Genomic DNA, 57,671 nt, shown 5'->3' with positions numbered 1-57,671 from the left:
TCCTGCTCTATAGAAATGAAACAAGCCTGCATTACAATCTTCACACTGTGAATTTAAGGTGAAACCGCACCAGCACTTGTTTCACATCAAATTCACAGATTGCTCAATACGCTATTTCCATGTTTGAAGGACTGATATGAAATCGCTCAGATACTGGTTTGATAGTAAATATGACAAGGTCAATTCCTCGGTCGATAACACGATTGATTGGTTTAGAATCATACCGTTTATCGCACTGCATTTAGCCTGTCTCGCTGTTTTTTGGGTGGGCGTATCACCTGTTGCTCTGATAACCGCTGCCTTGTTGTATTTCATCAGAATGTTTGCCATCACCGCTTTTTATCACCGTTATTTTGCTCACAAGTCATTTAAAACAAGTAGGCCGGTGCAGTTTATCTTTGCGGCGATTGGTGCTTGTTCAACACAACGTGGTCCCATCTGGTGGGCTGCCCATCATCGTCAACATCATCGCCATGCTGATACCGCATCGGATCCGCATTCACCGAATGATGGTTTTTTATGGAGTCATCTCGGCTGGTTTCTGACAAAGCGTTACTTTCAGGCGGACTATCGCCTTGTGAAAGATTTGACGCGTTATCCTGAGTTACGCTGGCTCGACAGGTTTGATATTGCGATGCCAGTCATACTGGCGATAGCCTTATTTGGCTTTGGTGAATGGTTAAACTGGATCAAACCTGAGTGGCAGACCAATGGCTGGCAGATGCTGGTGTGGGGCTATTTCATTTCAACCGTTGTGCTGCTTCATGCAACTTTACTCATCAATTCTTTGGCCCATAAATGGGGTAAACGCCGCTATAACACCGAGGATGGTAGCCGAAACAATTTTTGGCTGGCGTTATTAACACTGGGGGAAGGCTGGCATAACAATCATCATTATCATGCGTCATCGGCCAGACAAGGCTTTTATTGGTGGGAAATTGATATCAGCTTCTATTTACTTGTTTTAATGAAAAAACTGGGGCTGATATGGGATATGCGAACCATTTCAGCTGAAAAGCGTGATCACCGAGCTGGGATACAGGTGATTAAATGAAAATTGCGATTGTTGGTGGCGGGATTTCTGGGGTAACAGCCGCATGGTATTTATCTAAACAGCATGATGTTAGCTTGTTTGAAGCTAATGATTACATTGGCGGACATACAGATACCCATCAAATTGATATCGCAGGTAAGACGTGGTCCGTAGACACTGGCTTTATTGTTTTTAATGAATACAACTACCCCAATTTCAGCCAGTTATTACGTGAGTTGGAAGTGGATGCCTTTGACACTGAAATGAGCTTCAGTGTGCATAATGCTGATACCGGCTTGCACTACAATGCCACCAATCTCAATAAATTATTCTGTCAGCGTAAAAACCTCGTCAACCCCAACTTTTATCGCATGATTAGGGATATTGTGAGATTTTATAAACAATCTCCCGATATTCTTAAACAGCCGAATAATACTCAAACGGTTGGCGAGTATTTGAAAAAACATCATTACAGTGATGTTTTTATTCATGACCATCTGATTCCCATGGCCTGTGCATTGTGGTCCGGTCCTTCTGTCAGTCTGCTGGAAATGCCAGTACGGTACCTGATTGCCTTTATGGCTAACCACAAGATGTTATCGCTGACCAGACGTCCACAGTGGCGTGTTGTTGATGGTGGATCAAATCAGTATATAAACCAATTTATTAAAAGGTTTTCTGGGCAGATTCATCACAGTTCAGCCGTTGAAAAAATTCAGCGTATCGATAACGGTGTGGTAGTGACAGTCAACGGTCAAGAACAGTCATTTGATGCTATCGTATTAGCTTGCCACTCCGATCAGGCTTTATCGATTCTGGCCGACTCCAGTTATGACGAGGCCACCGTCTTAGGCAATATTGACTATCAGAAAAACCATATGCAGTTGCATACAGATGAGTCAGTGCTGCCGCCTAATAAAGCGGCCTGGGCAAGCTGGAATGTATATGTGAGCCCGGCGCTACAAGAGAAGTGCACCGTTTCTTATCACATGAATACCCTGCAAAAATTAGAGGCGCCAGTCGAGTTTGTCGTTTCTCTTAACTCTGCAGAGCGTGTTGATCCTGAAAAAGTATTGGTGGAGCGCCATTACGCTCATCCGGTGTATAACGAAAAAACCATGGCTGCACAGCAACGCTGGGCTGATATTTCTGGCCAGCGCCAAACCTACTTTTGTGGCGCTTATTGGGGATGGGGATTCCATGAAGATGGGGTTCGCAGTGCTCTAAACGTTGTGCAGCAAATTAACGGGAAGGCTGAATAAGATGTTTTCCACAGCATTAATGAAAGGAGAAGTCAGCCACACCCGTGTCAGCCCGAAATTTCATCAATTTCGCTATCCCATCGCTATGTTAATGCTCGATGTTGATGAGATTGCTTCCACCTTTGAGGAAAATCGCTGGTGGTCGGTTGAGCGGTTTAATCTAATCAGCTTTAAGCGTAAAGATTATCTTGGCAGGCATTCCGGTGATTTAAAAACTACCGTTGAGTCATTCATTTTTAAACGTACCGGCGAACAATTCTCGGGCAAGGTTTATCTGCTGACACACCCACGTTATCTCGGTTTTGTCTTTAATCCGGTGAGTTTTTACTTTTGTGTTAATCATCAGGGACAGCTGGAATATGTACTCGCTGATATCAATAACACACCATGGGATGAACGTTATTGTTATGTTTTAAAAGCGGAGAAAAATACGCATTCGCAGTCGGTCATTTCTGTGTTTGATAAACAATTCCATATCTCGCCTTTTATGCCGATGGATATTCAATATGAATGGCGTTTTTACTGGCGTGACGATGCGTTGAGTATCGATATGCATTTGTTTCGACATAATGAAAAACAGTTCACAGCAGACATGACCCTAAAAGCCGAGGCTCTCAGCCAAAAGGCCATGTCACGCTTACCTTTAGATTTTCCTATGCAGACCGTCAAAATAGTCTGGCGAATCTACTGGCATGCACTAAAACTCTGGCTACGCAGAGTGCCTTTCTATAGTCATCCACACACATCATCAGATAACCATCGCGATCGAGATAAAGCCTCTTTGAAGGATAAATCATGACACCACCAATTCATGCAAACCGACAAAATTCTTTGAGAATCAGCCCGTTTCATCGTCTCTGTATGCATCTTCTTTGTAAGCAGCTAGCGCGTTTTGAAGAAGGATTTTTAGTGATTGAAATGGCTGAGCTAAGGCTTGAGTTTGGTGACCCAACGGCTGAATTAAAAAGTCATATTTTTGTTAAACATCCACATTTTTTTGAAGCAGCGGTATTAGGCGGTTCAGTCGGTGTGGCTGAATCGTATATGGATGCCGAATGGCAAACGGATGATTTAACCCGACTAATACGTTTATTTGTCAGAAACCGTCATCTGGTGGATGGCATGGAGCAGGGAATAGCCAGACTGGCGGGGTTATTAATGCAAGGTGTGCATTGGCTGAGAAAAAATACTCGTGCTGGCAGCCGCAAAAATATTGCCGCCCATTACGATCTGGGTAACGACCTGTTTGAGTTATTCCTGGATCGTGAGCATATGATGTATTCGTCTGCACTTTATTATGATTCAGCTGAGAGTTTAGAGCAGGCACAAAGTAATAAACTCGCGCGCTTGTGCGATAAGCTGGATTTACAACCTGACGATCATTTACTGGAAATTGGCACAGGCTGGGGTGGATGTGCTGTTTATGCCGCCCTTCATTATGGTTGTCGGGTAACCACTACAACTATTTCTCAGCAACAATACGACTACGCGATTCGTCGTGTGCGTGAATATAACCTCCAAGACAAAGTCACCGTATTACTGGAAGACTATCGGGACTTAGAGGGGCAGTACGACAAGCTTATCTCGATAGAAATGGTTGAGGCTGTAGGCCATCATTTTATTGATGAATTTTTTCAGCGTTGTAGTAATTTGTTAAAAGCCGACGGTATCGCCGTTATTCAGGCAATTACACTGGAAGACCACCGTTATCAGCAGGCTGTTAAGTCGGTCGATTTTATTAAGCGATTTATCTTCCCCGGTAGTTTTATTCCTTGTGTCAGTGTCTTGGTGAATTCAGCAGCAAAAGCGGAAATGAAACTCAGCAATCTGGAAGATATCGGTACAAGTTATGCCAAAACTCTTCAGATATGGCGTGAACGTTTCTTCGATAAACTCGATGACGTCAAGGTGATGGGTTACGACGATCGCTTTATAAGAATGTGGGAGTTTTATCTTTGTTACTGCGAAGGTGGTTTTATTGAACGCAGCATCAGTGATGTTCATTTAGTTTTCAGTAAACCAGGAAACCGACAGCCATCGTGGATTCCCGGACGTGGCTAATATCTTTAACTTTATTGCTTTTCAGTTGGTCTGGTTTATCAGTATCTTCTCTGCCGCTGCTGAGAGCAGCCGTTATGCGCTGATAGCAACCGCCCTATTTATTATTATCCAGCTCTGGCTGAGTCCATGGAAAAAAACGGATATCAAGCTGATTTTATTGGGGCTGATAGCAGGGATGCTGTTAGACAGTATCTGGCTGAATACGATGCTAATGAACTATGCCGATAAAACCTTTGTTTATCTTGCTCCCTGGTGGATTGGCTGTTTATGGATCAACTTTATGTTGACCTTGAATCATTCGCTGAGCTGGCTGCAACACAAGCCTGCTTTATTAGCATTATTGTGCATTGTCGCAGCTCCTTTATCTTACTATGCTGGCAGTGAAGCTGGTGCCGTCACGCTCAATACGCCATTTCTGGCATTAGCTGTGGTATCGATAAGCTGGGCTATCTGGATTCCTGTTCTAATGCGTTTTGCAAACCATTGGCGAGAAAGAGAGGAGGCAGAACATGCTTGAGCTGAGTCTTTTAATCGCCAGCATCACCATGCTGATAGGCTGGATTTATGAAGGGAAAACTAATAATGCCGGTGTAGTGGATGTGCTCTGGTCGGCACTGATGGTATGTTTGCCCATTATGTATGCCTGGCAGATGGACGGTGACATTGTATTAAGAATTGCCAGTGCAGCATTAATGAGCCTTTGGTATTTGCGCTTATTTGTTCATCTTTCAGCACGTGTTTTTTCAGAACCTGAAGATGGTCGTTATCGCTATCTTCGCGACTATTGGGGGGATAAAACCCACCGCAATCATTTTTTCTTTTTCCAGTTCCAGGCCGTATTAGCATGGGGATTTACCTTACCGATTTGGTGGCTGGCACAGGTTGAGACGTTTCAAATCATTTGGCTTGTGCTTGCCTTTATTTTGGCCATTGGTGCCTGGGTAGGCGTATATATCGCTGATAAACAACTGGCCGAGTTCAGACAAAACCCGGCTAATAAAGGCAAGGTTTGCCAACAAGGTTTGTGGTTTTATTCTCGTCATCCCAATTATTTTTTTGAATGGTGTCACTGGTTCAGTTACCCGGTTATAGCCATCGGCATGGCTGGTGGTGAGTGGTTATGGCTGATGCCTGTCGTGATGTTTGCCTTTTTGTATTTCATTACCGGCATTCCCTATACCGAACAACAAGCTATCAGAAGTCGCGGTGAGGCTTACCGTCAGTATCAACAAACAACCAGTGCATTTATCCCTTGGAGAAAGAAAAATGGGCATGATTGATTTGGCAGAAAAAAAGTGGTTTCCGGATAGCCTGATTCGCATAGGGATACGGCAATTATTGAAACAGCGCTTAAAAGATGAATCTGCCTTTGAACCGGATAAACTCAGTCAGCGTAAACAACACTGTATTGAACAATTAAAACGAAGCCCAATAGCGATTGAAACACAGGCGGCCAATGAACAACACTACGAAGTGCCGGCCGAGTTTTATGAAGAAGTGCTGGGTAAACGCTTTAAGTACAGCGGTTGTTATTGGACCAACAGTTGTCTGACGCTCGATGATGCCGAAGAAGCGATGCTGGATATTTACCTGCAGCGAGCCGAGCTCAAGAATGGACAGCAGATCCTTGAACTGGGCTGTGGCTGGGGATCGTTAACAATTTATATGGCAGAAAAGCTGCCGTTTGCCAAAATTACTGCTGTGTCTAATTCTCACTCACAAAGAAAATATATCGAAAAACAATTACACGAGCGGGGACTAAGTAATGTTCAGGTAATCACCTGTGATGTCAATGAGCTGGAACTGGACCAGCAATACGATCGAGTAGTGTCGGTGGAGATGTTCGAACACATGCGTAATTATCAGCGCTTATTCGATAAGATTGCTCATTGGCTAAAACCGCAAGGTAAGTTATTTGTTCATATTTTCTGTCATCGAGAAGTGGTTTATCCCTTTGAAACGGAAGGGGACGATAATTGGATGGGACGCTATTTTTTTACCGGTGGTTTATTGCCATCTGCTGATACCTTATTGTATTTCCAGTCTGAACTGTCCATAGAGCAGCAGTGGTTGATCAATGGCAGCCACTATCAGAAAACAGCCGAGGCCTGGCTGGAAAATACCGATAAAAATGAGGCCAATGTGTTACGTTTATTCCAGCAAGTCTATGGGGATGAGGCTGATACCTGGTTACAGCGCTGGCGTTTGTTTTTTATGGCATGTGCCGAATTATTTGGCTTTGATAATGGTAATCAGTGGTTAGTGGGGCATTATCTTTTTGTGAAAAAATGAGTAACTGATGGCGAAAAATAAAACCACCCTTCATGCCAAGTTAATCAAAGTCTTCCTGATACAGGTTGCATTAATCAGTCTGGTGACCGTCGGCGGCATCTATGCTGCCAAAGTGATGGTGGAAGGGATGTTGGTTCGCAAAGCCTTAGAGGGCGAAGCTCAGCATTTTTGGGAAATGCGAGAGCAAAACCCCAATTTCTCTCCACCCGATACCATGAATTTAAAGGCTTACCTGAGCACGAATGGCGATTATTCCTCTTTACCTAAAGATTTGATTCACCTGTCACCAGGTTATCAGCGCACAAAAGTGAATCAGGAAACACCAATTGTTTATATAGAAGATAAAGGTAATCAGCGACTTTATCTTATTTTTGATGAAGTGAAAGTCTCTCGTCTGGCCTTATTGTTTGGCATATTGCCACTGGCGGGGGTCTTAGTCGTGTTATATATCCTGGCATGGATAGCTTATCGTCAATCCCATAAAGCCGTATCCCCAATAGTGAAGTTAGCTAAGTCAGTGAGACAAGCCGAAATCAGATATGGCAGTCTCCCTGATTTTGATTTGCAGGAATTGCGTGATATTCCTGATGATGAAGTGTCGAGTTTAGTGGGAGCGCTGGATCAATTTACTCAGCGCCTTGAACTGTTTATTGATAGGGAACGTCATTTTACCCGTGATGCCAGTCATGAATTGAGGACTCCGATTGCTGTTATCCGAAGTGCGATGGAATTACTCGAACGTCGCTATGATGTCGCTAATGATAAAACGATGCGACGGGTATATCGTACTTTGTATGATATGGAATCGTTGATTGAAACCTTACTAATCCTGGCCAGAGAAGAAAAGGCGGTACTGCCGGTTCAGGATGTTGATATTAACTCGATGGCATTGAAACAGCTGGATACGCTTGAGTCTTTATTCAAAGATAAAGCGGTGAGTGTCAGCGTTGATGAACAAGCGAAATTAGTCGTGAAGGCACCTGAATCGGTTGTTTCTATTTTGATGAGTAACTTACTGCGTAATGCCTTTAATTACACTCCCCAAGGAAATATAGTGATAAAAATCTGGGAGCAAGGTTTTTCGATCACCGATAGTGGTGTCGGCATGAGTGAACAACAAGTCAAAAATGTGTTTGAGCCTTTTTATCGGGGAGAGGGGAATAATAACGAGAAGGGCTATGGTTTGGGCATGACCATCGTAAAACGCTTGTGTAATCGCTATGACTGGCATCTTCGCGTTACCAGTGAATTAGGCAAAGGCACGGAAGTGAGTGTGCATTTCCCTAAATCACAGATAGAAATCTAGTCTTTACAAGTCTTTTTCTTCACATAGCTTATAACCCACACCAGGAATGGTGTGCAGCAAATGCTGCTGATACGGTTTATCAATCAGTTTTCTGAGATTATAGAGGTGGCTACGTAATGTATCGCTATCGGGTGTGTCTTCACCCCAGATTTCGGTTTCCAGCTTTTCGCGGGTGACCAGCTTGGGTGACTCACGCATCAGAATTTTTAGAATCTGCAGCATGATCGGCGAGAGCCGAATTGTTTCACCTTCACGAGTGACGCGCATGGTTTTCGGATCAAACACCATATCAGCAATCTGTAATGATTTTGTATCCATCTCACCCCGATGGCGGCGGATATGCGAGATCAATCTTGCTTCCAGCTCTTTCATCTCAAATGGTTTGATTAAATAGTCATCAGCGCCGTATTCAAAGCCACTCAATTTATCATCTAGTGTATCTCTGGCTGTCAGCATGACTATGGGCATGTCCAACTGTAGCTCACCGCGTATACGTTCACAGACTTCAAATCCATCGATGCCCGGCATCATCACATCCAACACAACAGCATCATAGTGGTTCTGGCTGCATAGCTTTAATGCGGTCAAACCATCAGCGGCAAAATCGACCGTCATGCCGCCTTCCTCTAAAAAGTCCCCGACATTCGCCGCAAGATCCTGATGATCTTCGACAATGAGTACGGTGGCTGGGTTAATCTTCATCTCTTCGTCCTTACTATTTATCGGGTGCAGCGTAAGCATAACGTATTGATGTATGCGGTTTGTGAAAAAGTCATTATTTTGTTTAGGAATAATCTAAAAATACAATTGACTCATTAAATAACAATCATTATCATTAACATCCAAGACTTAAAGAATAGGCACTACAATGATTGTATGTATCTGTAACAATGTGAACTCAGACACCATTACCGAGGCGATGGAGTCCGGTGCAAACACGCTGCATCATATTCGTGAACAGACGGGTGCATCTGCATGTTGTGGTAAATGCCAATTTAAAGTCAACCGTATGTTGAATGACTTCGAACAGACTGATGTTATGGCTTCAGCTTGTTCAGGCGAAGGCTAATCTTCCCGCAATCTGTTTTTAACTCATTTTAATCCTTAGCGATTCTCATTATTACCATCAGTCCAATCTGTAACAGTTAGCTGTTTCCAGCAAGGCCAAGTTCTTTCTACTCATCTAAGCTAAGTTGATAAACACTAAGGTGTTTTTGATTTTTATCCCGAAAAATCTCACTTAACGGATTTCGTCTACTGCGACGGATATATTTCAATCTAGATGATAATAATTCCGATTTTATTTTTAAAACAGTCGTTTAGCTTTGACATTTGAAAAAGACAAACGATAATCATGGCAACTTTATACAAAAATGAGGGGTTGTTATGAAAGGCGATAAAAAAGTTATCGAATATTTAAATAAAGTATTAGGAAATGAACTGGTAGCCATTAACCAATATTTTCTTCATGCCAAAATGTATAAAGATTGGGGCTTACATAATCTATACGAACATGAATATCATGAGTCGATAGATGAAATGAAACACGCTGACAAATTAACCGAGCGTGTTTTATTTTTGGAAGGTCTACCTAACCTGCAAGATCTTGGTGCACTGCGTATCGGTGAAAACACAAAAGAAATGCTGGAAAGTGATTTAGCTTTGGAATTAGACGCTATTCCGGATCTACAGGAAGCGATTAAATATTGTGAGTCAGTGGGTGACTACGTTACCCGTGATTTATTCCAGGATATTTTAAATTCAGAAGAAGAGCATGTTGACTGGTTAGAAACACAGCTTGGTCTGATTGAGAAAATGGGTCTACAAAACTATCATCAAGCACAAATTGTTAAAGAAGCAGAATAATAACTAACGCATTATCCAATTACATAAACCCGAACATGACAAAGTCTGTTCGGGTTTTTTATATTGGCATACGTAATTACACGGATTGTAATTTATCCTGTAACTAGGTAACTTACCGATTATTGTAGATTCTTCAATTTATTCACGCTCATTCTCTGGAGGTCGGGAAAAGCATGACTAGGTTTAAGCAGTATGATAAAAGTGATGATGCCATCGTCTCTTCCCCTTCAAGCCGGGCTTCTTTAACTCCACCTGCCGTTCTACGTGATTTAGCCAAACAGTGTGATGTACGTTTTAATGACAATGAGCCCTGGGACATTCAGGTTCATCATCGTGATGTTTATTCCCAGATATTAACCAAAGGCTCATTGGGCTTTGGTGAAAGTTACATGGATGGCCTTTGGGACTGTGAACGCCTGGATGAGCTTTTTTATCGAATCATGCGAGCCAATATTGAAGAACACCTGGTCGGTGTGGGCAAATTTGCATTAATTTTTCAAAGTCTCCGTCATCGTTTTTTTAATTTGCAAACCGTCAAGCGCGCTTATCAGGTCGGTGAGCAGCATTATGATATTGGCAATGATGTGTTTGAAGCCATGCTGGATCCGACGATGAGTTATTCATGTGGTTTCTGGCAAAAGGCCCATACACTGGAACAAGCCCAGGTTGATAAGCTCGACATGATCTGTAAAAAACTGCAGCTCAAACCCGGCGAGAAACTACTTGAAATAGGCTGTGGTTGGGGTGGCTTAGCCAGACATGCAGCAAAAAATTATGGTGTTGAAGTGTTAGGAATCACCATATCTCAAGAGCAGCAAAAATTAGCTCAACAACGTTGCCAAGGCTTACCTGTAGAAATTCGTCTGACTGACTATCGCGACTTAGATGGCCAGTTTGACAAGATTGTTTCAGTGGGGATGTTTGAGCATGTGGGTGAAAAAAATTACCCCATTTATTTCGACACCGTAAATCGTTTACTCAAAGACGATGGTTTGTTTCTTCTGCATACAATCGGGATATACAAAACCATCCACCGTGTGGACCCCTGGATTGATAAATATATTTTCAGAAATGGAAAACTGCCTTCAGCCGAGCAGATAGCAGGGGTTTTAAACAAACGTATGGTGATAGAAGATTGGCATAACTTTGGGCAAGACTATGCGCTGACACTTCTTGCCTGGTGGGACAGGTTTGAGGAAGCTTGGCCTGAGTTGTCACAAAAATACAGCCAGCGTTTCTACCGTATGTGGAAATATTACCTGATGAGCTGCGCCGGATTCTTCAAGTCACGCCAGGGTCAGCTATGGCAAATTGTTCTGACCAAGCGTGACCGTTTAGAAACGTATCGATCTATTCGCTAGTTATTCATGAAGCAGCACATTGAGTTGATCGACCACCTCTGCCCAGTCTGAGTCTTCTGATAAACACTCCTGAATGAATGCCTTTTGTGAGGCTGTCCAGAACTCAGCTTGTTCGATAGGCTGTTCTGGCTCTAGCTTATGCTGTTTTATGAACTCATCCATAGCTGCAGAACTATTATCCAAACCCAACTGAAGAAATAAATTTTCCAGTGAATGCAAACTTGTATCCATGGTAATACCTCTTGTTTTCAAAAGTCTTAATTGTCTTTCATATTAGTACAATAGCTAGTGCCTGGCTTTCAAATTTATAACTAATTTTACTTATTGCCCCAATCTAAGCGTAAAATCAAAAAAAAGCTTAAATTAGTGTAAACTATTGCACACAACTTAATATGGTGTGATTGTTATGGAAAAAAGATTGTTTACCACTACTCAACTTGCCAGCTTACTTGGTGTTACCGCCAGAACCATACAGCTATGGGCAAATAACGGCTTAATTAATGTTGTAAAAACACTGGGCGGCCATAGACGAATCTCTGAAGATGAAGTGATTCGACTCGCTGAGAAATTAGGGAAACCGATTCCTGAAGAGCTAAAAATATCTAAAAACTCGACGATCAATCTGAACGCTGAGCTGACAGTTTTACTTGTTGATAAAGACCGTGACTTATCTAAATTATATGAATCCCAGTTGCTGCAGTGGCAGGAAGGCTTACCGACCAATATCCACATAACAGATTGTGGCTTAGATGCGTTGATTATGTCTGGTCTTCATAAACCAAACCTCATTATGGTTGATTGGGATATGGATGATATCGATGTGATAAATATGGCTCGTGCTATCAGAAAGAACAACGAAACCCAGCATGCCAAAATTATTATCATGACCCAACACGATAAAGCGGCTTTAATGAAAAAGCTGACCCTGCCAGACAATGTGATTTTAGAAGAAAAGCCGGTATCTTTCGCCTTGATAAAACGTTTACTTGAAAAACAGACTGGATAAACGGCTAGCTGTGAATTTAAAGTGGTAGGGGAGAGGCTGTTTTATCTATGCCTTTGGTGAAGCTGAGCAAGTTATCTGCTATTCAGGGTAAGCCGTTAGATCTTATCTTTTGTTATTTGCAGAGCTCAAACAAAGATAATTGGTCGATTCATAAAACAGTCATAATTGAATGCTATATTTTCTGAATCGCGGGTATCAGTTACACCTCTCTCTTACTCTCCTCGGCTTCAATTGTTGCTTTTTAGATGCCCGCTTTTTTTCTATGGCAAGCCCCACTTAACAAAACATTACACCCCTGATGTCATCCAAAGTGGGCGTTTGCCGCCCCAAGTTTTATCCAGCGATTAAGCTATACAGAGCAAGGCTTTTACCATGATTGCAAAACGGATAAATGTATTAGCAATTAACAAACAGTAAAATTTGTTAAAACAATCCAGAAAAAGTTTCTTGGATGTTAGTGCAGGCATGAATTTCTAAAATAATCGAAAGCCGACAGACATGACTATATAATCATGTTCTTGTTAAGCTATTGAGAAATATATAGATTTATGAGAGCTAGATATTAGGTTGGTACCGAGGGTGGGAATCGAACCCACACTGAGTTTCCCCAACCGGATTTTGAATCCGGCGCGTCTACCAGTTCCGCCACCCCGGCAACCTAAGCGCGAAATTATAACGTCTACCCCGGTGGATGGGAAGACCGATTTTCATTTGTTACCGACGCTAAAATCTAACTGGTTGATAGTAATAGCTAAAGGTACATTTATTCCACACAAATCATGGTGATTTGTATTAATTAAATGCTGTTTTCATAGACATTTTGCTATGATCGCGCCATGAAAACGAGTGACTTCCAATTTGATTTGCCCGAAGAGCTGATCGCCCAATATCCTTCTGAAAACCGAACGTCCAGTCGATTATTGTTTTTGGATGGGAATAATGGACAGCGTCAGGATTTACAATTTACCGATCTTTTATCTCTGCTGAACCCGACTGATTTATTGGTATTTAATAACACCAAAGTCATCCCTGCACGACTGTTTGGCGTGAAGGATAGTGGTGGCAAAGTGGAAGTATTAATTGAACGTGTACTTGATGAAAGTCGGGTGTTAGCCCATATAAGAAGTAGTAAATCGCCTACTGCAGGCCGTCATTTACAACTGGAGGGCGCCCTTGATGTAGAAGTGTTGGTCCGTCACGATGCCTTATTTGAACTTAAGTTTCACGGTATTGAGTCTGTTATTGATGCATTAGAAGCGTATGGACGACTGCCGTTACCGCCTTATATTGAAAGGGAAGTTGATAAGGAAGATTTAGACCGTTATCAAACCGTTTACGCCCGAAATGTCGGTGCGGTAGCAGCACCAACAGCAGGTCTGCATTTTGATGAAGCGTTATTAAATAGAATCCGTGAAGCGGGTATTGAAACAGCAGAGTTAACTTTGCATGTGGGCGCTGGTACATTCCAACCTGTCAGAGTGGATGATGTCCGGTCGCATCAAATGCATAAAGAAGTGATCGATGTCAGCGAACAGGTGGCAGAACAAGTCAAAGCAACAAGGGCACGCGGTGGTCGTGTGATTGCAGTGGGCACTACCAGTGTTCGTGCCTTAGAGTCGGCCTCTGCTAATGGCGAAATTTCTGCTTACCAAGGTGAAACGGATATTTTTATTTATCCCGGTTACCAATTTAAAAGTGTTGATGCCATGGTGACGAATTTTCATCTGTCTGAGTCAACATTATTAATGCTCGTGTCTGCTTTTGCAGGTAAACAGCACATCATGGATGCATATCAGCATGCTATCCAGCAGCGTTATCGGTTTTTCAGTTACGGTGATGCCATGTTTATAACAAGGAATAATAATGAAGTCGTTGGATAATGTTCGTTTTGTGCTGGTAGGGACAACGCACCCCGGTAATATTGGTGCCGCTGCCAGAGCGATGAAAACGATGGGGATAACGAATTTACATCTTGTCTCGCCAAAAATTTACCCAAGTGCTGAAGCGACTACGCGGGCATCGGGTGCTGATGATGTGTTACACCGCGCCGTGGTTCATGATAGTCTCGACGAGGCTCTGGTTGGATGTCATTATGCTTTTGCAATGAGTGCACGCTTGCGTCACTTGCATGTACCTGTGATGAATCCACGTGAAGCCGTCACGCAACTTGAAAAATTCGATGATGACACGCATATAGCTATTGTGTTTGGTCGTGAACACTCTGGCCTCTCTAATGAAGAGATCGACCGTTGTCAGTATTTAGTTAATATTCCTGCCAACCCGGACTATAGTTCTTTGAATCTGGCGGCCGCTGTACAAGTAGTGGCCTATGAACTCAGAATGAGCTTTCAACCCAATATTGATCATGGCCGAATTGGTGAAGAGCGTGAAGCGATCACAGCAGACGATTTAGCTCACTTATATGATCATTTTGAGCGTTCATTAACGACGATTGGTTTTCTGGACCCAGAGAATCCACGGTATTTATTACGGCGGATTCGTCGATTATTCAACCGGGCCGACCTGGATCGTAATGAACTACAAATTATGCATGGTATTTTGCGTGCAGCAGAAACCAAAGCGAGGAAAGAATGACAGAAAATATAAGCCGTTGGGAACGTATCAAAGAAGATATTTCTTGTGTATTTGACCGTGATCCAGCAGCGCGTAATGTCTTTGAAATTGTCACAACTTATCCTGGTGTGCATGCACTGCAATGTCATCGGTTGAGCCATTGGCTGTGGCGTTCAAACTGGAAGTGGTTGGCGAAGTTTATTTCCTCGATTGCTCGTTGGCTGACAGGGATTGAAATTCATCCTGGCGCGAAGATTGGCCGTCGCTTTTTTATCGACCATGGCATGGGTGTCGTGATTGGTGAAACCGCTGAAATTGGTGATGATGTGACGCTTTATCATGGTGTGACATTAGGTGGTACATCATGGAAAGAAGGCAAACGTCACCCTACGCTGGGCAATAATATTGTAGTCGGTGCCGGAGCGAAAGTGCTTGGGCCTATTACACTTCATGATGGTGCTCGTATTGGCTCTAATGCCGTGGTGGTTAAAGATGTGGCATCAGGCGACACCGTTGTGGGTGTGCCGGGCAGGGTCGTTAAAACGAATCTGAGTGAAGATGAAAAACAACGCCAGAAACTGGCTCAGTCTGTGGGCTTTGATGCCTATGGCACATCGAGTAAAACCATGGACCCGGTCGCTACGGCTATTCATGGTTTAATTCAGCATGTTCATGCGATGGATAAGCGCGTTGATGCCATGTGCAAAACAATTCACAGGCTCGGAGGCGAGTTACCAGACGTGGAAATGCCGGATCTGGAAGGCTGTGATATCTATAAAGATAATGAAGAGAATAAAAGTTGACTAAAATAGTCAGGCATGTAAACTTTACTGGATAAAGTTTATTCTGGATTGGTAAGAATGCGTTTAACCACAAAAGGTCGCTACGCGGTGACTGCGATGCTCGATCTCAGCCTCAATTATGGCGTAGGCGCGATAACACTGGCAGATATTTCAGAAAGACAAGGTATCTCTTTATCTTATCTGGAACAGTTATTTGCCAGACTGCGAAAACAAGGTCTTGTTAGCAGTTCTCGTGGTCCGGGTGGTGGATATCGATTAAGTCGGGCGGCAGACACCATTACTGTTTTAGATGTTATCTCTGCTGTTGATGAAAAAGTGGATAGTACCCAGTGCGAAGGCCGACAAAATTGTCATGGCCATGAGCAGTGTTTAAGTCATGAGTTATGGCAAAGCCTAAGTGATCAGATTCGTGTGTATCTTGATGGCATTACTCTGGCTCAAGTTGTGTCTAACTTTGAGAAGAGTCGAAACGGCGAGAAAGTCATCGCATTTGATATGATTTAGCTTATTCGGCGACTGACTGCATCTGCTGTTAAGTAGTAGACTTTTCCAATCCAATTATTCAATGTCAATTGATGAGTGCTTTTGTTCTCATTCAGATTGAACATCCTTAATAAGCTAGCGTCTTAATCACTGAGTGATATAGGTGAAAATATGATTACATTGACAGAATCTGCCATTAACCGTGTCAGAGATATGATGACCAAACGTGCTTCAGGTGTCGGTTTAAGAATCGGTGTCGTCAAAAGTGGTTGTTCAGGTTACAGCTACGCACTTGACTATGCAGACGACGTGGCTGCTGACGATGTCGTTGTTGAACAGGGTGATGTCAAAGTCGTTATTAATGAAGAGGCCATGCCGATACTGGATGGTATGGAACTCGACTTTGTTCGCGAAGGGTTAAACCAGAGCTTCAAATTCCGAAATCCTAATGTGGTTTCTGAGTGTGGCTGTGGTGAAAGTTTCAGTGTCACCAAATAAGCGATAATATTTATTCTCACTAGTGCCCGCTAAATGCGGGCATTATTGTTTTTAGCACCATGAATTTAAATAAAGCTCAGTATGAGCCAGTTAATATCTAGTGAATAATATGACAGAACTAAGTAACCTTGAATTTGATGCCGCTCACATCTGGCACCCTTATACCAGCGTGACCAATCCGCCTCTATTACACGAGGTTGTGTCAGCAAAAGGCGTGAGATTAACTCTGGCTGATGGTCGTGAAGTGGTTGATGGCATGTCATCCTGGTGGTCAACCATTCATGGCTACAATCATCCGAAGCTTAATGAAGCCGCTCATCAGCAAATAGACTCGATGTCTCATGTCATGTTTGGTGGGCTGACACATGCACCGGCAGTCAATCTTGCCAGAAAGCTGGTGGAGATTACTGATGACAGTTTGCAGTATGTATTTTTAGCCGACTCAGGTTCTGTGTCTGTTGAAGTGGCGATTAAGATGGCCATTCAATACTGGTTCGCTCAGGGCAAAGCCGAAAAACATCGACTGCTGACATTTAGAAACGGCTATCACGGTGACACCTTTGGCGCGATGTCGGTCTGTGATCCGGTTAATGGCATGCATAAGATGTTTGAGAAAGTGCTGCCGAAGCATTTGTTTGCTGCTGCACCAGAGTGTCGGGATGATGCTGATTGGCAGGACAGCTATATCGAAAATTTCAAACAATTGGTGGAAAAACATCACCATGAATTAGCCGCTGTTATCGTCGAGCCTTTGGTTCAAGGGGCGGGCGGTATGCGTATGTATTGTGCCGAGTATCTTCGTCAGATCCGTGCTTTATGTGATGAATTTGATATCCTGTTGATTTTTGATGAGATTGCGACTGGTTTTGGTCGAACGGGCTCCATGTTTGCTTACGAACAGGCTGGTATCGTTCCAGATATTATTTGTATGGGTAAAGCTCTGACAGGTGGTTATATGACGCTGGCGGCGGTGATGTGTAATCAGCAGGTGGCTGATGGTATTGCGGCAGATGGTTCCGGTGTGTTGATGCATGGGCCCACCTTCATGGCGAATCCGCTGGCTTGCTGTGTGGCAGCTGCCAGTATTGATTTGCTGTTGGAGAGTGATTGGCAGACCCAGGTATCAACTATCGAAAACAGGCTTAACACTGAGCTGACAAAATATCGTGATCATGAATTAGTCAAAGATGTCAGAGTTAAGGGCGCGATAGGTGTGGTTGAATTGAATGAGCCTCTTGATGAAGCGATGAATTGGCTGCCCGGATTTATTATTGATCAGGGCGTCTGGATCAGACCATTCAGAACTATGATTTATATTATGCCGCCTTACATTATCGATGAATCTGATCTTCATTTGTTATGTGATGCTATAGGCAATATTTTGAATAAACTGAGTTCCAACTGATTATTGAGCCATATTCTGCAGAGAGCAGCGTGTCAGCCTTAGCTGCTTTATCGTTTGATAAGCATAATCCTGAGTTGAATCAAGCAATACGCTGATGTGACTTTTTAGGCGGTTTACTATTATGTACTCACGTTGTTACCCCTAGAAACAACGCACCCTAAAAAGAGGAATTGATTATGTGGACTAAACCAGAATACTCAGATATGCGTTTCGGCTTTGAAGTTACTATGTATATTTGCAATCGTTAAGATTGATAAATAATAATAAAAAAGCCCTTGGAGTTTGACTTCAAGGGCTTTTTTTATTTTTCCGATTGGTTAATCGGTTTTATCAATCATACTAATAGAATTAAGTCGTTGTACCTATTTATCTACCTCGACTACAATGCGAACTGTCACTTACGACACTAATGCAAAATTTAAGGAGCAAATAATGTCTACACTGATTAATACAGAAATCAAACCATTTAAAGCGAATGCTTATCACAATGGCGAATTCATCGAAGTTTCAAGTGAAGACCTGAAAGGTAAATGGTCAGTTTTCGTTTTTTACCCAGCTGACTTCACTTTCGTCTGTCCTACAGAATTAGGTGATGTTGCTGATCACTATGCTCAACTGCAAGAAATGGGTGTAGAAGTTTACTCAGTTTCAACTGACACACACTTCACTCACAAAGCATGGCACGATGCATCAGAAACCATCAAAAAAATTAAGTTCCCAATGATTGGTGACCCAACAGGTGTTATCAGCCGTAACTTTGAAGTGATGATTGAAGAAGAAGGTCTGGCACTTCGCGGTACATTCATTGTTAACCCTGAAGGTGTTATTAAAGCCGCTGAAATTAACGACCTGGGTATCGGCCGTAATGCCAAAGACTTAGTTCGCCGTGTACAAGCTGCACAATATGTTGCAACTCACGATGGCGAAGTTTGCCCTGCTTCTTGGCAGCCAGGTGAAGAGACTCTGTCTCCATCATTAGACTTGGTTGGCAAAATCTAATCAGGCTATATCGACCTGTCCGGGCTTTGCCCGGGCAGCGTCACTAAACTACTTATAGATTAAGGTAAATTATTATGTTGGATGCAAATATCGCCGGACAACTGAAAGGTTATCTGCAAAACATCAAACGCCCAATCGAATTGATTGCGGCATTAGATGACAGTGCTAAAGCGACTGAAATGCGCGATCTATTGCAAGAAATCGCCGATATGTCAGCGGACATCAGCTTTATTGATGATGCTGATAGCGATTCACGTAAACCGTCGTTTCAGATTAAACAACCCGATGGACAGGAAAAAATTCGTTTTGCCGGTATTCCTATGGGCCACGAATTTACATCGCTGGTGTTGGCTCTGCTACATGTCGGTGGGCATCCAACAAAACTCGATCAGGAAGTGATCGACCAGATTAAAGGGCTGGAAGGGGAATATCACTTTGAAACGTATATTTCGCTTTCATGCCAAAACTGCCCGGAAGTGGTGCAGGCATTAAATGTGATGGCGGTTCATAACCCAAATATTTCGCACACCATGATTGACGGTGCGTTATACCAGGAAGAAGTGGATCAGCGAAAAATTATGGCGGTGCCTACTGTCTATTTAAATGGTGAAAATTTTGGTTCAGGCCGTATGAGTCTGCCTGAAATTATTGCCAAATTAGACAAGGGTGCGGTTAAACGCGAGGCAGAAAAAATCAGTGCGAAACAAGACTTTGATGTACTGATTGTCGGTGGTGGCCCTGCCGGTGCATCAGCCTCTATTTATGCTGCACGTAAAGGGATCCGCACAGGTATCGTGGCTGAACGTTTTGGTGGCCAGGTAATGGATACTATGGCGATTGAGAACTTCATTTCTGTCAAAGAAACGGAAGGACCTAAGTTAGTAGCGGCTTTAGAAGAACACGTCAAAGAATATGAAGTGGACGTGATGAATCTTCAGCGGGCAAAAGGTCTGAAAAAGAATGGCAAGATGATTGATGTTGAGCTGGAAAGTGGAGCGACACTGTCTAGTAAAGCCGTTATCTTAGCGACAGGTGCTCGTTGGCGTGAACTGGGCGTACCCGGTGAGAAGGAATACCGTGGTCATGGTGTTGCCTATTGCCCACACTGCGATGGTCCTTTGTTTAAAGGTAAACCTGTTGCTGTGATTGGTGGTGGTAACTCAGGTGTGGAAGCGGCGATTGATTTGGCGGGTATTGTTGGTCATGTGACATTGCTTGAGTTTAATGGTGAGTTACGTGCTGATGCCGTGCTACAGAAAAAGTTGTTCTCGCTTGATAATGTTGAAGTTATTACCGGTGCCCAAACAACGGAAATTACTGGTGATGATGGCAAGGTGAATGGATTGGTTTATATCGATAGAGCCACTGAGCAGAAACATACGGTTCAATTAAATGCCGTGTTTGTTCAGATTGGTTTGATACCGAATACTGATTGGTTAAAAGGCACTATCGAACTCAGTAAATTTGGTGAGATTGAAATTGATAACCATGGCCAAACCTCATTACCCGGCGTGTTTGCCGCAGGTGATGTGACGACCATTCCATACAAGCAGATCATTATGGCAATGGGGGATGGTGCTCGAGCTGCACTAGGGGCATTCGATTACCTGATTCGTAATGACTTTGACGACAAAAGTGAAGCAGCCTAGGACTTAATCCTGTTTGTTTCAAGAATAAAAGCCTGCTGATAAATCTCAGCAGGCTTTTTTTTGCAAAGTACTTAACGTTTTTGCAAAAACGGTTTTTGTTTGATGTTGTTTTGTTGCACCATGTTAGCTTTTTTGAATAGGACAGGGAGGTGTAATGAAAAAAGTATTTTTTGTGTTAGCCCTTATTATTGCTGGATTAGGTGTTTGGAAATACAAACAACAGCATTCTTCGACATCAGCGATTGTGCAGTATGTGCCTGATGACACAGCATTTTATATGGGTGGGACGACGAGCAAGTCGTTAGCTGATTTTTTTGTTGACTCGCCAATTTTAGGTTTTTCTCCATCAGAAAAACGTGCTTTAAATGAAATTCAGTCAGAACTCCTCACGGCTGATACACCTGCCGCAAAATTTCTAAACGCTTTATTGACCGACTACACTGAAAAGACAGATGGCACTTATGGTGCGTTTAGTGACTATTTTGGTTTAGCTTATGAAGGTGACTATGCGGTTTACTTACACGGTTTGGTCCCTGTCATTAATATGCCCATAGCGGATAAACAAAAAATCGTTAATCTGTTTAAAACCATCTCAGAAAAAGCGGGCATGAATTATCAAGAAAAAACCTTAGCTCAGCAATCGGTTTTAAGTTGGGTGATTGATAAAAATGATCTGCAATTAATTCTAGCCACAACTGATTCTTCCGCTATTGTGACCATGATTACAGCCAAAGATACGGAAACAGACATTGATGAGCGTCTCGCCCAGAAACCCGTACCTGTTTCTTTTGAGGAAACCTTAGCGGATATTCGTGAGCAGCAGGATTACACCGACGATTTGGTGTTTATGTTTGATATTGAAAAATTACTAAAAGGCCTGTTCACCGCCGACAACTCAAGGGCTTCACAAGATTTCAAACGCTATTTTTCTGATACGCCATTAGCCAAAAAATCACTAAATGATCCAGATGCTCAACTATGCCAGGCCGACACATTAAAACTGGTTAGTCAGGCACCACGGGTACTGATGGGCTATAACGATATGGAAGTGAAGGGTAATCAACTCATTGCTAAAGTAAATGCTCTATTAGAGATAAACAATGAGATGGTTATCAATGTTCTGGAAAGTCTACAAGGACATATCCCAAATCATGTGGGCAATCCAGGCGATAAGATTACCAGTCTGGGACTGGCTCTCGATATGGATAACTTAACGCCTGGCGTTACCAAGTTATGGACGGCATTTACCAACGCTGATTTTAGTTGTCCAGATTTGCAAGAAGCCCAACTTAAGTCTAAACAAATGAGTCCGATGGTCTTAGGTGCATTTACTGGGATGGCCCAGGGTATCAAAGGCGTGGGTCTATCATTATTTGATTTAGAACTGGATGCTGAAAGTGAGCTTCCTCTGAGACTCGATTTTTTATTTAGTGTTGAAACGAGCAATCCAACCGGGATTTTATCGTTATTACAAATGGTGCCTGAATTGGCCAGTATCCGTATTCCAGATGATGGTAGTGAGGTGACTTTAGATCTGCCATTACCCGTGGACTTCCCGGTTTATGCTGCTATTAAAGGCTCACATGTGGTTGTTTATAGTGGCGAGAAAGGGAAACAAGCTGTCGCAGCAATCAGTTCTGAAGACCTAAGCCCAAATGCGCTAGGCTTCGGTTCAAGCATGAACTACACAAAATTGGTTGAGCTTATTGAAAAGACTGACTTTAGTGCATTGCCAGGAACCAGTATGGAAGGGTGTATGGAAATATACTCTACACTGGACACATTGCGTGGTACGGAAATGCAATTAAGTTATCAAACTGCAGTCGAGCAGCGTGGTTTGAGCCTTGACGGTAGCATGATCCTCAACAAACCACAGTTGAAAACAAGCGATATCGATATCACTGGCCAGTGGAAAACCGCTTATCTGGATGATACCTGTCACTGGGTATCAGATGGTGCTGAGCAATGGAATGAGGACGGCACGGGTAGTTATAAGGAAAGCAATGATGCAGCAAGCTGTGATCTTTACAAATCTAACTACCAATGGGAAAAAAATGGCAGAACACTTACGCTAACTGATATCTCAGCACCACAATACCGTGATTCTTGCCAAGATGAGTGGCAGCAGGAAGCGACTAAAGAAACACTGGTGTGTGAAATGATCAATATCAAAGAAGACAGCTTTCAATGTCTGTATTTCATGGATGGAAGTGAACCTTTTATCTACCAATACACACGTGAATAGCTTATCGATTAGATAACCATCTGATTACGTTGCCTCGTCAACCAGCTCAAGCAGGTTGACGAGGTTCATTTTTATGGCGAGGCGAGTCAGTTCAATATCGCTGTTCACCCCTAATTTCTTTTTAATGATGTAGTGTGAGTTGGCTACCGTTTTTGGGCTGATGTTCAATAAGTCAGCTATATCCTGACTCGATTTAGCCTCGAGCAGAAGTCGTAATATTTCAAACTCTCTAACGGTCAGTTCATCAATGGCTGATTGATCTTGTCCTAATTTTTCCATTGCCAGCGCCTGAGCGATATCGGCACTTAAAGTATGTTTATTATTGCTTATCTGCACGATGGCACGAATCAAAACTTCCGGATCACTGCTTTTAGTAATATAACCTAGCGCACCAGCTCGAGTGGCTTGCAGGGCAAAGCTGGGATTTTGGTGCATGCTAAATACCAGGACTTTCGCCTGATTATCAAACTGTCGAATCCGTTCAATGGCTTTCAGACCACTTTGACCGGGCAGGGAAATATCCATCACCACTACATCAGGACGATGTTCTTTATACAGAGAATAGGCCTCGGCACCATCACACGCTTCAGCAATCACTTCAAAATTGGCCTGTTTTTGTAATAGAGCACGATAGCCTTCCCTGACGATAGCGTGATCGTCAACTAACATGATTCGGATAGAGTTGCTCATAGTTTGGCTTCCGTTTTAGGATTCATAGGCAAGATAATGCTAACCACAAGGCCACCATTGGTTTGTGTATCCAGGCTGAGATCACCACCCAACGCGGCTACACGTTCATGGATACCGAGTAAGCCCAGACCATTACTAGTGGAAAAGGCACTTAAATCAGCGATACCATCATCTTTAATGATCAATGACAAAAGTGTGCCATCTTGAATATCCAAGACAACGTCAGCATGTTCAGCACTGGCATGTTTGGCAATATTCGTCAGGCATTCCTGCACGATTCTATAAACATGCACGGCCAAAGTCTCTGGTAAGTCATTAATGCTGCCACTGAGTGATAGTACGTAGTTGGTTTTCCCTGAACTACGTTGATTCCAGCTTTTTATGAGTTGTTTCAAACTGGTTTCCAGCCCAAGTTCATCCAGTTCGGCTGGCCGTAAACGCGTTAACAAATCACGTAGTGCACTCATCATATGTGCAGTAATGTGCCGAATGGACTGTATTTCATCAACCAATTCTGGACAGGATGATTTTGCTGTTTGTGAAACGGATGTGGTGACCGCATTGATACCGGCAAGACACTGGCCAAATTCATCATGTAACTCACGCGAAATATAACGATGCTCTTCTTCCTGCGTGTTCATAATCTTAATAGACAGCTGTTTGTTTTCTGCCAGAATATTTTGCTGAGTACTGACCAACGCATTGATAGCATGGCTGGTGCGTTTCCACTCAGCGATATCAAAATCTGGTAAGCGCACAGATAAATCACCGGCCCGCATTTTTTCCAAGCCGCTAACAATATCTTTTGCCGGTTTTAACATACGATTGATGGTGATAAATACCAGACAACATAATGCCAGGATGGTCACTACCAGAACACCGAGTGCGGCTTGTAAATTATGCCAGGCACGGGCTGTTTCAATATCGACATTTAGGGTCACCAGTATCGTGCCGTACTTTATTGCGTTAAAGCTGACAGAACGTTTCACTTCCACACCGGGGTTAAAAAACTGTGCATAAAAATGCCCGAACCAAATGGGATAATTTTTATTCGATGTTTGTGTGGCGTTGCATAAACTACGCTGACGGCTTTGCGTACGTGATAAAAACTGAGTACATGAACCGGGCACACTTTCAATTTTTTGCCACAAACCAATATCAGGAAAAGACTGAGAAAAGTCATAACGTTGAAACATTTGTAACAGTTGCTGTCTGATTTGATGCTCTATCCGGGTTGCAGTCGACTCGGCCTCACTCAATGCCTGCTGATTAGTTTGATATAAGACATACCAGGTACTGCCAATAATACAGATGATCGCGATAATCAAAATTCGCACAAAGAGTTGGAGCTGTAGATTCATCTGTTTTTCACTAATATAAAGATAGAACTAGTCTAGGAGTAATCCTGACATCTGCAAAGTGCTGTTTCAGGCATCGGGAAATTTGCCCGATGATACTAGGCATATTTCGGCTGAACACAGATTAGGATACAGTTCTAATAGCATTCATTGATTGAACATGGTTCGTATCTAAACGCATTCGTTTTTATATGTATAACGAAGCGGTCTGAATGAGAAATTAAATAGATTAATTTTTGATTCACAATGACTTTTTGTAAATGGACTTGCTAAAGTAACAAAACAAAAAACCAATAAGGGGAGAGAAAATGGCTGAATCTCAGCTTTTACAAACAGCGAGACAACATGCGCTGGAATTAGAAGATGTTGTTAACAAGGTAGTCGTTGGTCAAAAAGAAGCAGTTCGACTGATTTTGATTGCCTTACATGCTCGTGGCCACGTGTTACTGGAAGGTGGTGTTGGGGTCGGTAAAACCACTTTACTGCGTACCTTTTCAAAAGCATTGGGCGGTGCCTTTGGCCGTATCGAGGGTAGTGTGGACTTGATGCCTAATGACCTGCTCTATAGTGCCTGGGTTAATGCAGATGGCAAACCCGTGATTGATCCTGGTCCGCTGATTAATCACGGTGAAGATACAGCCGTCTTTTTCTTTAATGAAATTAACCGTGCCCGTCCTCAGGTGCAGTCTTTGTTACTGCGTGCGATGGCAGAACGCAGTGTTGAAGCCTTTGGTAAAGAATATCATTTCCCGCATATGGTGGTTTTTGCTGATCGTAATGCCGTTGAAAAAGAAGAAACCTTTGAACTCAGTGCCGCAGCAAGAGATCGTTTCTTATTCGAAATTAATATCAGCCGCCCAACAGACGATGCGATTCGTCGCCAGCTTATTTTTGATCCCGCCTTCCATGATGTTGATCAGCTATTGAGTACCATTGGTGAACCACTACTGGATTACCAGCAATTAAATGCACTGGATCATGATATTCAACGCGCTATTTTTGTATCACCGGAAATTGAGAATTATGTGGTGCGATTATGGGATGCCAGTTGGACACCGCATGAGTTAGGTATCGAGATGCCTGATATATACGTGGAAGATCTGGTGGTGGCTGGCGCCAGCGTACGGGGTATGTCAGCCATGGTCAGAGCGGCGAAAGTAGCGGCCTGGCTTGATGGCAGAGATCATGTTTTACCGGATGATATTCATACTGTTTTATTACCATCGATGACGCACCGCGTTTTCCTTTCACCAGTATATGAAGGTCGACGTGAACAAATTATGCCGCAATTTGTTCGAGCACTCCGCGATCATATTGCGACACCTTAAGTCGTATGGCTACCAGAAACCTGCCTCAGCAGGAGTTTGTTTATCGTTTTCCAGATAAAGTGTTCAGCCATGTGCCTGGTGCTCACAGCGGCACAGCATTAGGTAGTGGTGATCGTTTTGCTGGGTTTGCTGACTTGTTTGATTACCCTGACCCACGGCGCCTGGACATTCGTGCCAGCTTGCGTCAGCAGGCAGCGGATGTCACACAGCAGAGTCAGCAGCGCTGGTTGGTAAAACGTTATCAGCAACGTGCTTCCGTCACGCTGTGGTTAATGTCAGATATTAGTCAATCGATGACCGTATCCAGTGTTAATCATGAACGATTGGCTAAGTTGGCCCATATGATTGCCCATAGTGCGATTGGTATTGGTGATCGTTTTGCCATGACCGCCTTTGATAGTGAATGGCGTCAGGACATGACCATTATGCCCACCAGGCAACGCAGTATGCCCACGTTTGCAGCTGAACGGTTGATGGGCGCTGCTAAACCAAAAGCGGCGGGTGCGGCTGGACTGACACAGGCAACAGATCTGATTAACAGTAAACGGGCCATGATCTTTCTCGCCTCTGATTTCTGTTTTGATCTCAGTTTGTTAGAACAAAGTCTGCGCAAATTATCTCAATACACGGTGATACCGATTGTATGGCGACATGATGATGTTGATCATTTTCCGTCTCACGCAGGTTGGGCTGAAACGCGAGATGCAGAGACGGGACAACGGCACAGCGTGTGGATGCGACCCAGTATTAAGAAGCGTTGGCAACAGCAGATGGAGGATCATTTTTCTCAACTTTCAGCCTGTTTTATGCGTTATCGCATCAGACCGCTTTATGTTGAGGGTGATATCACACCACAGCAGTTGACCGAATATTTTTACGCCATGAAAAACTCATAGGAATGCAGACAATGCGATTATTTGCTCTGTTTTTATTCACTCTGGTGACAACTAACGTGTATGCGGAAGATGTCACTATTCGTTTTGATCGTAGCTGGGGATTACTGGTCGGTGACCAAATCCATGCAACGGTCAATTTACCTGTTGATAGCAGTCAACTTGAGGAACACTCTCTGCCTCAAGTTGATAAACGTTATGGACCTTGGGTTCAATTATTAAAGCGTGAGTCAGAAGGTTCTGTTATGTCATTGACGTTTCAGATCATTAACGTGCCTGCTCATACCCGCGATGTAAAAACACCTGAACTGGAATTGCGTACACAGGATGGGCAGTTTTTAATGATTCCTGCAGCGACAATCGAGTTGGGCTCGTTTCTACCCAATGCGGAAGGTAGCAAACATCAGCCGCGAGCCGATGCGGTGTTACCTGCACAGAGTCATCAGCAGCTGCTGACAAACTTGTGGATTGCCATCGCTGTCTTGCTGTTATCCATTCTGATCTGGCTGGCCTGGCACTTTGGTTTACGTCCACGCCATCGTCTGCCCTTTGCAACGGCGGTGTTTGAGCTCAATAAGATGCGTTTTCTCGGTCGCAAAAATGCCGATGAAGCCAGTCGTCACTTACACCATGCTTTTAATCGTTGTGCCGGACGTGTGCTGGTCAAAAATGATCTGCCACTCCTTTGGGCAGAATGTCCTTGGCTGGAACCCTTAGCTGCAGACATTGAAAGCTTTTATCAGCAATCGGCAAGTCACTTTTTTAGTCGCGAACCGATGGAACAAAAAAGTTTTTCAGAATCACTCGAGCTGGCTAAAAAATGTCGTGCTAAGGAGAAAATGGCATGATGCTAGCTGGCTTTGAATGGGGTCATGCATGGCTATTACTTTTACTGCCATTGGCATTATTACCCTGGTTCAATCATAACCTCGACAAAACGGTGGCATGGGTGAATCTTGTGCCAGTTGACCCATTATCACGAGTCATCAATCTCACACTAAAAACACTGTCTTCACTAGCCATTGCCTGTCTGATTATTGCTCTGGCTGCACCAAGCCTGCCAGAACAAAAAAGGGAGCGTGTCGGTGAAGGGGCTGAGATTGTTCTGTTGTTGGATCGCAGCCGAAGTATGGATGATCCTTTTGCCGTTAAAACACAGGCGGCTTCGGTGAGTGTGGGGGGCGATAACTCCAAGCGTAATGTCGCCCGTGATTATTTAACCGAGTTTGTCAAAAATCGTCCGGATGATCGTTTTGGTTTTGTGTTTTTCAGTACCAAAGCTATCAATCTTTTACCGCTGACTTATGACAAAGAGGCTGTATTGGCAACCATTAATGCCAATGCCTTGGGTAAAGGTTTATCCGATACCAATATGGCCGAGGCGCTGCTGAGTAGTGCCAAGATGTTTGAAGGCCAGCCTTATCGTGGTTCGCGGATTGTTTTATTGGTGTCTGATGGTGGTCAGATATTAACGGATGAGGCAAAAGAGAAAATTGCCAAAATTTACCGTGAAATGAATCTGACTATCTACTGGATATATCTCAAGTCCAGACAGGAGATGACACTCGAAGCAAGTGATAATGACAACTTGTTATGGGTGGATATTCCGGAACGGAAATTACATACATTCTTTAAATCTATAGGTGTGCCATATCGTGCGTTCGAAGCCGGTTCTTTGCAGAGCTTTGCTGACGCCTTAGCCGAAATCGACAGACGCCACTATCAAACTCTGATTGTGGAAGAAACACTGCCTCATGAACCCAAGGAAGATGTTTTTCTCTGGTTGGCGATGTTAGCAATGTTGTTACTGGCAAGTTCACATTTATACACATGGTGGGGAGTGAAAAAAGCCCATGAATAAAAAATTACAAACATTACGTTTTGTGCTGATTTTATTGATTATTTGTAGTGCTGCTTCGGCGAGTTATCTTGGCTTTAAATTGTGGCAGGAAATACAAATTGAACGATACATTGCTTCACCGTCCAGTAGTGAAGACGTACCTGATGATCCTCGCGCGCATTTTGCCAAAGCAGCTGACTTTGAAAAGCAGGAAAAACATGAGTTGGCACTGGATCAGTTAACCATTGCTTTGGGTGATGCACCGAAAGAACTAATGACGCTCGCTTATTACAATCGCGGCAATATCAACCTACGTACAGCACTGGAAATGACTCAGGCAGATGCTCGTCAATTACCATTAATTGAATTGGCGAAGCAGGATTTTCGTAGTGCTCTGGCTATCAATCCTGATATGTGGGATGCCCGCTATAATCTGGAAGTGGCTTTACGGGCTGTACCTGAAGATCCGGATGTGAATCCTGATTTTGAGAAAAACATCATCAGCAGTCAGCGTTCTATTGAGAGTAAAGCGTTCAAGGTAGATCTTCCATGAGATTGAGTTACCAAAAACGTATTTTGCTGACCGCGATTATCATGGTGACAGCATTAATTTTAGTGATGGCGGCTTTATGGTTCCCACTGGTCAAGCGTGATGTCAAAATCATGGATGCTATTTTTGTCCTTGATATCACTGACAGTATGAACGTGAAAGACGCTGAAATTGATGGTGAAAAAGTCAGTCGCCTGGCTTGGGCCAAAGAGTTTACTCGCAGGACATTGTTAGAAATGCCATGTGGCGCTCATGCCGGGCTCGCCATTTTCAGTGAAGCCAGAAGTTTGATTCTGATGAACCCGGTAGAAGTGTGTTCTTCTTATCATGATCTGACCCAGATGTTGGAGCAAGTCGACCCCTATATGGCATGGGCACGTTCTAGTGAAGTGTCAAAAGCGGTCTATACCGCGATTCGTCAGGCCAAACAGATTGAACCAAAACCGACGATTGTCATGCTAACGGATGGCCATGAGTCACCGCCGATTAACCCGACCTTATTCCCTAAATTTGCTGGTACGCCAGGTGAAGTTCACGGGATTCTTGTTGGTGTGGGGGGAGATGAATTACTGCCTATACCTAAAACCAATGATAAGGGCGTGATTGAAGGTGTCTGGGGTGTGAATGAAGTCATGCATGAAGATGTTTATGCTTCCATGCGGGCAGATAAAGATGTGCAGGTGAATAAACCCAGAACTGAGCATTTATCATCACAGAAAAAATCACATTTAGCCACATTGGCGAATCGTGTCGGCTTTGCTTTTGTGTCTTCCCCTAATGATCCGGTTGATTTGGTAGACACTATTCGTGATGAGTCTAATACCCGTGAGCAAACCATTGATTACGATTTATATGCCTGGTTTTCCGGGGCAGCATTATTGCTAATTTTATTGGTATTTTTACCTTACAGGTGGTTTGTACGAATAGACGACTAACAGATAACGGAAATGAAAAAGTGTCTGACATGGATTGTCTTTGCTATCTGAGGATATCCATACCTGAGTGTATTGGAGTGCATAGTGTTTGAGCTGAGTTGGGCTCATCCCATTTTTTTCTACGGAATGCCATTGGCTTTGTTGCCGTGGCTTTCTCAAAACACAACAAAAAAAATAGCCTGGCAAGGTTTTATACCGAAAGACAACTTGTCAGGCATTCTTTTCATACTCAGCAAGTTAGCCACTTCTATCGTGATGATTTGTCTGCTTTTAACGCTGGCAGATCCGTATATTCCTGAACAGACCGTTGAGCGTAGCCGTCAGGGAGCCGAGTTTGTCATTTTATTAGACCGCAGCCGCAGCATGGACGACCAATTTGCCCGTCCGCCACGCAATACCTTACAACGCTATACCGGCGTTAAAAAAAGCAAACGCGAAGTATCGCGCGATTATTTGGCTGAATTTGTGAAACGCCGTCCGGATGATCGTTTTGGCTATGTATTTTTTAGCACCAAATCAACGGAAATATTGAAGCTCACCTATAACAAAGATGCTGTGCTGGCGACTATCAATGCCGGTGGGCTTGGAAGAGGATTATCTCAAACCGATATTTTTAAAGCACTGAGTCTGGCCGTGAATATGTATAAAGACCAACCTTACCGGGGTTCACGAAATATTCTGCTCATTTCCGATGGTGGCCAGATTTTATCGACGGAACAGAAACAGTATCTGCAGAAGGTTTTTAAGAAAATGCGCCTGAACTTATATTGGATTTATCTGCGTTCGATGCGAGGAATGACTTTGGAACCAAGCAATAATGATAGCCTGCTGTGGATTGATATGCCTGAGCGGAAATTGCATAAGACATTCAAAACTCTGGGTGTGCCTTATCAGGCTTTTGAAGCTGGTTCTTTAGATGAATTTGCACAAGCCATCGATGAAATTCATAAACAGCAATCACAACCATTGATTGTGGAAGAACGTGTGCCTAAACAGCATCATCATGATGTATTTTTATGGCTTGCTTTGCTGAGCTTGTTTCCACTTATGCTGAGTCGAGTTATCACCGTATGGGGCGTCAAAAGGGCTGCACATAAACACTAGCTAATATCGCATTTCTACGCTGGCTTTGTTATCTTGTAAGGCTTATTCAGCCGTCATATGGAAGGTTGATAAATCACCCTCTAACCAGCAGGAATCACAATGCTAGAAAGTCTGTCACCCGATCAACTTATTGGTTTATTAGTGATTGTAGGCTGTGTTTCTGCTGCACTGGCGTATTTGTTATTTGCCTTGCGTCATAGTCGCAAATTAACCGCCTTGCAATCGCAATTATATGAGTTACAACTCAGTCACAGCCGACAGGAGCAACAGTTACAAACGGCGTTCTCGACCGAGTCACGCTTGACTGAGACAGTAGCTGAATATAAACAGCAGGTTCAGCAGTTAAATCAAAGTCTTGAGCAGACAAAACAACAGTTACATCAGGCCGAAAAACACTTTGAAACAGCACAGGCTAATAACCAGTCTTTACAACAACAATTCAGCGATAAAAAGACAGAGCTGCAGCAGCAGTTGGACGCGTTTCAAGAGTTACAACAAGCCTATCAGTCATTGTCAAATCAACATACCGAGTTAAAAACGACACTCGAGAGAAGGGAAGAGCATTTCAAAGAACAAATGGCGCAATTGGCTGAAACCAAACAGGCCATGACCAAAGAATTTGAGAATCTTGCCAATAAGATTTTTGAAGAAAAAGGCAAAACATTTACCGATACCAGCAAGTCCAGTATTGATGTATTACTGAAACCGTTTCGTGAGCAAATTGAAGGGTTTCAAAAACGTATCAACGAAGTCCATGACGCCTCGATTAAAGGCAATACCAATCTGAATGCCGAGATCAAAAAGGTATTGGATATCGGCCTGAAAATGAGTGAAGACGCGCACAACCTGACTTCTGCTTTAAAAGGTGACTCCCAGCAACGCGGTGCCTGGGGTGAAGCACAACTCAGACGTACACTGGAAATGAGTGGCCTGATTGAAGATGCCCATTTTGAAGTGCAGACGGCGTTTAAAGATAACGAAGGTAAACAGAAACAAACCGACTATCTGATTAAACTGCCTGACAATAAACACATCATTATTGATAGCAAAGTGTCCTTGAATGCCTATGACCGGGCTGTGTCAGCAGAAACACCAGAGGCCTACACGGTGGCGATGGCTGACCATGTCAGAGCGGTGCGTAAGCATATTGATGATTTGGCTTCAAAGGATTACACCAATGTGGTCGGCATGCGTAGTCCCAGCTTTGTATTGATGTTTATGCCGATTGAACCCGCCTATATTGAAGCACTGAAAAATAATAAAGATTTGTTTGAGTATGGCTATAAAAAAGGCATTGTCCTGGTGTCTCACACCACATTGATACCCATTCTCAGAACGGTATCGAATCTGTGGATGATGGAACGTAGCAATGCTGAAGCACGCGAAATCAGCGAAAAAGCTGGGGATATTTATAATCAGGTTGCGATTGTTGCCGAGCGTTTGCAAAAACTAGGTAATACCTTGGGCACTGTCAGTAATCAATATAATCAGGTCATCAAAGGTGTCGCGGGCAAACAAGGGCTTTATGGCAAAGTCGATCGTTTTGGTCAGTTATCCACGAAGGTCAGTAAATCGTTGCCACAATTAGAAACGATTGAACGTGATTATGAGACTGAACCGCTGACTATGATTGTTGAAGCCATAGAGGAAGAAGATGAGGCTCACTTATTGCCTCACAGTGAACAGCAAACATCTGCCAATGAATAAAATCGACGTGATTGATAATAATGAAGTCTGGCTGGATATTTCACTGACACAGCAACATTGCTGGCTGCGCCAGGGTGATGATGTTTTGTTTGATGCACCAGTGTCTACAGCGCTTAATGGGCCTGGTGAGCAGAATGGTAGCGGTTGTACACCACGAGGCTGGCATAAAATTCGTGCAAAAATTGGCAATAATCAGCCCATCAATAGCGTTTTTGTTGGACGCCGCCCCACCGCTGAGATTTTTAGTGATGCACTAAAAGTGCAATTTCCTAATCGTGACTGGATTCTGACCCGAATTCTTTGGCTTAGCGGGCTGGAAGTCGGCAAAAACCGACTGGGAAATGTTGATACAATGCGCCGATATATTTATATCCATGGTTGTCCTGATGAACTGCCTATGGGGGAAGCGCTCTCTCATGGTTGTGTGCGTATGCGTAATCAGGATGTAGTGACGTTGTTTGATCGGGTAGATGCCGGTCTTAAAGTCTGGATTCACGAATAAGGTTAAATCACTATGGCATTAGGCCCATTGATGGTCGATTTGCTCGCTACCGAGCTGAGCGAGACAGAAAAAGAGATTCTCAAACATCCCTTGGTCGGTGGGGTGATTTTATTCAGTCGTAATTTCGAGTCGGTAGAGCAAATTACCCGTTTATGTGACGAGATTCATCAATTGAGGCAGCCGCATCTGTTGATTTCTGTGGATCACGAAGGTGGCCGAGTACAACGGTTTAGAAAAGGCTTCAGTCGTTTACCTCCGGTAGCAGCGATTGGTAAGGAATATCATCAGCATCCAAAATTAACGTTGGAAAGAGCAGAACAAAGCGGTTGGTTAATGGCGGCGGAATTAAGAGCCATCGGTGTCGATTTTAGTTTCGCGCCAGTATTGGACTTGGATTATGGTGTCAGTCAGGTGATTGGTGATCGCTCATTTCATCGCGACCCGTTAGCTGTTACAGACATCGCTCGTGCTTATATTCAGGGCATGAAACGGGCATGGATGTCAGCAGTAGGAAAACATTTTCCAGGCCATGGCGCAGTAGAAGTTGACTCACATTTGGGGTTACCTGTGGATAGCCGTCATCTGGAAGATATGCTTCAAGCCGATATGTTGCCGTTCACGCGTTTGTGCCAGACAGAGCTGGCGGGCATTATGCCAGCCCATATTGTTTACGAAAATAATGACAAACTACCGGCTTGTTTTTCACCGTTTTGGTTACAGGAAATGTTGCGCGGTAAGCTGCAATTTCAAGGTGCCATTTTGAGCGATGACCTGAGCATGGAAGGGGCGGCTATTATGGGTGGCCCACTAGAGCGTGCTGAAGCCGCTTTATCTGCCGGCTGCGATATGGTGCTGGTATGTAATAATCCAGGCAGTGTCGAGCAGGTGATTGATGGTTTAAAAGTCAGTACCGATCCTTTGAGAAATGCACGTTTGATGCGTTTGCATGGTCGACACGCTACACCGCGTCATGAGTTACAACAAAGTGCTGAATGGAAACAAGCGGTTCAAACAGTCATGGATTACGCGCCTGACCCTGAGATGGAGTTAAATCTCACATGACAACGAGGTTACTGTTTTTCTTTCTGATGATATTAAGCTTGTCAGTGCAAGCGGGCGGGGGAATCAATCCTGCGGCTATTGTCGGGATGCAGAGTGCAAGCACTCAGGAAAAAGCAGTCGAGCCCCCAGTTGAAAAACTTAATCTGACACAGCCCAGAATCACGGTAAAACACTTTATCAAAGCAATGGATAAGGTGGCCAATGGTGATAATAGTGCCATTGAACAAGCTGTTTCGACATTTGATTTATCTGCTGTTAGTCCCCTGATACGAACAGAGCGCGGCCGCGAAACTGCCCGGTTGTTGTATACCATTATGCAAATCGCCAAGATGCCGAAACTCAGTGAGATTCCACAAAATCCTAAAACAAAACAATACACTTACTTACGAACCGATAGCGGTGATATTGTGCTACAGGCTGATGAGCAAGGTGACTGGTTATTTAGCTCTGAATCAGTTGAAGCCATTCCTGATATTTTCAATGAACTGAGTGATAACAAAGAACTGGTTAAAAAGTCTGCAGAAAAAGTGTCATTGCCTATCAGCGTCAGATTACGATCAGACATACCCGAATTTCTGAAATCTGGATTTTTATTAGAATACTGGCAATGGGTAGGTTTATTTCTGATTATTGTTATCGGTTCAATCGCCGATAAAACACTCGCCTTTTTATTAAAACTCCATATCAAACGTCGCAAACATAATCATGCTCTGTATACCGAACTAGATGATGATGTGCTTCGTCCATTAGGTTTAATGGCGATGGCTCTGATGTGGTGGTCAGGTCTGAATTTACTGGGGTTACCCGATACGGCATTGCTGATTTTGCTGGTTGCGGTGAAGTTATTGGTTTCTATCTCAGGCATTTGGAGTGCTTTCCGTCTGGTGGATATTTTCAATGCCTATTGGACGGCCCGAGTCAGTAAAACCCAGACCAAATACGATGACTTATTAGTGCCCATGATCACTAAAAGTATGAAGGTGTTTGTGGTGGTGATGGGAATCGTCTTTGCCGCTGATAATCTGAATATTGACGTCACCAGTTTATTAGCGGGGCTTGGTCTCGGTGGTTTAGCTTTTGCCTTAGCCGCTAAAGATTTATTGGGCAATTTCTTTGGTTCACTCACCGTGTTGATGGATCGTCCTTTTCATATTGGTGACTGGGTCGTCATTGGTGATATTGAAGGTATGGTGGAAGAGGTCGGTTTTCGTAGTACGCGCATCCGCACGTTTTATAACTCTCTAGTCACCATGCCTAATTCCATTTTAACGACAACCAAGATTGATAATATGGGCGCGCGTCGCTATCGTCGTATGCTGACAAAACTGGCTGTGACTTACGATACGCCGCCAGAAAAAATCGAAGGTTTTTGTGAAGGTATCCGCCGTATTATTCAGTTACATCCCTATATGCGAAAAGATCTGTATCAGGTTTATTTCAATGATTATGGTGCGGATTCACTAGATATTTTGTTATATGTGTTCTGGGCTACCCCGGACTGGAATACAGAGCTACGGGAGCGCCATCGCTTTCTATTAGATGTACTCAGGTTGGCGCGCCAGATGGAAATCGAGTTTGCTTTCCCGACCCAGACACTTTATCTCAAACGGGGTCAAAATGGTGTACCCAAAGCGTCACCTTATTCCCCAGCAATGACTCAGGAAGAGGCCTTTGCCAAAGGCCATGCAGAAGCTGAGTCTATTGTTAGTCAGACGCTAGGCGATAGAATCCCTGGTCCAGTTGAGTTCCCTCGCTAAATTAATTACAGAAAATAGGTTTAATACATTAATGCCAAAATCGTTTGTCCATCTTCATTTGCATACTGACTACTCGTTAGTTGATGGTTTAGTCAGAGTCAAACCCTTGGTCAAGCATGTGGCCGATGCAGGTATGCCTGCTATTGCGATCACCGATCATCATAATTTATTCGCGGCAGTGAAATTATTTAATGCCGCCATGCAAGCCGGTGTGAAACCGATATTAGGTGCTGATCTGCGTTTGCGTGATCCTAGTGATGCAAAACAAAGCACACGCTTTGTGTTGTTATGTATGAATCTGGAAGGGTTTCATAATCTGTCACGCCTGTTATCAAAAGCCTATATGGAAGGTCAGCATCTGGGGGTTCCGATGCTGGAAGCTGACTGGTTGCAGGGCCAAACTGATGGACTGATTTGTTTGTCGGGCGGTCGTGAAGGTATTTTGGGTAAAGCCTTACTGAATCATCAGAAAGACGAAATTGAGCAGCAATTAGCCTTTTGGCAGCCATTATTTCCTGATCGTTTGTATATGGAGCTTATCCGTACCGGACGTGAAGATGAAGAACGGTTTATCCGTGCGGCTATCGCGTTAGCGGCTGAAAAAGACTTGCCAGTGGTCGCGACCAACGATGTACGCTTTTTAACGCCGGATCAATTCGAAGCACATGAGGCCAAAGTGTGTATTCATGAAGGTCGGCAACTGGATGATCCGCGTCGGCCACGTAATTACTCTGAACATCAATATTTACGAAGCGCTGAAGAAATGACCGCCTTGTTTGAGGACATTCCGGAAGCGATAGAAAACACCGTTGAAATTGCCAAACGCTGTAATCTGCAACTCACGCTGGGCGAACATTATCTGCCTGACTTCCCTGTACCGGAAGGCATGACCATTGAACAGTTCTTCAGTGAAGAGTCTTTCAAAGGTCTGGCTGAACGCTTAGAAGTCTTGTTTCCTGATGAAGCAGACAGAGAAGCGAATAAACCCCGATATGAAGAACGTTTGCAGGTTGAGCTGGATGTGATCAACCAAATGGGTTTCCCTGGTTACTTCCTGATCGTTGCTGACTTCATTCAGTGGGCCAAAAATAATGATGTTCCCGTTGGCCCTGGACGGGGGTCTGGTGCGGGTTCATTAGTGGCTTATGCCTTAAAAATCACCGATCTTGATCCCTTGCAGTATGACTTGCTGTTTGAACGTTTCCTTAACCCTGAACGTGTTTCCTTACCTGACTTTGACGTCGACTTTTGCATGGATGGTCGTGACCGGGTCATTGAATATGTATCACAACATTATGGACGGGATCACGTATCACAGATCATCACTTTCGGGACCATGGCGGCTAAAGCGGTTCTGCGTGATGTTGGACGTGTATTAGGTCATCCCTATGGCTTTGTTGATCAGTTAGCGAAATTAGTCCCGTTTGAATTAAAAATGACGCTTAGCAAAGCAATGGAGCAGGAGCCATTGCTGAAAGAGCGTTATGACAATGAGGAAGAAGTTAAAACCCTGATTGATCTGGCCTTACAGCTGGAAGGTTTAACAAGAAATGTCGGTAAACATGCCGGTGGTGTGGTCATCGCCCCGAAAGTATTAACGGAATACACGCCCATTTATAGTGAGCATAACGGGGCGGGGCTGGTTTCTCAGTTTGATAAAGATGATGTGGAAAGTGTAGGGCTGGTGAAGTTTGACTTCCTGGGGCTGAAAACACTGACCGTCATTGACTGGGCGATGAAAAATGTTCGCAGCCTGTTACCTAAAGAAGAAGCCGATAAAATCGATATTGCCAACTTACCGTTGGATGATAAACCGACCTATGCCTTATTGAAACGCTGTGAAACCACAGCGGTATTCCAGCTTGAATCGCGCGGTATGAAAGAGCTGGTCAAACGTCTGCAGCCAGATACCTTTGAGGATATCGTGGCGCTGGTGGCTTTATTCCGTCCTGGTCCATTGCAATCAGGCATGGTGGATGACTTTGTTAACCGTAAACATGGTCGGGCAAAAGTCGATTATCCGCACCCTGATCTTGAACCTGTATTGAAGCCGACCTACGGGGTTATTGTTTACCAGGAACAGGTTATGCAGATCGCTCAGATTCTGGCGAACTACAGTCTGGGTGGCGCCGATATGTTGCGTCGAGCGATGGGTAAGAAAAAACCGGAAGAAATGGCCAAGCAGCGTTTGTTGTTCCTGGAAGGCGCAGCTAAACGTGGCATTGAAGAAAAAGAAGCCGGTCCTATTTTCGATCTGATGGAAAAATTCGCGGAGTATGGTTTTAATAAATCTCACTCAGCAGCCTATGCCTTAGTGGCCTATCAGACGGCGTGGCTAAAAGCGCATTATCCAGCGGCGTTTATGGCGGCCGTGTTATCAGCGGATATGGATAATACCGATAAAGTCGTTGGCCTGATTGATGAATGTCGTGATATGAAACTGAAGGTGTTACCACCGGATGTTAACCACAGCAAAATCAAGTTTACCGTTGAAGATGAAAGAACGATTCGCTATGGCTTAGGCGCGATTAAAGGGGTGGGTGAGTCAGCCTTGGCTGGTATTGTCTCTGAGCGAGAACAAGGCGATGCTTTTAGCTCGCTGTATGATTTCTGCCGCCGGGTCGATATGCGTAAGATTAATCGACGCGTGATGGAGTCACTGGTGAAAGCGGGAGCGATGGATTCATTAGGTGGTCATCGTGCCAGTATTGAAGCCAGTCTCACCAAAGCCATGCAGATTGCTGACCAACATCGTCGCAATAAAGATAGTGGTCAGAATGATTTATTTGGTCTCAGTCCGGAAGTTGGCAACGGTCAGGATGAGCCTCTGGAACCGGCAGCGGAATGGGCGGAAGAGCATTTATTACAGGCTGAAAAAGACACTTTAGGTTTATATTTAAGTGGTCATCCGATTGATCGTTATCAGCAAGAATTGGCTGAATTTATTCCTAAACGTATTAATGAACTGGATGCACCTGAGTCAAAAGGTTACCAGCGTAATGAGAAGCCTGTGTTAACCGCTGGATTGGTGGTGGCGATTCGCACCATGAAGTCAAAAAATGGTGGCCGTATGGCCTTCATCACGCTGGATGATCAGAGTGGTCGTCTGGAAGTGCGTGTGTTTGCTGATGTCTATGACCAATATCAGAGCTTTATTCAGCCAGATAAATTGGTGGTGATTCAAGGCAAAATCGGCCAGGATAATTTTACCGGTGGCTTGGCGGCGACCGCAGAAAAAGTATTTGACATCACGGGTGCACGCGAAGCATTTGGTCATTCCTTGCAGATTAATATCGATAATAAAGAGATGGCCAGCCAATGGGTAGAGCAAATAAAAAATATGCTCACGCCGTTCAAAGGCGGCGCTTTATCACTGGAATTGTTATATCAGAATGAACAGGCGAGTACCGTGATTATGTTAGGTGATGACTGGCAGGTTACCCCGAGTGATACATTGATGAGTCAGTTAGCTATGTTGCCGGAAAGTCAAAAAGTCACGATCAGATACCGTGCCACGGTGGCAAACTGAACGCGTATAAAGCGTGACAGGCATAATAGTATGGAAACTCGCATTGTTGTACGATAAACACACTATCTGAGCATTGTTGCAAGAGGAATCGCAAAGTGGATATGACACCTTATTTCAGACTGATGGCAGACAAGGATGCCTCAGATATGTTTTTCTGTACGGGCACTGAACCCCATATCAAAATTCAGGGCGTTATCAGACCGGTCGGCACCCAGAAATTAGCCCCGGGTGATGTGAAAGAAATGGCTTATTCGATGATGACGGATGAGCAAGCAAAAGAGTTTGAAAACACGCTTGAGATGAACTTTGCGGTGCCGCTTAAAGGTGTGGGGCGTTTCCGGGTGAATATTTTCCGTCAGCGTGGTGAGTGTTCGATTGTCATTCGCTATATCAGAACGACGATCCCCACCTTTGAACAAATTGGCCTGCCTGATGTGCTCGGTGATGTGGTCATGGAAAAACGCGGACTGATTCTGGTGGTGGGTGCAACTGGCTCAGGTAAATCAACGACCTTGGCATCAATGATCGGTCATCGTAACCGTAATTCCAGTTCGCATATTCTTACCATTGAAGATCCGCTGGAGTTTGTGCACAAACACGAACGTTCAATTGTGCAACAGCGTGAAGTGGGTATCGATACCTTATCTTACGAAAATGCCCTAAAGAATGCCTTACGTGAAGCACCTGACGTGATTCTTATCGGTGAAATCCGTGATATGGAAACGATGAAACACGCGATTAATTACGCTGAAACCGGTCATTTATGTTTAGCGACACTGCATGCCAATAACGCGAATCAGGCGCTGGACAGGATTATTAACTTTTTCCCTGAAATTTTGCACCGTCAGTTACTGATGGATTTATCTTTGAACTTACGTGCCATTATTTCTCAACGCTTATTACCCACGAAAGACGCGGGTCGTGTGCCGGCAGTCGAAGTAATGATCAACTCGCCTTATATCTCCGATTTGATTAATAAAGGAGAAATTGGCAGTATCAAAGATGCCATGCGTGATAGTAATGAAAAAGGCACCATCACATTTGATCAGGCGCTGCTTGGCCTGTATCGCAGTGGTAAGATCACAGAAGAAGACGCATTGATGAATGCTGATTCACGTAACGATTTGAGCCTGGCCATTCGTCTTGGTGATGACAGTGCCGGTTCAGACGCACCAGATGAATTAATTCTCAGCTAAGTGTATTACTGGCTTAATGTGTATAATTCACCCATTTTTGAATATCTAAGGTAATCCTGATGCAGTTAAATTTCCTTGACTACGAACAACCCATCGCTGAGCTGGAAGCGAAAATTGATGAGTTGCGTTATATGAGTAATGACAGTGATTTAAACATCACTGAAGAGATTCAAAAGTTAAAGGAAAAAAGTGAAAGTCTGACAAAATCGATTTTCGCCTCATTAACGCCCTGGCAAATCACCCAAATGGCGCGTCATCCTCAACGTCCATATACACTTGATTACATCAAATTATTACTGACTGACTTCGAAGAGTTACATGGCGATCGCACTTATGCCGATGATGCTGCTCTGGTAACAGGTATTGGCCGTTTGAATGGTCGCCCGGTAGTGGCTATCGGTCATCAAAAAGGCCGTGATACTAAAGAAAAAGTCGCCAGAAACTTCGGCATGCCACGACCAGAAGGATATCGTAAAGCATTACGTGTGATGAAAATGGCGGAACGTTTTGGCATGCCTGTGATCACCTTTATTGATACGCCTGGTGCATACCCTGGCATCGGTGCAGAAGAACGTGGTCAAAGTGAAGCGATTGCCCGTAATCTGTTTGAAATGGCGCAATTAAAAACGCCGATTATCAGCACGGTTATCGGTGAGGGTGGTTCTGGTGGTGCCTTAGCAGTAGGTGTGGCTGATCATCTCATGATGCTTGAATATGGTATTTATTCAGTGATTTCACCAGAAGGCTGTGCCTCTATTTTGTGGAAAAGTGCAGAAAAAGCCTCAGATGCAGCTGCTACATTAGGTGTGACCTCATCACGATTGAAAGAACTGAAATTAATCGATGAAGTCGTTGCTGAACCTTTAGGTGGCGCGCATCGCAATGTTCCTGAGATGGCAAAACGTGTCAAACAAGCTATTGAAAACAAACTGAAAGAATTAGAGAAAATCCCCACAGATAAATTAATCAAACGCCGTCAGGAAAAACTACTGAATTACGGCGCGTTTGAGGGATAAAAAACGGGGTGGCATTAAATCCCCAGAAAATCATCACTGACATTACAACACTGGCGGCAGGACGTTCTGTTTGTCTTGCCTATAGTGGTGGTGTTGACTCTCACGTCTTGTTACACCTGTTAGCAACAACACAGCATTCACAGCTCGCTCAGGTTCGTGCAGTACATATCAATCACGGTTTGAATAAAGCAGCAGCGCAGTGGGCTCAACACTGCGCTGAGGTTGCTAACAAGCTTGATATACCATTTAAAAATATTGATGTCGATGTTCCGGACATTGATGAATTAGGCATGGAAGCGGCAGCCAGAAAAGCCCGCTATCAGGCTTTGAGTAATGAATTGTTGCCTGATGAAGTGTTGGTGACGGCACAACATCAGCATGATCAGGCCGAGACACTTTTATTACAATTATTTCGTGGTGCCGGCCCATTAGGACTTTCTGCTATGTGGCCGGAAAGTCAGTCGCATGGTATGACCATTATCCGACCACTGTTGGATGTGTCTAAACACGAGATTGTTCATTACGCTGAACTTCATCAGCTCGACTGGATTGATGATCCCAGTAATCAGGACACTGAGATTAATCGCAATTATTTGCGGCAAACCCTCTGGCCTTTATTACAGGAACGCTGGCCCTCGCTGGAAAAAACAATCGCTCGTAGTGCTGCGCATTGTCAGGAGACTAGCCTGTTATTAGCACAATTGGCGGAACAGGACAGAGCACAATGTCAGTTGCAAGATGATGGACATTTGTCTATTGCTGCTGTGAAGCAACTGCCTGCAGAGCGACAACGGAACCTGTTGCGGTTTATGATTGAAACAGCTGGTTATGAGTTGCCGTCTACCGCGATTTTACAGCGCATTATTGAGGATGTGATCAGTGCCGCTGAAGACAAAACGCCGATAGTTCGCTGGTCCAATGTTGAAGTCAGGCGTTATCGTGATGATTTATATCTTCAGACATCCAAACATTCAGAACCCCCACAAGCAGAAGTCACTTTCACTGGTCCTGCTGAACTTGTTTTGTCCAACGGCTGCACGCTCAAATGGCAGCTCACTTCTGGTGATGGCTTGAAAACATCGGTACTCAATGGCGATGTAATCATGCGTTATCGTCAGGGTGGGGAAAAGATCCGACTCAGGGGTCATTCGCAACATAAATCATTAAAACAACTTTTTCAGGAGTGGTCTGTTCCTCCTTGGAAGCGGTCAATTATTCCGCTGTTTTTTGTTGGAACCGAGTTAGTCGCTGTCGTTGGCTATGGTTATGCCGAACATTATGCAGCCGAGACTGGCGAAAAAGGCTGGCTGCCTTATCTGGCAGGTGATTTTCGACCAGATTTAGATTGAGCGAGAAGGGCAATTCTGATAATTTATACGCTATTTTGAGCGCAGCCATTCTGGCCGCGTCGTTTTTTATTGAACTCTCCATATTATGACTAAATTTATTTTCGTCACTGGTGGTGTTGTGTCTTCCCTGGGTAAGGGGATTGCCGCGGCGTCACTGGCTGCTATTCTTGAAGCTCGTGGACTGAAAGTCACGTTGGTAAAACTTGACCCATACATCAACGTTGATCCCGGCACGATGAGCCCGCTTCAGCACGGTGAGGTTTTTGTCACAGAAGACGGTGCAGAAACTGATCTTGATCTCGGTCACTATGAGCGTTTTATTGATGCGGATATGACCCGTAGCAATAACTACACGACCGGACAGATTTATGAGAACGTGATTCGTAAAGAACGTCGTGGTGAGTATTTAGGTAATACCGTTCAGGTTATCCCGCACATTACAGATGAAATTAAACGCTGTATTTTTGAAGGTGCTGGTGATGCCGATGTCGCCTTGATTGAAATTGGTGGTACGGTCGGTGATATTGAATCCTTGCCGTTCCTTGAAACCATTCGTCAGATGGGATCTGAGTTAGGCCGTGAACGTGCACTTTTCTTACATTTGACGCTGGTGCCGTATATCGCGTCTGCGGGTGAAATCAAAACCAAACCTACCCAGCATTCTGTTAAAGAGCTCAGAACCATTGGTATTCAGCCTGATGTGCTGGTATGTCGTATGGACCGTCCTCTGCCAGAATCTGAACGCAAGAAAATTGCTTTATTCACCAACGTGACTGTTAATAATGTTGTGTCATGTGTCGATGTCGACAGTATCTATAAAATTCCAATGGAATTACACCGCCAGGGCTTAGATGACATCGTCGTCAAGCAATTAGGCTTAGATGCAAAACCGGCTGATTTAAGCCAATGGCAACAGGTTTATAACAACCTGACGAAGCCGGAAGGTGAAGTAAATATTGCTATGGTCGGTAAGTATATGGAACTGACTGAAGCTTATAAATCACTGTCTGAATCATTGATACATGCGGGCATTCACACCAGAACCAAAGTCAATGTGCATTATGTTGATTCTGAGCTGATTGAACAGCAAGGACCAGACTGCATCAAAGATATGGATGCGATTCTGGTGCCGGGTGGCTTCGGGGAACGCGGTGTTGAAGGCATGATCCAAACTGCCCAGTTTGCCCGCGAAAATAATGTTCCGTATCTGGGCATTTGTTTAGGGATGCAGGTTGCTGTGATTGAGTACGCTCGTCATAAAGCCGGTATGCCAGAAGCTTACAGTACAGAGTTTGACTTAAATACCGTTGATCCTGTTATCGGCCTGATTACGGAATGGCAAAAAGAAGACGGCAGTGTAGAACAGCGCGATCACGATTCTGATCTTGGCGGCACCATGCGTTTAGGTGGTTATCCCTGTGTATTGAAACCAGGCAGTCTGGCCCAGAAAATTTATGGTGAGCAAGAAATTGTCGAACGTCATCGTCACCGCTACGAGTTCAACAGCAACTATAAAGAGAAACTTGAGCAAGCAGGTTTAGTTTTCTCTGGCATGTCGAAAGATGAAACGCTGGCTGAAATGATTGAGATCCCAGAACATCAATGGTTTGTTGCCTGCCAGTTCCATCCAGAATTTACATCGACACCGCGTCATGGCCACCCTTTATTTGAAGGGTTTATTAATGCGGCCAAAGCTAACAAAAAAAATAGAGGGTAACACCATGCAGTTATGTGGTCATGAAGTGGGCGGCAGACAGCCTTTATTTTTAATCGCGGGCACCTGCGTCATTGAAAGTGAGCAAATGACCATGGATGTGGCAGGTCAGTTGAAAGAAATCACTGACAAGCTCGGCATTCCGTTCATTTATAAATCGTCTTTCGATAAAGCGAATCGTACTTCGACAAAGAGTTATCGTGGACCGGGTCTGGAAGCAGGCTTAGCGATTCTGGAAAAAGTGAAAAAAGAATTTAACCTGCCAGTGTTGACGGATGTGCATGAAGACACGCCGTTAGCCGAAGTCGCCAGCGTAGTGGATGTGTTACAGACGCCAGCGTTCTTATGCCGTCAGACGAACTTCATCGTCAATGTGGCCAGTCAAGGCTTGCCGGTCAATATCAAAAAAGGCCAGTTTTTAGCGCCCTGGGATATGCAACACGTCGCAGACAAAGCCAAGTCGACCGGTAACCAACAAATTATGTTGTGTGAACGTGGCACATCCTTTGGTTATAACACCTTAATTTCTGATATGCGTGGTCTACCTACCATGCGAAATATGGATTGTCCGGTGGTTTATGATGCGACACATTCTGTTCAGCAGCCCGGTGGACAAGGTGGTGCTTCAGGTGGTCAACGTGAATTTGTACCCGTATTGGCGCGTGCTGCGGTAGCCACGGGTATTGCCGGTGTGTTTATGGAAACGCATCCAGAACCTGAAAAAGCCTTAAGTGATGGGCCTAATTCCTGGCCATTACATAAAATGACAGCATTGTTAGAAATGCTGCAAGCAATAGATGCAACAGTAAAACAACAAGACTTTATCGAAGATGAGCTGTTAGCTCGTCGATAACAGTCGATATCAAAAAAACATTACGGGAGCAGAGCATTGAGCAAAATCATTGATGTAAAAGCAAGAGAAATCATCGATTCACGTGGTAACCCAACGGTCGAAGCTGACGTTATTCTGGAAAGCGGTGCGTTTGGACGTGCAGCGGTGCCATCAGGTGCCTCAACTGGTGAGCGTGAAGCAGTTGAATTGCGTGATGGTGATAAAGGCCGTTACTTGGGTAAAGGCGTTCTTAAAGCGGTTGAAGCGGTTAACGGCGAATTAAGAGAAGCGGTGTTGGGGATGGATGCTCATGACCAACGTGCTTTAGACAATAAATTGATTGCAACTGACGGTACGGAAAACAAGAGCCGTTTAGGTGCCAATGCGTTATTAGCTATTTCTATGGCGACAGCGCGAGCAGCCGCTGCTGATTCAAAGAAAACGCTGTACAAATACCTGTCAACTGAAGAAAAAGCAGTGATGCCAGTACCGATGATGAATATCATTAATGGTGGTTCACATGCGGATAACAGCGTTGATTTGCAAGAATTTATGATTATGCCTGTCGGTGCATCAAGCCTGACAGAAGCCGTGCGTTATGGTGCTGAAGTCTTCCATGAATTGAAAAAAGTGCTGCATAGCCGTGGTCTGAATACAGCGGTGGGTGATGAAGGTGGTTTTGCGCCGGATCTGCCGTCTAATGAGTCAGCGATCGAAGTCATTCTGGAAGCGATCAAAAATGCCGGTTATGAAGCTGGTAAAGACATTATGCTAGCACTGGATGCTGCGAGTTCAGAATTCTACAAAGATGGCATGTATGTGCTGGCTTCTGAAAACCGCTCATTAACATCCGCAGAGTTTGCTGACTTACTGGCTGATTGGGCAAATAAATACCCTATCATCAGCATCGAAGATGGTATGGATGAAAACGATTGGGAAGGCTGGAAATTGTTGACTGATAAAATCGGTGACAAAGTACAGTTGGTCGGTGATGACTTGTTTGTGACTAACCCGAAAATCCTGCAACAAGGTATTGATAAAGGCGTTGCCAACTCGATTCTTATCAAAGTAAATCAAATTGGTACTTTATCTGAAACACTGGATGCGATTAATTTAGCGAAAGCCAATGGTTACACGGCTGTTGTTTCTCATCGTAGTGGTGAAACTGAAGACACGACGATTGCTGACTTAGCGGTAGCGACAAATGCTGGCCAAATCAAAACTGGCTCATTATCACGCTCTGACCGTGTAGCAAAATATAATCAACTAATTCGCATCGAAGCTGAATTAGGTGATGCCGCCAGTTACCCTGGGATGAAGGCGTTTAACGTCCAACAAGCCTAGGTCTTATGTCTAAACCCGTCATGATTTTGTTAGCCGCAATTTTGGTATTACTTCAATACCGATTGTGGCTCAGTCATGACGGGCTTCCTTCTTTATTACGCCTTCACCAAGCTGTAGAAAAGCAACGTCTTGATAACACTGAGTTAAAAGAACGTAATCAAGTGTTAGCTGCTGAGGTGCAAGATCTGAAAAGTGGTCTTGATGCCTTGGAAGAAAGAGCGCGTAGCGAACTCGGTATGGTGAAACCTGGCGAAACCTTTTTCCAGATTATTGATAAACCAGATGAGCAGTAAACAGGCTGTTTGGGCTGTAGTGCCTGCTGCCGGTATTGGTAGTCGAATGCAGGCTGAGATACCAAAGCAATATTTATTGATCGATGATAAGCCTGTTTTACAGTTAACGCTTGAGAGATTGGCTTCACATCCGGCCATTGAAGGGATTGTGATTGCATTAGCAGAAAATGATCAATGGTGGCCGTCTTTATCACTGTCTTTATCCTGTGAATTATTAATCGCTAAAGGCGGTAAAGATCGCTCAGATTCCGTGTCTAATGCTTTAAAACTATTACAGCAGCACATTGAGCATAACCCATGGGTATTAGTGCATGATGCAGCCAGACCCTGTCTGCGACATGCTGATATTGATGCCATGTTAGATACACTTGCGGATGATGCCGTCGGGGGGATTCTCGGGATTCCCGTCTCCGATACCGTTAAACGTGTGGATGACAATAATATGATCCAGGAAACCGTTTGCCGCCAGGGTTTATGGCGAGCTGCCACGCCGCAGATGTTTCGCTTGGCACCGCTTTCTGAGGCATTAATCTCAGCGGCAGAAAAGTCATTAGCTGTGACGGATGAAGCCAGCGCGATAGAGTTAGCTGGTTATCAGCCGCGCATGGTGGAAGGGCACAGCGACAATATCAAAATCACCGTACCGCAGGACTTAGCGCTTGCAGCACTTTATTTACGTCAACAGGCTGGAGGCAATTAATGCGTATAGGGCATGGCTATGATGTTCATCGCTTTATTGAGGATGCACCATTAATCATCGGTGGGGTCACCATTCCACATACACATGGTCTTGAAGCGCATTCAGATGGTGATGTGCTTATTCATGCGATCTGTGATGCCTTGTTAGGTGCTGCTGGCCTGTGGGATATTGGTCATCATTTTCCTGACAATGATGACGCATTTAAAGGAATAGATAGCCGTGTACTTTTACGGCGAGTGATCAGTGATCTTTCAGAACGCGGCTGGTGTGTTGGTAATGTGGATGCCACGATTGTTGCTCAGGCACCCAAGATGGCGCCTTTTATTCCACAAATGCGAGCGTTACTGGCTGTAGACATGGAAGTAGATGTCACGGCGATTAATATCAAAGCAACCACGACCGAAAAATTAGGCTTTGCTGGTCGAAAAGAAGGTATTGCCACGCATGCAGTTGCCTTGATTAGACAAGCGGACTAATGACATTGTCAGCATTTGATTTTGAGTCATTAGCCCGAGTTAATCCGGCCGCCTTGAGTCACCGTTGCCGTATTCGCCAAACGCCGGAAGATTTTAAGGTGGAAGAAAAACTGCCTTTCGAACCGGCTGGGTCTGGTCCACATGTGATGTTACAGATCACCAAAACGGATACCAATACCGATTGGCTGGCGAAAGAGCTGGCACAATTTGCAGGTGTCGATGAGGTGGCCATTGGTTATGCAGGACTAAAAGATCGCCATGCGGTGACGACACAGTGGTTTAGTGTGAATACCGAGGGTGTGGCTGAACCTGATTGGTCTGCCTTTGAGTCGGATCTGATAAAAATTAACCTTATTACACGCCATAATAAGAAGTTAAAACGAGGCGCTTTGTCTGGCAATAGCTTTAAGCTAAATCTGGAAGTACTTGATGGCGACAGAGATAGCTGGGAATCGGCACTCAGTCAGATACAAAAGCAAGGCGTACCTAATTATTTTGGTGAACAGCGCTTTGGTTATCAGATGGGCAATTTACATGGTGTTGAGCAGTGGTTTGAGCAGGGTAGAAAACCTAAAAGCCGTAATAAAAAAAGTCTGTATCTTTCTGCTGCACGGTCATGGTTGTTTAATCTTGTTGTCAGCGAGCGAGTAAAAGCACAAAACTGGAATCAATTTATTCCGGGTGATGTGATGCAGTTAAATGGCAACCACAGTTGTTTTCAGTCAGAAAATGATGATACTGAGTTATTTGAGCGCCTGAAAACCTTTGATATTCACCCTACAGGGGCACTTGCAGGGCAGGGAGAACTTCAGAGTCATGATGAATGCAAGCAGCTGGAAACAGCCGTGCTTGACGCATGGCAGGCTTGGGTTCAGGGATTATCAAGGCAGGGCCTGAAACAGGAGCGACGGGCTTTACGTCTGGTGCCGACAGAATTTAACTGGCAGTGGCATAACTCACGTTTACAACTCACATTCTTTTTACCTTCGGGCTGTTTTGCGACAGCCGTTTTGAGAGAAATGGCTGTTGTTGAAGATAGCAGTGAGAGAATTATTCAGGCTGACAGAGAGTCAGTATAGTAATGACAGAAAGGAGGAAGGCGCTATGTTGAAACGATTATGTCTAATATTTGCCTTCTCTAGCATGCTTATAAGCTCTCTCGCTTGTGCTGGTGATTGGCAGGCAAAAACGACTGACAAGCACCTTGTAGTAATAGAGCTATTTACTGCTGAAGGCTGTGGCTTATGTCCGGCGGCAGAACGCTGGGTTAAACAACTGCCACAGAAAGGGCTTACAGATAACGATGTGGTGATATTAAATTTCCATGTCGATTATCTTGACCAGAAGAAGGGCTGGGTTGATAAATTTGCCAGTCCAGTTTTTACTGACAGACAAAAGCAGCTGACCAGATTAAATTTATTCCAAACAGTGTATACCCCTGAGTTCTTTATCAGTGGTGAAGTGCTACATGATTGGCGCGCTCATGGGCTTGATGCCATCAATTTTGTCAGTGAGTTTAAGCCTGAAGCCAATATCAACCTCGAGGCAAAGCAAGATAAAAACAGTCTTTCTGTTCATAGTCGGGTAAGCGTTGAAGGCGATGAAAATAAGCAATATAGCCAGTTGTATCTCGCTTTGACTGAAAATAATGTGATTAGTGAGGTAAGGGGAGGCGATAATGCCGGCGCCACATTTAATCATCAACATCTCGTAAGAAAGTGGTTAGGGCCGTTTAAGTTAGATGCCAACGGTAAAGCGGATATGACGACTGAAGTTGCTCTCGAAAAGTCGTGGAAATTAGCTGATATGTCATTAGTGGCAATTGTTCAAAATATGGAAAATGGTTATGTCTTACAAGGGCTGGCCTTACCTTTAAAAGATAGATAGATGGATTATTTACCAATATTTTTAGATTTAAAACAGCAAGACTGTCTGGTTGTCGGTGGTGGTAGCGTTGCTACACGAAAAGTGAAGTTATTACTGAAAGCACAGGCCAAGGTCAGCGTGGTGTCACCTGAAATCAGTGATGCACTTGGGACGCTGGTTAAACAAGGCCAGCTTCGCTGGGTGCAATCCATATTTAAAGCTGAGCATATTACGGATCAACGCCTGATTATTGCGGCAACAGATAATGAACAAGTTAATCATCTGGTACATGATATTGCTAAGCAAAAACATATATTAACTAATCTGACAGACAACCCTGATGACAGCGACTTTATTTTTGCTTCTGTATTAGATCGATCGCCGATTATTGTAGCGGTATCCAGTGGTGGTGAATCACCAGTTTTGGCCAGAAACTTACGTGCCCGTTTAGAAACATTAATTCCGCCTGCGTATAGTAAGCTGGGTGAATTAATGGGTAAGTACCGCGAGACAGTCAAACAAAAATTTGGTGAACTCCGTCAGAGAAGACAGTTCTGGGATAGCGTTTTGTCTGGTCCTATTGCTGATCACGTGATGGCTGGGCGGGAAGGGATTGCCGAACAGATATTACAGCAGCAACTGGCTGATGAAATCAAAACTGTTGAAACCGGCGAAGTCTTTTTGGTGGGTGCTGGACCTGGTGATCCGGAATTACTGACATTTAAAGCACTAAGACTCATGCAACAGGCCGACATTGTTTTTTATGATCGTCTGGTGAGTAAAGAAATTCTGGCGCTGGTTCGTAAAGAAGCTGAATTAGTCTATGTTGGTAAACAGCGGGCATGGCATGCCGTCAGACAGGAAGAAATCAATAATTTATTACTGGAACACGCGAAGCAGGGTAAGCGGGTATTACGCTTAAAAGGGGGCGATCCCTTTATATTTGGCCGTGGTGGTGAGGAGATCGATACACTGGCTGAAAATGCTATTCCGTTTCAGGTTGTACCGGGCATCACAGCAGCATCAGGCTGCGCATCTTATGCCGGTATTCCCCTGACACATAGAGACTATGCACAAAGCTGCGTCTTCGTAACCGGCCAATTAAAAGAAGGTGAATTAGATTTAAATTGGTCAGTATTAGTCAAACCCAGACAAACAGTGGTTGTGTATATGGGGTTAGCCGGTCTGGCTCAACTAAGTCAAAAGTTACAAGCGCATGGAATGCCAGCCGATATGCCTGCCGCATTGGTTCAGCAAGGAACAACTGAAAATCAAAAAGTCTGGTTAAGTACGATAGCAGAGTTACCCGAGCTTGCTGAGCGTGAAAAACCGATAGCACCTACATTGCTTATCATTGGTGAAGTCACACGCTTACATGAGAAATTGGCCTGGTTTAGATCTGGTTGATATCAGCCATTGTGGTTGGTTTATTGCAGCCGTTTGTGCCATATCCATAAAGTTAAAGATTTGTAAGTGTTTGTAAAAAAAGCATTAAGGAAGTTGGCACTATATGTGCAATCTTATCTGAGTTTTACAACCATAAAAATAACTCAGGAGAGTATAGGTAATGCAATTTCCGCAAAAGAGAAAGCTGATTTGCGTCATGCTAGCTTCCGCGCTGTTTTCCAGTGCGAGTTTTGCTGCTGACGATGATGTTAAATTAAGTGACATTGAAGTCGTGGGAACAACCCCTCTACATGGAGTAGGCTTACCTAAGGATCAAGTTGCTGCGAATGTGCAGACAGCAACTGATGAAGATATCGAGCGTGTTCAGGCGTTAGATATTTCTGATTTCATGAATAAAACATTGGGCAGTGTCAGTCTGAATCAGGCACAAAACAACCCATTCCAGCCTGATCTGCAATTCCGTGGCTTTACGGCTTCACCTTTAGTGGGTAACTCTCAAGGTTTGTCTGTCTATGTTGATGGCATTCGTGTTAATGAGCCCTTTGGTGACGCGGTTAACTTTGAATTAATTCCACAGTCAGCGATTGCCAGCATGAACCTGATTCCAGGTTCAAATCCGTTATTTGGTTTGAATACGCTGGGCGGTGCTTTATCTATCAAAACTAAGAACGGTTTTACTAACCCAGGCCATAGCTTAGAAGCATATACAGGCTCATTTGGTCGTGACTCAGGTACCATTGAAAGTGGTGGTAGTGATGGTAACTTAGCTTACTTTGTTACAGGTTCGATTACCAAAGAAGATGGTTGGCGTGATTACTCTCCATCGCGTGTAGAGCAGTTTTTCACAAACTTAAGCTATGCTGATGAAGACACCACATTAGATTTTGGTATCACAGCCGTTGATAGTGATTTAAATGGTAACGGGGCATCTCCTACTCTCTTAGTCGATGCAGACCGTGAAGCAGTGTTCACGCATCCAGATAACACGCAAAATAAACTGCGTATGTTTACCCTGAATGGTACTCACTGGTTAAATGATAAAACTATGTTGGCTGCTAATACGTACTATCGTAAGAGTGATCGTGATTCATTTAATGGTGATGGTACCGAGAATGAATTTAATGGCACAGACATTGAAGATGAAGATGGTGACCTGATTGTTGATGGCACCACCTTGGGTCTAGACGGTACTGAAGACCTTGCAGCGAATAATACAAGTAAAACAGAGCAAGACAGCTTTGGCTTTGCTTTACAATCAACTTTTTTAAATGATTTGTTTGGTCGCGATAATCAATTAATTGTGGGTGTAGGTTTTGATCATTCAAATGTGGATTATTCCTCACAAACAGAATTGGCTACTTTCGATGATACTCGAGGTACAGTAGGTACTGGATATATTCTTGATGATACAGTAGTTGATGGCAATGTTAAGACAGATACTTATAGTATTTTCTTCACTAATACGCATTCATTAACTGAACGTCTAGCCATGACGGTTGGCGCGCGTTATAACTGGATTGAAGTGGATATTTCAGGTACTAGTGAAGGTGGTGATCAAGATCTGAATGAGTCAGGAAATTCTCATACATTTAAACGTTTAAATCCTTCATTGGGCTTAACGTATAAATTGACAGATACTATGACTTCTTATGTCAGCTATAACGAATCAAATCGTGCACCAACTGCAACTGAATTGACTTGTGCTGAACCAGAGTCACCTTGTGCTTATCCAAATGCGTTCTTAGCCGATCCACCGTTGGATGATGTGGTTGCCAGAACCATTGAAACAGGTCTGCGTGGTCAACAAGAATTATTCAACTGGTATGCCAATGTCTATTACACCCAGTTAAAAGATGATTTATTGTTTTTCCCAGAAGATGAAAGTCAATCGGATGATGTGAGTGGTCGTTTAGGCTTAGGTAACTTCAGAAATATTGATAAAACAGCGCGTGCGGGTGTTGAACTGGGTATGGCCGGACAATATGAGAAGCTAAGCTGGTCAGCAAACTATGGTTATGTTCGTGCGACATTTGAAGATGATTTCACTTATTCACGTGATGGTGATTTATATAACGTGTCTAAAGGTGATCGTCTGCCAAGCATTCCTGCACATAACTTAAATGTAGGTCTGGACTATGCATTCACGCAACAATTTTCTGCAGGTTTAACCGCGTCATATCACTCTAGTCAGTACTACCGTGGTGATGAAGCCAATGACGATAAGAAAATTGCGGGTTATCGTGTTGTGAACCTGCACAGCCGTTACAAAGTCAATGAGCATCTGCAGTTCTTCGCAAAAGTCGATAATTTATTCGACAGCGAGTACAACACTTTTGGTTTATACGGTGAGCCTGATGAAGCACCGGGTCTGGATGCTTATGACAGTGATGAACATTTCGTCGGTACAAGTGCACCTCGTGCAGGATGGATTGGTTTCAAACTAACCATGTAATCATCTATTTAAAAGGGGCTGATTTCAGCCCCTTTTCATTTGTAAGGTACATAAATGAAAGTTCTATTTCTTTGTTTCACATTATTATTTCCATGTTTGCTATGGGCCGAGGAAACACCTCAGTATTTCGAGCGTTGTTTAACAGCGGCTAAAACCTTGAAACCAGGTCATGTTATTAAGGTTGAACGTAAAGTCGAAGACGAGCGTGATGTTTATGAATTTGATATCCGTGGTATTGATGGTGCTGACTGGGACCTTGAGTGCTTAGTAAAAACGGGCGAAATTATAGAAGTGGAACAAGAAGTCGATCATCCGAACCATCCGAAATTTAAAGCACACGCCAAAATTAGCGAGTTAGAGGCAAGACAAATTGCCTTAGCGCTCTATCCTGGCGAAGTGGTTGAAGTGGAATATGAAATTGAAGAAGGTGGAAAAGCCACCTATGAATTTGATATTGCCACAAAAGATGGAAAAGAAATGAAAGTGGAGGTCGATGCGAGTTCTGGGAAGATTATTGAGAAAAACCTTGAGCTCTGGCAAGTCGGTTTAGAATAAATTTTCTCGTTTTACTCTCAACCGCAGTGCATATTTCGCTAAGTGCACTGCGGTTTTTTTTATCTATGAAAAACGTAAAGAAAGATCAACGGCTTTAATATCTTTTGTTAATGCGCCTACTGAGATTCTATCTACGCCTGTTTCTGCAACACGACGAATATTATTCAAAGTAATATTACCCGAAGCTTCAAGTTCTGCTCGGCCTTGGTTGATAGCAACGGCCTGTTTTAAATCATCAATACTAAAATTATCTAACATAATAATATCGACTCCGCTCGCAAGCGCCTGTTCGAGTTCTGAGAAATTTTCAACTTCAACTTCTATTGGTACGCCAGCAGATAGGGCTTTCGCCTGATTTATAGCATTGCTGATGGAACCCGCTGCCATAATATGATTTTCTTTAATAAGAATACCGTCATATAGACCGACTCTGTGATTAAAGCAGCCACCACATTTTACTGCGAATTTTTGAGCAACACGCCAGCCTGGTAGTGTTTTACGCGTGTCCAATATTTTAACAGGCAACCCTGCTACAGCATCGCTGTAAATCGAAGAGAGTGTTGCGGTGCCGGACAATGTCTGTAAAAAATTCATTGCCGTACGCTCACCTGTTAATAAGGCTCTGGCTGGTCCGTGTAACTCACAAATAACCGTATTGGCCTTCACTCGATCACCATCTTGGGCTTTCCAGCTAAGGCTTATTGATGCATCAAGTTGTTTAAAAACGCGTTCAAACCATTGCATGCCACAAATTGTTGCATCCTCACGTGTGATTAATGTGGCGTTTGAGACTGCATCAATCGGAATCAGATTAGCGGTCAGATCTGCCTGACCAATGTCTTCAAGCAAAGCAAGTTTAACTTGTGAATCTATAAATGCGTCTGGGAGTGGATTTTCTATGGTCATATCGATAAGGTAATGGCTAAATCAAAACAGGTTAACGTGTGCGGCATGATTAATCTACATAATGAGACGTCTTAGTGAAAATAAATAAACAATCGGGTCTGATCGAAAACGGAATAATTACGCTATCACCTAATTATGATGAGCGGCCTGACCAACATGATCTTAGCGGTATTGTGATACACAATATCAGCCTGCCACCTGGTGAGTTTGGCGACACATTTATTGATGATCTGTTTCTGAATAAGCTGGATTGCTCCACTCATCCTTACTTCGAGCAGTTAGATGGCTTAAAAGTCTCATCGCATATATTGATTAGACGTAATGGTGAAGTTGTCCAGTTTGTACCATTTCATCAACGAGCCTGGCACGCAGGCGTATCGCAGTGGCAAGGAAGGGAAAAGTGTAATGACTTTACTATCGGAATAGAGCTGGAAGGGTGTGACGACAAACCGTTTGCTGAAGTTCAATACACTGAACTTGTGCAATTAATAAAAGCATTATGCCACGTCTATCCAAAGCTGACATACGAGAAAATAACCGGACATGAGCATATTGCTCCAGGACGGAAAACCGATCCTGGCCCTTATTTTGACTGGCAAAAATTAACAACCATGCTAAAAAGAGAGAAATAAAAAAGCCGCCTTAAAGGCGGCTTTTTTAAGAATCGAAACAGGCAGTTACTTAGTGATTGCAATCAGCTCAATTTCAAAAATTAAGGTTTCGTTTGGACCAATCAGGTTACCGGCGCCACGTGGACCATAGGCCAGGTTAGCAGGAACAACGATGCGCCATTTTGAACCTTCTTTCATCATTTTTAATGCTTCCTGCCAGCCTTGAATAACGCCATTAACAGGGAAGGTAGCTGGTTCGCCACGATCATATGAGCTATCGAAAACGGTACCATCGATTAAAGTACCTTTGTAGTTAGCAATAACTTTGTCATTTTCTGTCGGAGTGGCGCCATCACCTTCTTTCAGAATTTCATATTGCAGACCACTGTCAGTCGTTACAACACCTTCTTTCTTAGCATTTTTTTCCATGTAAGCTTTAGCTTCAGCTTGTTTTTCATTCATGACTTTTGCTAATTCTTGTGCTTTTTGTGCTTGGTAAGCTTGCACAACTTGTTCTGCTGTCGTTTGATCAAGTTGTGGTTTTTGGCCAGCCAGCATATCTGCTACACCCGCTTTAAATGCTTCAATATCAAGATCCACACCTTCTTGCATCATATTCTGACCAACTTGAATACCAAAGATGTAACTAATTTTTTGTTTATCTGTATCTAATGTTGTGGCGTTGTCAGCTGCCATTACGTTTGCTCCAAATAATAGTAAAGGTAAAATCGCGAGTGTTTTTAATTTCATATAATGCTCTCAATGTATAGATAAGGTGTGTGCCCGATTTAGTACAATGCTCTGCCTTAAAAGTTCATTAGCATAGGCTAAAAGTTCAATACCATACGCTAAATCC

The 57,671-nt window shown here is 43.8% G+C and carries 55 protein-coding genes and 1 tRNA gene; 49 read left to right on the top strand and 7 right to left on the bottom strand.

Going from position 1 to position 57,671, the window contains the following annotated elements:
- Positions 1 to 136: 136 nt before the first annotated feature.
- The 8 genes from MAMP_RS08245 to MAMP_RS08210 are packed head-to-tail and all read left to right on the top strand — an operon-like array spanning position 137 to position 7,954.
- Entirely contained in the window at positions 137 to 1,054 is a 918-nt protein-coding gene (locus MAMP_RS08245) for an acyl-CoA desaturase (RefSeq protein WP_007145562.1), read from the top strand.
- Entirely contained in the window at positions 1,051 to 2,295 is a 1,245-nt protein-coding gene (locus MAMP_RS08240; protein WP_007145561.1) for an NAD(P)/FAD-dependent oxidoreductase, read from the top strand. Before MAMP_RS08245 ends, MAMP_RS08240 begins: the two co-directional genes overlap by 4 nt.
- A 1-nt stretch (position 2,296) precedes the next feature.
- The gene (locus tag MAMP_RS08235; RefSeq protein ID WP_007145560.1) at positions 2,297 to 3,094 is read left to right on the top strand and encodes a DUF1365 domain-containing protein; all 798 of its coding nucleotides are present in this window, start codon (positions 2,297 to 2,299) and stop codon (positions 3,092 to 3,094) included.
- Complete coding sequence (locus MAMP_RS08230; RefSeq protein WP_007145559.1) at positions 3,091 to 4,356, top strand: SAM-dependent methyltransferase; 1,266 nt, start codon at positions 3,091 to 3,093, stop codon at positions 4,354 to 4,356. The genes MAMP_RS08235 and MAMP_RS08230 overlap by 4 nt, the downstream gene beginning before the upstream one ends.
- On the top strand, positions 4,349 to 4,873 hold the full coding sequence (locus MAMP_RS08225; RefSeq protein WP_007145558.1) for a DUF2878 domain-containing protein: 525 nt from the start codon (positions 4,349 to 4,351) through the stop codon (positions 4,871 to 4,873). The genes MAMP_RS08230 and MAMP_RS08225 overlap by 8 nt, the downstream gene beginning before the upstream one ends.
- Positions 4,866 to 5,636: a DUF1295 domain-containing protein gene (locus MAMP_RS08220; protein WP_007145557.1), complete on the top strand. Its 771-nt coding sequence runs from the start codon at positions 4,866 to 4,868 to the stop codon at positions 5,634 to 5,636. The genes MAMP_RS08225 and MAMP_RS08220 overlap by 8 nt, the downstream gene beginning before the upstream one ends.
- Positions 5,623 to 6,648: an SAM-dependent methyltransferase gene (locus tag MAMP_RS08215; RefSeq protein ID WP_007145556.1), complete on the top strand. Its 1,026-nt coding sequence runs from the start codon at positions 5,623 to 5,625 to the stop codon at positions 6,646 to 6,648. The genes MAMP_RS08220 and MAMP_RS08215 overlap by 14 nt, the downstream gene beginning before the upstream one ends.
- 7 nt (positions 6,649 to 6,655) lie before the next feature.
- Positions 6,656 to 7,954, top strand: a complete 1,299-nt coding sequence (locus MAMP_RS08210) for a sensor histidine kinase (protein ID WP_007145555.1) — start codon at positions 6,656 to 6,658, stop codon at positions 7,952 to 7,954.
- A gap of 3 nt (positions 7,955 to 7,957) precedes the next feature.
- Here the strand turns inward: MAMP_RS08210 and MAMP_RS08205 are convergent, their stop codons facing one another.
- On the bottom strand, positions 7,958 to 8,656 hold the full coding sequence (locus MAMP_RS08205; RefSeq protein WP_007145554.1) for a response regulator transcription factor: 699 nt from the start codon (positions 8,654 to 8,656) through the stop codon (positions 7,958 to 7,960).
- Between the two features lie 166 nt (positions 8,657 to 8,822).
- On the opposite strand from MAMP_RS08205, the gene MAMP_RS08200 reads away from it, so the two are divergent.
- The 3 genes from MAMP_RS08200 to cfa all read left to right on the top strand — a co-directional run bounded on the left by MAMP_RS08200 (position 8,823) and on the right by cfa (position 11,181).
- Positions 8,823 to 9,023: a (2Fe-2S)-binding protein gene (locus MAMP_RS08200; protein ID WP_007145553.1), complete on the top strand. Its 201-nt coding sequence runs from the start codon at positions 8,823 to 8,825 to the stop codon at positions 9,021 to 9,023.
- 317 nt (positions 9,024 to 9,340) lie between these two features.
- Positions 9,341 to 9,820: a bacterioferritin gene (gene bfr / locus MAMP_RS08195; RefSeq protein WP_007145552.1), complete on the top strand. Its 480-nt coding sequence runs from the start codon at positions 9,341 to 9,343 to the stop codon at positions 9,818 to 9,820.
- A 173-nt stretch (positions 9,821 to 9,993) separates the two neighbouring features.
- Positions 9,994 to 11,181, top strand: a complete 1,188-nt coding sequence (cfa, locus tag MAMP_RS08190; protein ID WP_007145551.1) for a cyclopropane fatty acyl phospholipid synthase — start codon at positions 9,994 to 9,996, stop codon at positions 11,179 to 11,181.
- On the opposite strand, the gene MAMP_RS08185 is transcribed toward cfa, so the two are convergent.
- A complete protein-coding gene (locus MAMP_RS08185) occupies positions 11,182 to 11,412 on the bottom strand; it encodes a DUF2789 domain-containing protein (RefSeq protein ID WP_007145550.1) in 231 nt (76 codons plus the stop codon).
- Positions 11,413 to 11,587: 175 nt separating this feature from the next.
- Between MAMP_RS08185 and MAMP_RS08180 the strand changes: the two genes are divergently transcribed.
- Complete coding sequence (locus tag MAMP_RS08180) at positions 11,588 to 12,187, top strand: helix-turn-helix domain-containing protein (RefSeq protein ID WP_007145549.1); 600 nt, start codon at positions 11,588 to 11,590, stop codon at positions 12,185 to 12,187.
- A 568-nt stretch (positions 12,188 to 12,755) separates the two neighbouring features.
- On the opposite strand, the gene MAMP_RS08175 is transcribed toward MAMP_RS08180, so the two are convergent.
- A tRNA-Leu gene (locus tag MAMP_RS08175) sits at positions 12,756 to 12,842 on the bottom strand.
- Positions 12,843 to 13,023: 181 nt separating this feature from the next.
- Here MAMP_RS08175 and queA point away from each other — a divergent pair.
- The 10 genes from queA to MAMP_RS08130 all read left to right on the top strand — a co-directional run bounded on the left by queA (position 13,024) and on the right by MAMP_RS08130 (position 22,843).
- Positions 13,024 to 14,067 (top strand): tRNA preQ1(34) S-adenosylmethionine ribosyltransferase-isomerase QueA, encoded by a 1,044-nt coding sequence (gene queA, locus MAMP_RS08170; protein ID WP_007145547.1) that lies wholly within the window; start codon positions 13,024 to 13,026, stop codon positions 14,065 to 14,067.
- Positions 14,051 to 14,782: an RNA methyltransferase gene (locus tag MAMP_RS08165; protein ID WP_007145546.1), complete on the top strand. Its 732-nt coding sequence runs from the start codon at positions 14,051 to 14,053 to the stop codon at positions 14,780 to 14,782. The genes queA and MAMP_RS08165 overlap by 17 nt, the downstream gene beginning before the upstream one ends.
- Entirely contained in the window at positions 14,779 to 15,564 is a 786-nt protein-coding gene (gene cysE, locus MAMP_RS08160) for a serine O-acetyltransferase (protein ID WP_007145545.1), read from the top strand. The genes MAMP_RS08165 and cysE overlap by 4 nt, the downstream gene beginning before the upstream one ends.
- A gap of 57 nt (positions 15,565 to 15,621) precedes the next feature.
- Positions 15,622 to 16,068 (top strand): Rrf2 family transcriptional regulator, encoded by a 447-nt coding sequence (locus MAMP_RS08155; protein WP_007145544.1) that lies wholly within the window; start codon positions 15,622 to 15,624, stop codon positions 16,066 to 16,068.
- 150 nt (positions 16,069 to 16,218) lie between these two features.
- On the top strand, positions 16,219 to 16,545 hold the full coding sequence (locus tag MAMP_RS08150) for a HesB/IscA family protein (RefSeq protein WP_007145543.1): 327 nt from the start codon (positions 16,219 to 16,221) through the stop codon (positions 16,543 to 16,545).
- A 109-nt stretch (positions 16,546 to 16,654) separates the two neighbouring features.
- Positions 16,655 to 17,950 carry an adenosylmethionine--8-amino-7-oxononanoate transaminase gene (bioA, locus tag MAMP_RS08145; RefSeq protein WP_007145542.1) on the top strand — a complete coding sequence of 432 codons (1,296 nt, stop codon included), beginning with the start codon at positions 16,655 to 16,657 and terminating at the stop codon, positions 17,948 to 17,950.
- Between the two features lie 176 nt (positions 17,951 to 18,126).
- Positions 18,127 to 18,198, top strand: a complete 72-nt coding sequence (gene pqqA / locus MAMP_RS16540; protein WP_081443609.1) for a pyrroloquinoline quinone precursor peptide PqqA — start codon at positions 18,127 to 18,129, stop codon at positions 18,196 to 18,198.
- Positions 18,199 to 18,382: 184 nt separating this feature from the next.
- Positions 18,383 to 18,949 (top strand): alkyl hydroperoxide reductase subunit C, encoded by a 567-nt coding sequence (ahpC, locus tag MAMP_RS08140; RefSeq protein ID WP_007145541.1) that lies wholly within the window; start codon positions 18,383 to 18,385, stop codon positions 18,947 to 18,949.
- A gap of 74 nt (positions 18,950 to 19,023) precedes the next feature.
- Complete coding sequence (ahpF, locus tag MAMP_RS08135) at positions 19,024 to 20,598, top strand: alkyl hydroperoxide reductase subunit F (RefSeq protein WP_007145540.1); 1,575 nt, start codon at positions 19,024 to 19,026, stop codon at positions 20,596 to 20,598.
- A 154-nt stretch (positions 20,599 to 20,752) separates the two neighbouring features.
- Complete coding sequence (locus MAMP_RS08130; protein WP_007145539.1) at positions 20,753 to 22,843, top strand: hypothetical protein; 2,091 nt, start codon at positions 20,753 to 20,755, stop codon at positions 22,841 to 22,843.
- A 24-nt stretch (positions 22,844 to 22,867) separates the two neighbouring features.
- Here MAMP_RS08130 and MAMP_RS08125 read toward each other — a convergent pair whose 3' ends face one another.
- Both MAMP_RS08125 and MAMP_RS08120 read right to left on the bottom strand, forming a co-directional pair.
- A complete protein-coding gene (locus tag MAMP_RS08125) occupies positions 22,868 to 23,533 on the bottom strand; it encodes a response regulator (protein WP_007145538.1) in 666 nt (221 codons plus the stop codon).
- On the bottom strand, positions 23,530 to 24,894 hold the full coding sequence (locus tag MAMP_RS08120; protein ID WP_007145537.1) for a histidine kinase: 1,365 nt from the start codon (positions 24,892 to 24,894) through the stop codon (positions 23,530 to 23,532). Before MAMP_RS08120 ends, MAMP_RS08125 begins: the two co-directional genes overlap by 4 nt.
- 305 nt (positions 24,895 to 25,199) lie before the next feature.
- Between MAMP_RS08120 and MAMP_RS08115 the strand changes: the two genes are divergently transcribed.
- The 26 genes from MAMP_RS08115 (at position 25,200) to MAMP_RS07990 (ending at position 55,298) form a co-directional block, all read left to right on the top strand.
- Complete coding sequence (locus MAMP_RS08115; RefSeq protein WP_007145536.1) at positions 25,200 to 26,219, top strand: AAA family ATPase; 1,020 nt, start codon at positions 25,200 to 25,202, stop codon at positions 26,217 to 26,219.
- Between the two features lie 5 nt (positions 26,220 to 26,224).
- Positions 26,225 to 27,115: a DUF58 domain-containing protein gene (locus tag MAMP_RS08110; RefSeq protein WP_007145535.1), complete on the top strand. Its 891-nt coding sequence runs from the start codon at positions 26,225 to 26,227 to the stop codon at positions 27,113 to 27,115.
- 11 nt (positions 27,116 to 27,126) lie between these two features.
- On the top strand, positions 27,127 to 27,960 hold the full coding sequence (locus MAMP_RS08105; protein WP_007145534.1) for a hypothetical protein: 834 nt from the start codon (positions 27,127 to 27,129) through the stop codon (positions 27,958 to 27,960).
- Positions 27,957 to 28,973: a vWA domain-containing protein gene (locus tag MAMP_RS08100; RefSeq protein ID WP_007145533.1), complete on the top strand. Its 1,017-nt coding sequence runs from the start codon at positions 27,957 to 27,959 to the stop codon at positions 28,971 to 28,973. Before MAMP_RS08105 ends, MAMP_RS08100 begins: the two co-directional genes overlap by 4 nt.
- The gene (locus tag MAMP_RS16405; protein WP_007145532.1) at positions 28,966 to 29,505 is read left to right on the top strand and encodes a hypothetical protein; all 540 of its coding nucleotides are present in this window, start codon (positions 28,966 to 28,968) and stop codon (positions 29,503 to 29,505) included. The genes MAMP_RS08100 and MAMP_RS16405 overlap by 8 nt, the downstream gene beginning before the upstream one ends.
- Complete coding sequence (locus tag MAMP_RS08090) at positions 29,502 to 30,437, top strand: VWA domain-containing protein (protein WP_007145531.1); 936 nt, start codon at positions 29,502 to 29,504, stop codon at positions 30,435 to 30,437. Before MAMP_RS16405 ends, MAMP_RS08090 begins: the two co-directional genes overlap by 4 nt.
- An 84-nt stretch (positions 30,438 to 30,521) precedes the next feature.
- Positions 30,522 to 31,541 carry a vWA domain-containing protein gene (locus MAMP_RS08085; protein ID WP_007145530.1) on the top strand — a complete coding sequence of 340 codons (1,020 nt, stop codon included), beginning with the start codon at positions 30,522 to 30,524 and terminating at the stop codon, positions 31,539 to 31,541.
- Positions 31,542 to 31,640: 99 nt separating this feature from the next.
- Positions 31,641 to 33,248 carry a DNA recombination protein RmuC gene (gene rmuC / locus MAMP_RS08080; protein ID WP_007145529.1) on the top strand — a complete coding sequence of 536 codons (1,608 nt, stop codon included), beginning with the start codon at positions 31,641 to 31,643 and terminating at the stop codon, positions 33,246 to 33,248.
- On the top strand, positions 33,241 to 33,750 hold the full coding sequence (locus MAMP_RS08075) for a L,D-transpeptidase (protein WP_007145528.1): 510 nt from the start codon (positions 33,241 to 33,243) through the stop codon (positions 33,748 to 33,750). Before rmuC ends, MAMP_RS08075 begins: the two co-directional genes overlap by 8 nt.
- A gap of 12 nt (positions 33,751 to 33,762) precedes the next feature.
- Complete coding sequence (gene nagZ, locus MAMP_RS08070; protein WP_007145527.1) at positions 33,763 to 34,812, top strand: beta-N-acetylhexosaminidase; 1,050 nt, start codon at positions 33,763 to 33,765, stop codon at positions 34,810 to 34,812.
- The gene (locus MAMP_RS08065) at positions 34,809 to 36,569 is read left to right on the top strand and encodes a mechanosensitive ion channel family protein (protein WP_007145526.1); all 1,761 of its coding nucleotides are present in this window, start codon (positions 34,809 to 34,811) and stop codon (positions 36,567 to 36,569) included. Before nagZ ends, MAMP_RS08065 begins: the two co-directional genes overlap by 4 nt.
- A gap of 31 nt (positions 36,570 to 36,600) precedes the next feature.
- A complete protein-coding gene (gene dnaE / locus MAMP_RS08060) occupies positions 36,601 to 40,098 on the top strand; it encodes a DNA polymerase III subunit alpha (RefSeq protein WP_007145525.1) in 3,498 nt (1,165 codons plus the stop codon).
- A gap of 95 nt (positions 40,099 to 40,193) precedes the next feature.
- On the top strand, positions 40,194 to 41,294 hold the full coding sequence (locus tag MAMP_RS08055) for a PilT/PilU family type 4a pilus ATPase (protein ID WP_007145524.1): 1,101 nt from the start codon (positions 40,194 to 40,196) through the stop codon (positions 41,292 to 41,294).
- Positions 41,295 to 41,353: 59 nt separating this feature from the next.
- Positions 41,354 to 42,310: an acetyl-CoA carboxylase carboxyltransferase subunit alpha gene (locus MAMP_RS08050; protein ID WP_007145523.1), complete on the top strand. Its 957-nt coding sequence runs from the start codon at positions 41,354 to 41,356 to the stop codon at positions 42,308 to 42,310.
- Positions 42,311 to 42,318: 8 nt separating this feature from the next.
- The gene (gene tilS, locus MAMP_RS08045; protein WP_007145522.1) at positions 42,319 to 43,659 is read left to right on the top strand and encodes a tRNA lysidine(34) synthetase TilS; all 1,341 of its coding nucleotides are present in this window, start codon (positions 42,319 to 42,321) and stop codon (positions 43,657 to 43,659) included.
- Between the two features lie 85 nt (positions 43,660 to 43,744).
- Entirely contained in the window at positions 43,745 to 45,376 is a 1,632-nt protein-coding gene (locus tag MAMP_RS08040; RefSeq protein WP_007145521.1) for a CTP synthase, read from the top strand.
- Positions 45,377 to 45,380: 4 nt separating this feature from the next.
- Entirely contained in the window at positions 45,381 to 46,226 is an 846-nt protein-coding gene (gene kdsA, locus MAMP_RS08035) for a 3-deoxy-8-phosphooctulonate synthase (protein WP_040576241.1), read from the top strand.
- 36 nt (positions 46,227 to 46,262) lie between these two features.
- A complete protein-coding gene (gene eno / locus MAMP_RS08030; protein WP_007145519.1) occupies positions 46,263 to 47,549 on the top strand; it encodes a phosphopyruvate hydratase in 1,287 nt (428 codons plus the stop codon).
- A gap of 5 nt (positions 47,550 to 47,554) precedes the next feature.
- Entirely contained in the window at positions 47,555 to 47,842 is a 288-nt protein-coding gene (gene ftsB / locus MAMP_RS08025) for a cell division protein FtsB (RefSeq protein WP_007145518.1), read from the top strand.
- Positions 47,832 to 48,542, top strand: a complete 711-nt coding sequence (gene ispD, locus MAMP_RS08020; RefSeq protein WP_007145517.1) for a 2-C-methyl-D-erythritol 4-phosphate cytidylyltransferase — start codon at positions 47,832 to 47,834, stop codon at positions 48,540 to 48,542. Before ftsB ends, ispD begins: the two co-directional genes overlap by 11 nt.
- Positions 48,542 to 49,018 (top strand): 2-C-methyl-D-erythritol 2,4-cyclodiphosphate synthase, encoded by a 477-nt coding sequence (ispF, locus tag MAMP_RS08015; RefSeq protein WP_007145516.1) that lies wholly within the window; start codon positions 48,542 to 48,544, stop codon positions 49,016 to 49,018. Before ispD ends, ispF begins: the two co-directional genes overlap by 1 nt.
- Complete coding sequence (gene truD / locus MAMP_RS08010) at positions 49,018 to 50,097, top strand: tRNA pseudouridine(13) synthase TruD (RefSeq protein ID WP_007145515.1); 1,080 nt, start codon at positions 49,018 to 49,020, stop codon at positions 50,095 to 50,097. The genes ispF and truD overlap by 1 nt, the downstream gene beginning before the upstream one ends.
- Positions 50,098 to 50,122: 25 nt before the next feature.
- Positions 50,123 to 50,905, top strand: a complete 783-nt coding sequence (locus tag MAMP_RS08005) for a DUF1223 domain-containing protein (protein ID WP_007145514.1) — start codon at positions 50,123 to 50,125, stop codon at positions 50,903 to 50,905.
- Positions 50,906 to 52,291: a siroheme synthase CysG gene (cysG, locus tag MAMP_RS08000; RefSeq protein WP_007145513.1), complete on the top strand. Its 1,386-nt coding sequence runs from the start codon at positions 50,906 to 50,908 to the stop codon at positions 52,289 to 52,291.
- A 160-nt stretch (positions 52,292 to 52,451) separates the two neighbouring features.
- On the top strand, positions 52,452 to 54,743 hold the full coding sequence (locus MAMP_RS07995) for a TonB-dependent receptor (protein ID WP_007145512.1): 2,292 nt from the start codon (positions 52,452 to 52,454) through the stop codon (positions 54,741 to 54,743).
- Between the two features lie 54 nt (positions 54,744 to 54,797).
- Positions 54,798 to 55,298: a PepSY domain-containing protein gene (locus MAMP_RS07990; RefSeq protein ID WP_007145511.1), complete on the top strand. Its 501-nt coding sequence runs from the start codon at positions 54,798 to 54,800 to the stop codon at positions 55,296 to 55,298.
- 63 nt (positions 55,299 to 55,361) lie between these two features.
- On the opposite strand, the gene nadC is transcribed toward MAMP_RS07990, so the two are convergent.
- Positions 55,362 to 56,204, bottom strand: coding sequence for a carboxylating nicotinate-nucleotide diphosphorylase (gene nadC / locus MAMP_RS07985; RefSeq protein ID WP_007145510.1), 843 nt, complete (start codon positions 56,202 to 56,204; stop codon positions 55,362 to 55,364).
- A gap of 74 nt (positions 56,205 to 56,278) precedes the next feature.
- On the opposite strand from nadC, the gene ampD reads away from it, so the two are divergent.
- A complete protein-coding gene (ampD, locus tag MAMP_RS07980) occupies positions 56,279 to 56,836 on the top strand; it encodes a 1,6-anhydro-N-acetylmuramyl-L-alanine amidase AmpD (RefSeq protein ID WP_007145509.1) in 558 nt (185 codons plus the stop codon).
- Between the two features lie 45 nt (positions 56,837 to 56,881).
- Here the strand turns inward: ampD and MAMP_RS07975 are convergent, their stop codons facing one another.
- Complete coding sequence (locus MAMP_RS07975; protein ID WP_007145508.1) at positions 56,882 to 57,565, bottom strand: FKBP-type peptidyl-prolyl cis-trans isomerase; 684 nt, start codon at positions 57,563 to 57,565, stop codon at positions 56,882 to 56,884.
- Positions 57,566 to 57,671 lie beyond the last annotated feature (106 nt).

Source organism: Methylophaga thalassica MP (assembly GCF_000214595.1).
Taxonomy (GTDB): domain Bacteria; phylum Pseudomonadota; class Gammaproteobacteria; order Nitrosococcales; family Methylophagaceae; genus Methylophaga; species Methylophaga thalassica.
The sequence above is the reverse complement of the archived record's forward strand: the minus strand, read 5'-3'. Positions and strand labels throughout refer to the sequence as shown.

What these genes read in the sequence shown, in the direction of transcription:
- MAMP_RS08245 (WP_007145562.1), top strand. Translation starts at nt 137, where the DNA reads ATGAAATCGCTCAGATACTGGTTTGATAGTAAATATGACAAGGTCAAT.
- MAMP_RS08240 (WP_007145561.1), top strand. Translation starts at nt 1,051, where the DNA reads ATGAAAATTGCGATTGTTGGTGGCGGGATTTCTGGGGTAACAGCCGCA.
- MAMP_RS08235 (WP_007145560.1), top strand. Translation starts at nt 2,297, where the DNA reads ATGTTTTCCACAGCATTAATGAAAGGAGAAGTCAGCCACACCCGTGTC.
- MAMP_RS08230 (WP_007145559.1), top strand. Translation starts at nt 3,091, where the DNA reads ATGACACCACCAATTCATGCAAACCGACAAAATTCTTTGAGAATCAGC.
- MAMP_RS08220 (WP_007145557.1), top strand. Translation starts at nt 4,866, where the DNA reads ATGCTTGAGCTGAGTCTTTTAATCGCCAGCATCACCATGCTGATAGGC.
- MAMP_RS08215 (WP_007145556.1), top strand. Translation starts at nt 5,623, where the DNA reads ATGGGCATGATTGATTTGGCAGAAAAAAAGTGGTTTCCGGATAGCCTG.
- MAMP_RS08210 (WP_007145555.1), top strand. Translation starts at nt 6,656, where the DNA reads ATGGCGAAAAATAAAACCACCCTTCATGCCAAGTTAATCAAAGTCTTC.
- MAMP_RS08205 (WP_007145554.1), bottom strand. Translation starts at nt 8,656, where the DNA reads ATGAAGATTAACCCAGCCACCGTACTCATTGTCGAAGATCATCAGGAT.
- MAMP_RS08200 (WP_007145553.1), top strand. Translation starts at nt 8,823, where the DNA reads ATGATTGTATGTATCTGTAACAATGTGAACTCAGACACCATTACCGAG.
- bfr (WP_007145552.1), top strand. Translation starts at nt 9,341, where the DNA reads ATGAAAGGCGATAAAAAAGTTATCGAATATTTAAATAAAGTATTAGGA.
- cfa (WP_007145551.1), top strand. Translation starts at nt 9,994, where the DNA reads ATGACTAGGTTTAAGCAGTATGATAAAAGTGATGATGCCATCGTCTCT.
- MAMP_RS08185 (WP_007145550.1), bottom strand. Translation starts at nt 11,412, where the DNA reads ATGGATACAAGTTTGCATTCACTGGAAAATTTATTTCTTCAGTTGGGT.
- MAMP_RS08180 (WP_007145549.1), top strand. Translation starts at nt 11,588, where the DNA reads ATGGAAAAAAGATTGTTTACCACTACTCAACTTGCCAGCTTACTTGGT.
- queA (WP_007145547.1), top strand. Translation starts at nt 13,024, where the DNA reads ATGAAAACGAGTGACTTCCAATTTGATTTGCCCGAAGAGCTGATCGCC.
- MAMP_RS08165 (WP_007145546.1), top strand. Translation starts at nt 14,051, where the DNA reads ATGAAGTCGTTGGATAATGTTCGTTTTGTGCTGGTAGGGACAACGCAC.
- cysE (WP_007145545.1), top strand. Translation starts at nt 14,779, where the DNA reads ATGACAGAAAATATAAGCCGTTGGGAACGTATCAAAGAAGATATTTCT.
- MAMP_RS08155 (WP_007145544.1), top strand. Translation starts at nt 15,622, where the DNA reads ATGCGTTTAACCACAAAAGGTCGCTACGCGGTGACTGCGATGCTCGAT.
- MAMP_RS08150 (WP_007145543.1), top strand. Translation starts at nt 16,219, where the DNA reads ATGATTACATTGACAGAATCTGCCATTAACCGTGTCAGAGATATGATG.
- bioA (WP_007145542.1), top strand. Translation starts at nt 16,655, where the DNA reads ATGACAGAACTAAGTAACCTTGAATTTGATGCCGCTCACATCTGGCAC.
- ahpC (WP_007145541.1), top strand. Translation starts at nt 18,383, where the DNA reads ATGTCTACACTGATTAATACAGAAATCAAACCATTTAAAGCGAATGCT.
- ahpF (WP_007145540.1), top strand. Translation starts at nt 19,024, where the DNA reads ATGTTGGATGCAAATATCGCCGGACAACTGAAAGGTTATCTGCAAAAC.
- MAMP_RS08130 (WP_007145539.1), top strand. Translation starts at nt 20,753, where the DNA reads ATGAAAAAAGTATTTTTTGTGTTAGCCCTTATTATTGCTGGATTAGGT.
- MAMP_RS08125 (WP_007145538.1), bottom strand. Translation starts at nt 23,533, where the DNA reads ATGAGCAACTCTATCCGAATCATGTTAGTTGACGATCACGCTATCGTC.
- MAMP_RS08120 (WP_007145537.1), bottom strand. Translation starts at nt 24,894, where the DNA reads ATGAATCTACAGCTCCAACTCTTTGTGCGAATTTTGATTATCGCGATC.
- MAMP_RS08115 (WP_007145536.1), top strand. Translation starts at nt 25,200, where the DNA reads ATGGCTGAATCTCAGCTTTTACAAACAGCGAGACAACATGCGCTGGAA.
- MAMP_RS08110 (WP_007145535.1), top strand. Translation starts at nt 26,225, where the DNA reads ATGGCTACCAGAAACCTGCCTCAGCAGGAGTTTGTTTATCGTTTTCCA.
- MAMP_RS08105 (WP_007145534.1), top strand. Translation starts at nt 27,127, where the DNA reads ATGCGATTATTTGCTCTGTTTTTATTCACTCTGGTGACAACTAACGTG.
- MAMP_RS08100 (WP_007145533.1), top strand. Translation starts at nt 27,957, where the DNA reads ATGATGCTAGCTGGCTTTGAATGGGGTCATGCATGGCTATTACTTTTA.
- MAMP_RS16405 (WP_007145532.1), top strand. Translation starts at nt 28,966, where the DNA reads ATGAATAAAAAATTACAAACATTACGTTTTGTGCTGATTTTATTGATT.
- MAMP_RS08090 (WP_007145531.1), top strand. Translation starts at nt 29,502, where the DNA reads ATGAGATTGAGTTACCAAAAACGTATTTTGCTGACCGCGATTATCATG.
- rmuC (WP_007145529.1), top strand. Translation starts at nt 31,641, where the DNA reads ATGCTAGAAAGTCTGTCACCCGATCAACTTATTGGTTTATTAGTGATT.
- MAMP_RS08075 (WP_007145528.1), top strand. Translation starts at nt 33,241, where the DNA reads ATGAATAAAATCGACGTGATTGATAATAATGAAGTCTGGCTGGATATT.
- nagZ (WP_007145527.1), top strand. Translation starts at nt 33,763, where the DNA reads ATGGCATTAGGCCCATTGATGGTCGATTTGCTCGCTACCGAGCTGAGC.
- MAMP_RS08065 (WP_007145526.1), top strand. Translation starts at nt 34,809, where the DNA reads ATGACAACGAGGTTACTGTTTTTCTTTCTGATGATATTAAGCTTGTCA.
- dnaE (WP_007145525.1), top strand. Translation starts at nt 36,601, where the DNA reads ATGCCAAAATCGTTTGTCCATCTTCATTTGCATACTGACTACTCGTTA.
- MAMP_RS08050 (WP_007145523.1), top strand. Translation starts at nt 41,354, where the DNA reads ATGCAGTTAAATTTCCTTGACTACGAACAACCCATCGCTGAGCTGGAA.
- MAMP_RS08040 (WP_007145521.1), top strand. Translation starts at nt 43,745, where the DNA reads ATGACTAAATTTATTTTCGTCACTGGTGGTGTTGTGTCTTCCCTGGGT.
- kdsA (WP_040576241.1), top strand. Translation starts at nt 45,381, where the DNA reads ATGCAGTTATGTGGTCATGAAGTGGGCGGCAGACAGCCTTTATTTTTA.
- ftsB (WP_007145518.1), top strand. Translation starts at nt 47,555, where the DNA reads ATGTCTAAACCCGTCATGATTTTGTTAGCCGCAATTTTGGTATTACTT.
- ispD (WP_007145517.1), top strand. Translation starts at nt 47,832, where the DNA reads ATGAGCAGTAAACAGGCTGTTTGGGCTGTAGTGCCTGCTGCCGGTATT.
- ispF (WP_007145516.1), top strand. Translation starts at nt 48,542, where the DNA reads ATGCGTATAGGGCATGGCTATGATGTTCATCGCTTTATTGAGGATGCA.
- truD (WP_007145515.1), top strand. Translation starts at nt 49,018, where the DNA reads ATGACATTGTCAGCATTTGATTTTGAGTCATTAGCCCGAGTTAATCCG.
- MAMP_RS08005 (WP_007145514.1), top strand. Translation starts at nt 50,123, where the DNA reads ATGTTGAAACGATTATGTCTAATATTTGCCTTCTCTAGCATGCTTATA.
- cysG (WP_007145513.1), top strand. Translation starts at nt 50,906, where the DNA reads ATGGATTATTTACCAATATTTTTAGATTTAAAACAGCAAGACTGTCTG.
- MAMP_RS07995 (WP_007145512.1), top strand. Translation starts at nt 52,452, where the DNA reads ATGCAATTTCCGCAAAAGAGAAAGCTGATTTGCGTCATGCTAGCTTCC.
- MAMP_RS07990 (WP_007145511.1), top strand. Translation starts at nt 54,798, where the DNA reads ATGAAAGTTCTATTTCTTTGTTTCACATTATTATTTCCATGTTTGCTA.
- nadC (WP_007145510.1), bottom strand. Translation starts at nt 56,204, where the DNA reads ATGACCATAGAAAATCCACTCCCAGACGCATTTATAGATTCACAAGTT.
- MAMP_RS07975 (WP_007145508.1), bottom strand. Translation starts at nt 57,565, where the DNA reads ATGAAATTAAAAACACTCGCGATTTTACCTTTACTATTATTTGGAGCA.